Raw genomic sequence first — 57,671 nt, 5'->3', positions numbered from 1 at the left:
CACGCCGCGTGGCCGGCAAGGTAGCCGTGGTCACGGGCGGCAGGGGTGACCTGGGCAGCGCAACAGCCCGTTTGCTGGCGGACCACGGGGCAGTGGTCGCCAGCCTGGACCGGGCAGGAACGGGCAGCGGGCCCGGGCACCCGGGAGTTGAGGAGTACGACGTCGATGTCACCGATGAATCGAGCGTCGCCCTGGCTGTCCGGCAAGTAACCACAGACCTCGGCACTCCGGACGTCCTGGTCAACGCTGCCGGCATCATCGGACCAGCGGGAGCCAGCCACACTGCAACCCTTGATGATTTCAACGTCATTTTTGACGTCAATGTCAAAGGCGTATGGCTGATGACCAAGTACGTCGTCCCGGGGATGATCCACAAGAAGTCGGGAAGCATCATCAACTTCTCCTCCATCCACGGAATCACCGGTGGACGCAATGTCCCGCTTTATCACGCCACCAAAGGTGCCGTCCGGCTCCTGAGCAAGTCCGATGCGGCAGCCTACGGCATTCACGGTATCCGGGTGAACTCCATCCACCCGGGTTCCATGAACACCAGGATGAGCCAACGCTCGGCTGAGCAGTCCGATATCGGCCCCGAGGCCTACTACAAGCAGCTCGTGGGCGGAAACCCGCTACCGCGCCAGGGCGAACCGGACGAAATAGCCTACGGAGTCCTCTATCTCGCCTCCGATGAATCCCGTTTCACCACCGGCTCTGAGCTTGTCATCGACGGCGGCTATACAGCTGTCTGACGTTCACGCACCACCGTTTTCCAGAGAGGCATGATCATGAAATTCCTGAACGGCACACGTTCCGATACCTATGACGTCGTAGTGGTTGGTTCCGGTGCAGGCGCTTTGACCGCAGCGGCGACTGCCGCACGCGCCGGCAAGTCCGTCGTCGTGCTTGAAAAGACCCAACTGTTGGGCGGTACGTCCGCAGTGTCCGGCGGGATGCTGTGGGTGGCTGACAACCACCATGCCCGTGCGGCCGGGCTAAGCGATTCCAAGAACGACGCCGCCCGCTACGTCCGGGCCGTCGCCCGGGGCCGAGGCAGGGAAGAACTGCTGGATGCCGCGTTGAACTACGGGGACGCGATGCTCCGCTTCACCCAGGACGAATGCGGACTACGCTTCATCTTCCTGGAGAACTTTCCGGACTATCGTCAGGATCTCCCCGGATCCGTCACAGGCGGCAGGACAGTTGAACCGGAGCTCTTCAACATCCGTGAAGCACTTGGCGGGCTGGCAGAGCATGTCCGCTCCGACGGCCGGGCACCTTTCACCATGCAGGAATACGAAACGTGGGGTGCTTTCACCAAATTTCCTTGGGAGAAGCTCAGCCAGCGGCAAGAGGACGGCCTCGTGGCCAAGGGCCAGGCCCTCATCGCGATGTTGCTGGCCAGCTTGGTCCGCGACGGTGCCTCGTTGGTGGTCGGTGCGCGCGGTGATCGATTGTTGCACGACGACGGCAGGGTAGTGGGCGTAAGGCTCGAGTCGGGTGAGGCTTTCCACGCTAATGACGGCGTTGTCCTGGCCACCGGCGGTTTCGAATGGGACAAGGCCTTGGCGGACTCGCTCCTGGCATCGCGCTTGTACATTATGTGCTCGCCCCCTTCGAATACGGGAGACGGACTCAGGATGGCCCAGCGGATCGGGGCACAAACCCGCGGAACCCGGGAGGCGTGGTGGGCTCCCATGTCCATCACGGGGGATACACGGGATGGCGCGCCCATTGGCACACTGCTCCGGTTCGAACGGCAGGGACCGGGCTCGCTCATGGTGAACCGCCACGGGCGTCGGTTCGCCAACGAGGCCCAAAACTACAACGACCTCGCCCGATGCCTGCAGTCGTGGGATTCGCCCAACAACCAGACCTTGAACACCCCTGCACACGCGGTGTTCGATCACAGCTACCTGGAGCGGTACGGTGTGCTGGCGCACCGGGCGGGCCAGCCGACGCCGGCCTACCTGATCGAGGCTCCCACGCTGGTGGAACTGGCCGGAAAGATCGGCGTCCCTGCGGAGAATCTGGCAGCCACGGTCCAACGCTTTAACGAATTCGCAGTCAAAGGCGAAGACCCTGACTTCGGCCGTGGCGAAAGCGCCTACGACAAGTACTGGGGCGACGACGACTGCCCGTGGCCCAACCCCTCCTTGGGGCCTTTACAAACTGGTCCGTTCTACGCCATGGAGGTAGTCAACGGTGCCTTCGGCAGCAACGGAGGCGTAGCCACTGATGGTCTCGCCCGGGTTCTGGACGTGGACGGGCAACCCATCTCCGGGCTGTTCGCTGCCGGAAATACCACGGAAAATGCTTACGCTGCCGGCTACCCCGGAGCGGGCGCAACCCTGGGCCCCATAATGACCATGGGATACCTGGCGGGCAGGACTCTTGCGAACCAAACGGCAGAATATGAAGGTCTCCCGGCCGAGGTAGCGTCATGATCCGCCATACGGTCTTGTTCAAGTTCAAACCTGACTTCCCAGCGCTGGACAAAGCCGCCTGGATCGAAGGCCTTGACCGGATGGCCGGCAATGTTCCTGGGCTATTGACACTCACCCACGGCCCGGACATCCTCCAGCACGGGCGTTCCTTCGACTACGCCATTGTGGCCGATTTCAACGCCGTGGAAGACATCGAGGTCTACAACACCCACCCCTTGCATGAGCCCCTGAAGAAGTACTCGTTCCCCAACAGCGAGCAGATCATCGCCGTTGATTTTCAGTTGTAAGCCCGGTCTGCCATTCAAAGGAGAATCGCTATGTTAAGCACCACCCGGCAGCCCCAAGCGCTGCGTAAGACCCCACGAAAAGCCGCACTCGCCTCTTTTCTGGGAAGCACCCTGGAGTACTACGACTTCTTCATCTACGGTTCGGCTGCCGCCCTGGTTTTCGGCCCGTTGTTCTTTCCGTCCGAGGACCCTGCAATGGGACTCATCGGGGCATTCGCTACCTTTGGAGTCGCGTATGTTGCCCGCCCGGTAGGCGGCATGGTCATGGGACACTTCGGCGACAAGCTGGGCCGGAAGAAGGTCCTGCTCATCACCCTGGGGGTGATGGGCACCGCGTCCCTGGGCATCGGTTTCCTGCCCAGCTACAGCCAGATCGGCATTTGGGCGCCAATCCTGCTGGTGATTGGTCGGCTTGCACAAGGCTTCTCGGCCGGTGGGGAATCGGCGGGCGCCTCTACCCTGACCTTGGAACACTCCCCGGAGGGCCGCCGTGGCTTCTTCACCAGTTTTGTGATGACCGGCTACGCCTCCGGAATGGTCCTCGCAACCCTCGTGTTCATCCCAATAGCTGCGTTGCCCACTGAAGCACTCATGAGCTGGGGTTGGCGCATTCCATTCTGGTTGTCCATCGTGGTCCTGGCCATCGCCTACTGGGTGCGCACACATTTGGACGAGACGCCGGTATTCGAGGAAGCAAAGGACCGCCAGGCTGTAGCACCCATGCCGATCCGCGAGGTCCTGCGCTTCCAGTCCGGGGATGTGATCAGGGTAGTGGGCATGTCCATCATGTCCGTCATGCAAACCATTTTCACGGTGTTCGGCCTGTCCTACGCCACAGGATCGGCGGGCTTTGACAAAGCATCGATCCTGACGGTGAACGCCGTAGCCATTGGTTTGTCGATGTTCGTGATGCCTTTGGCTGCGAAGCTCTCTGACAGGGTGGGGCGCAGGCCGCTTCTCCTGACGGCTGCCCTCGGCTGCTCGGTCACGATCTTCGCCTATTTCGCCGCGTTGTCCACCGGCAACATCATGCTGGTCTTTGCTGCAGCATTTGCCAACATGACGCTGCTCTATTCCTGCTTCAACGGCATCTGGCCAGCCTACTTCGCCGAGCTGTTCGCTTCACCGGTCCGTTATTCCGGCATGGCTTTGGGAAACCAGCTTGGTTTGGTGGTGGCTGGATTTGGCCCGCTGATCGCCGGACTCCTCCTGGGTAAGGGCCACGACGGCTGGCTACCGGTAGCGGGCTTCGCGGTCCTCTGCATGCTCATCGCCGCAGTGGCAGCTTTCTTCTCCCGGGAGACGGCAAGAACGCCCATTGACGAGCTCGGCTCGCCGTACTGGCTTGGGGTGGCCGCTAGGAAACAGTAACCATCGCGCTTCCCTCCAGGGTGCGGCGCACGAACTCCGCGCTTGGTTCCGCGTAGGCCTCCACAATCCGTTTGAACAGCGCAGTGCCTTCGGCCCCGGGCCAGTCTTCAGGCAGGAATGTGCCGGGCAGCCCGGGGTCGAGGTACGGGATGATCCGCCAGCGGTCGATGCATTGGACGTACCTGGCCAAGGCCCCCTGGGTCGCTCCGATCACGCCGCTGTCCGGTTCAGGCACCGCGGCGCCGTGCTCCCGGATGAAATCCTTGTGCAGCTCCGCCACCGAATCCAAATCCCACCAAGCTGACGCAGCCTCCTGGAGGGTGCCGCCCACCAGTGGGGTTTGCGTGACGAAGAGGGTTGCCATCCCTCGGAGTCCGAGGTCGGCAAGGATTTCCTCCACCTCGCCGCGAAGGGTATCCGGGCAAATCCACAAGCCGGCGGCCACAGTCCCGCACCCAATCCAGTGGAGCCTTCGCCGCAGCTGATGGCGCTTCTCCCGCTCGGTCTCCGGAATCGAAAAGGACACCAGGCACCATGGATCGGACGGTGACATGCTGATGGGGTTGTAAATGCGGCGGTCGCCGCGGGCCAGCATGGTGGCCGCGCCCTCGGTCAGGGTGAATCCGGGTATCCCGTCGCGCGTCTCCTGCAGCACCACGTCCTTCTTCCGGAGGCGGCCCAGGGCCGTCCGGGTCACTGTCCCGGATGTGCCCAGGGCCTCCATGAGGACGACGATGTCCTTGGCCGACATCCATCCGCCGGCTTCCCGCAAGTACAGGCCGATGACTGTTCGCAGCAACGATGTGGTACTCCCGGGACGGGAGTCCATATCGTCAAGGACGGCACTCACAGCAGTTCGGCGAGGGCGTCGCGGATAGCGGTCACTCCCAGCTCAACCTCGGCGTAGCTTGTGCTCAAGGGAGAGAGGCCGATGCGCAGACCATGCGGGGGACGGAAGTCAGGGATGACGCCCTGCTCCCACAGTTTGGCTGTGACGTCGGCAAAGAGCGGGTGGTCCACCGTGATGTGCGAGCCACGCTCGGCAGCGTCGCGGGGGCTCACGATTTCCACGCCAAGTGGCACCAGGAGTTCTTCGGCCAGGGCAATCGCGTACTCCGTGAGTTTGACGGACTTCTCCCGGACCGCATCCATGCCCACGGAGGCGATCAGTTCCACCATGTCCTTGATTGGCTGCATGGCAAGAACCGGAGGAGTACCCGTGATGAACCGGCGGATTCCCTCTGCGGGGCGGTAGGAATCCGTCATGCCAAACGGATTGTCCGCCCCCATCCAGCCCCAAATTGGCTGCTGGAGCGCGTCTTGCCGTGAGGCGTTGACATATGCGAACGCGGGGGAGCCCGGACCACCGTTGAGGTACTTGTAGGTGCAGCCGACGGCCAGGTCAACGTCCCAAGCATCAAGTTCCAACGGCACGGAACCTACGGAATGGCACAGGTCCCAGAGCATGAGGGCACCGGCAGCATGTACTTTGCCGGTGATTGCCTTCGCGTCTGCAAGGAACCCCGAGCGGTAAGCCACATGGCTAAGAACCACGACGGCGGTCCGCTCGCCCAGGAGCCCGTCGAGATCCGCGGCACGGACGCCGCTGGAGGGGTTGGCCGCGATCCATTTGATGCTTGCCCCGCGTTCTTTGGCGATCCCTTCGATGATGAAGCGATCCGTGGGGAAGTTGTCGCGGTCAATGATGATCTCGTCACGCCCTGGCTGGGCATCTACCGCTGCCCGAATCAGCTTGTAGAGCATGACCGACGTCGAGTCGCCCACAGTGACCTGCCCGGGCGCCGCACCAAGCGCCACTTCGCCAATGCGGTCGCCAACGCGGGTAGGCTCATCCATCCATTGTTCGTCCCAGCCGCGGATCAGGCGGCTGCCCCAGGCGTCCTGGACAAACGACTGCAGGCTGGCAGCAGTTACCTTCAACGGGCGTCCGAGTGAGTTGCCGTCCAGATAAGAGGTGAGCTGTCCGGCGTCGGGCGTGTAGAAGGCCTCACGCTGGGCGGCGAGCGGATCTGCGGCGTCCAGTTCGGCCGACGTTGGCCATTGGGTCTGCTGAGCGGTAGTCATGGTTCCCTCCTGGGGAGTAGTGGCCGGAAGTTTGCTAGTTGCCGATCTCAGTACGGACGGCGTACAGCTCGGGGAAGAAGGTGAGATCAAGGGCACGTTTGAGGAAGTCCACACCTGAAGAGCCGCCGGTGCCCACCTTGAACCCGATGGTCCGCTGGACCGTGCGCAGGTGGCGGAACCGCCAGGCCTGGAAGTTGTCTTCGACGTCCACCAGGTCTTCGCACGCCTCGTACAGTCCCCATTGGGTATCGTCCGATTCGTAGATCTTCTGGAAGACGGGCACCAGATCCTTGCGGAAGGTCCACGGCTCGCTGGTGTCCCGCTCAAGGATGTCTGCCGGAATGTCATATCCGGCGCGGGCAAGCACCGCCAGGAAGGCGTCATACAGCGTGGGCTCTTCCAGCAGCCTGCTGAGCAGCGCATGTGCCTCGGGGTCGCTTTCGAAGACCCGCAGCATGCCACGGTTCTTGTTGCCCAGCAGGAATTCAACGCCACGGTATTGGTACGACTGGAAACCTGAGGAACTGCCCAGGAAGCCGCGGAACTGAGCATACTCGCGAGGTGTGAGCGTACCCAGGACCGACCACTGTTCGGTCATGGTGCGCTGGATGGCCTTGACGCGGGCGATGCACTTGAGTGCCTTGCCAAGGTTGTCAAGGTCAAAGAGCCTGCGGGCTTCCAGCAGCTCATGAAGGACCAGCTTGAGCCAAAGCTCGCTGGTCTGGTGCTGGATGATGAACAGCAGTTCGTCGTGGTGCTCCGGCTGGCTGAGCGGATGCTGGGAGCTGAGCAGGTGGTCCAGGTCCAGGTAGCCGCCATAGGACATCGCATGCCGGAAATCGGTGCGGACAGAGTCTTCAATGTGGCGGACACTTTGGGGGGAATGGACTGGGGGCTTTTCCATACCTTCGAGATTATCACTTCCATGACGAACGTCAAGAGAATGATTTGGTTTGTATGTTCTTCCCCTGAAGTTCTCCGCCGTACCGTACGCTGGGCTTGATACACCGGAACCTGGGGGAAGGGAGGACGGCCATGGCCTCCAACATGCCGGTGTCCATATATTTGGACGTCGACGGCGTGGTGAACCCGTTCGGGCCCCAAGGCGTCACTGATTGGGGCGGCGAGTGGAAAATCGCCGACGCCGGCATCCTTGACGTCGCGTTCGCGCCGGAGGCAGTGGCCGAACTGAACGAGATCTCGGAGCATCCCCTCGCCCGTTTTGTTTGGCTTACCACCTGGGAACGCCTTGCCCCGGAGTTCCTCTGCCCTGCCATTGGACTGAAGGGCGAGGACTGGCCTGTCCTCTCCAGCCAGGGCTGGGACCAAAGCCCGGAATGGTGGAAACTGGGCGCGCTCCAGAAGGACCTGGCCGCGATTGGGGCTGAACGCTTCGTATGGCTGGATGACCAACTTGGCCAAGAGTCAGACGCCCGTTCCTGGGCCGAATACCACGAGGATCGTGTGCTTTGCATCTCACCGGATCCGCGTAAGGGACTCTCCCGCTGCGATCTTGCCGCGGTCCGGACCTTCCTCGGTTGAGCGAAGCGCCGGTAAATGTTTGTCGGCTCGGTGGTTGGCACGTAGGATTCAAAAGGTTTCAAGCCCGCCGGATAGAGTGCGGCAAGTCCAGTCAGTTGAACATTGGCTGAACTATGCTGTGCATGGCAGGTACGGGGAAGTGGAACTGCTGAACGTCGACTCTGCAGATTGGGCAACAGGTGGAAATCACCTTCATGGTCGCGCTTGTCATAGCGTTGGCCCTATTCTTTGACTTCACCAACGGCTTTCACGACACAGCCAATGCGATGGCTACGCCTATCGCTACGGGGGCGATCAAGCCCAAGACGGCGGTTGCCCTCGCTGCCGTGCTCAACCTTGTTGGGGCGTTCCTATCAACTGAAGTGGCAAAAACCATTTCCGGTGGACTCATCCGGGAAGGCTCGGACGGTATCCACATCACGCCGGACATCATCTTTGCCGGCCTGATGGGTGCAATCCTCTGGAACATGGTCACCTGGCTCAAGGGCCTGCCCTCCAGTTCCTCCCACGCACTGTTCGGCGGCCTCATCGGCGCCGCCGTGGTGGGTATCGGAGTACACTCCATCAACTTTGAAACAGTGCTGCAGAAGGTGATCCTGCCAGCTGTCTTCGCACCACTCATCGCCGGCGCCGTGGCATACCTTTGCACGCGCCTGGCCTATGCGCTGACGTCCCGCCATGACCCGGAAACGGGCGACAAGCTCACGCAGAAACGCGGCGGTTTCCGGACCGGCCAGATCTTCACTTCCAGCCTCGTTGCCCTCGCGCACGGCACCAATGATGCCCAGAAGACCATGGGCATCATCACCCTGGTTCTCATCGCAGCAGGTACGCAGGCGCCTGGATCCGGTCCCCAGTTCTGGGTCGTGACCGCCTGTGCCCTGGCCATCGCTATCGGTACGTACGCCGGCGGATGGCGCATCATCCGCACCATGGGTTCGGGCTTGACCGAAGTGAAGCCTGCTCAAGGATTCTCGGCGGAGACCAGCACGGCCTCCGCCATCCTGGCTTCTTCCCATTTGGGGTTCGCGCTCTCCACCACGCAGGTCGCCTCCGGCTCGGTCATTGGCTCCGGCTTAGGCCGAAAGGGCACCTCCGTGCGCTGGGGCACTGCGGGCAAGATCGCTTTGGGTTGGCTGTTTACCCTTCCGGCGTCGGCAATCGTGGGTGGACTCACCGCACTCCTGGTGAATATCGGCGTCGTGGGTGTGGTCATCGCCGCGGTCGTCGGTAGCGCCGCCGTCGTCTTCATGTTTGTTGCCTCGCGTAAATCCCATGTCGGCCACCACAACGCAGTGGAAGTCGAAGAGGCCGGCCACGCCGTGAAGTTCAGCAAGAAGAAGAAAACCCGAAAGTCCGTCAACAACAAGGATGTGCAGCGATGAAGTGGCTGGAATTGCTTCAGGTTGCCGGCGTCACGCTCGTTGCTGCCGTGACACTGGTGGTCCTTTACTCCCTGGGAGTACGCCTCACCGCAATTGCAGGTGACGCCCAGCAGAAGTCGCCTGGACTCATCCGTTCCCTGGCCGTCGTATGTTTCGGCGTTTGCGGACTGGCCGTGCTGTTCGGCATCTACTTGATCGTGCCCTACTTCGGAAAGTAACGGCCTCTCTGGCAGCAAAGTCCTTTCGGGAGAATAATCAGCAGTGAAGTTACATCACTGCGTGATTGTGATCCGGCAGATGTGGGGCTGTCATGAAGTGCCATTCCCGAAGCCATCTCATCGGACTGGCGCTGGTTCCGGTCCTGATGCTGGCACTTTCTGCCTGCGTTCCCAACGTTGGCTCACCAAGTAGTCCTTCTCCCAATCCGGCATCTCCCGCCACCACCGCAACAGCACCAGCGGTTCCCACCGCCGTCGATCCCACTGCCGGGCAGCCCGCTGGTCCGGCCGGACCTGGAGCACCACAAGCAGAAGCGCCCGTGGTGCGCTGGGTACCCATTGGACCGGTGGGCCCCAACGATCCCACCTCGGGTCAGCGGTATCTCCTGCTGCAGCAATTCCAATGCGATGCCCTCGCCCAGAGCCTGGAAGGTGCGGAAGATGCTGCCGTGTGGCAGGCCGGCGCCGCTGTCTGCAAGGCACTTCAAAGCGGTGCCCAGCAGGACTGGCAGCGGGCTTCGAACGCCGTTGCAGCAACACCGCGCATACCGCAGACCCAGTGTCTTGAGTTCACGGTGGCCGCAACGTCAGCCTCTGCGATCGCCCAACACCGCAGCAACCCGGGAGTTCCACTAAAGCCTCAGACCGCCCCGGGTGAAGCTTGCCCTCGGCACTTGAGCGGCCTCACGGTGGTAGACAACGACCTGAGGCCAGTGGCCGGCACAGCACGTGCCTCCGGCCCCCGATCAGGCGGAACGATCGTCAGGCTGGATGGCTATTACGTGAGGGTTGGGGACATCTTGTTCGACGGCGTCCCGGCCTCTCCCGAAATAGTTGCCGGAGGAGGCGATTACGAAACCCTGTACCTGAGGATGCCGCCGTCCGACGGCCGCGACTCCGTCCGCATTTCCATCACGGACACCGTGGACATCAGTGGAACGGTGACGTTCTTCTATGAAGACTCCACGCCCACCAGCACGGGCCCGGGTGGAACGCCTGGAACCCGGCCAAGTGATGGACCCACGCAGAGCGGCCCGCCAACCATTCCTTCCTTTGGTGCCTCCCCAACGGCAACTCCATGAGCGTCCCCCAGGAGTCCGCTGCCTCACAGGAGCCCGCTGCGTCACAAGAAGCCGAGGAGCGGAGCCTGGTCAACAACCGCTGGCAGCGGACCCTGGACGTCCTCTCCGTCATTGGTCCGCCCCTGACTGTCGCCACAGCCTTGTTGGTCTACTTCGGCTGGGCACGTACGGATGCCCAGGCAAAGGCCATGGGCCTGGACGTCAGCCTGTTTGGCTACACGGTGCAGGACTTTATCCTGCGGAGTATCCAGTCGCTGTTCCAGCCGTTGGCCTGGCTCGTGGTGATCGGGTTGTTATGGCTCATGGTGGATAGGCTGGTTTCCCGACTCCTGGGCGCCGCTCGCTACCGGACGCTTCTGCGAAGAGCCGCCCTGGTGGTGCTGGTTCTCGGCTTCGCCTACGCGGCCGCGATGTGGGTGGCGATCGTGACCCAGCCGGAACGGATCCTGCTCTATGCACCTTTCCTCATCGCCGCCGGCCTGCTGGTTGGGGCATGGGGACTGAGCGTGCGCCGGCGGGCCGCCGATCCGGCCCAACGGGGACTCCGCGCCACCACTCCGCGCTCGCTCGAGAGATCCCTGGTGTTTGTCCTGGTCACCCTGCTTCTTTTCTGGGGTACCTCTGATTACGCGCAAGCCCTTGGGCGGGGCGCAGCCATCGATTACCAGGAACGGTCCAGTCTGCTTCCAACAGCCGTGGTGTACAGCAAGGAGCGGTTGGCCGTGACAGCGCCCAACGTCCATGAGGAGTCAGCTGGTACAGATGCCGTGCCGCTGTACCGGTACACAGGCCTGAGGCTGCTGGTGGTCAGCGGCGGAAGAATCTTTCTGCTGAACGACGGATGGACGCTTGCCCAGGGCCGGGTGGTGGTACTCCGCGATGATGGCAGCGTCCGCGTGGAGTATGGGAACGCCAACGCCAACTGACTAGTCTGGGGCCATGTCGATCTTCCAGTACTACGTTGCCTCCACCGTCGACGGCTTCATTGCTTCTCCCGACGACGACCTCGGCTGGCTCCTGCAATTCGACCAGGTTGAAGGCGTGAGCGGCAGTTATGAGTCCTTCTTCGCAGGTGTGGGTTGCATAGCGATGGGCGGCGAGACCTACCGTTGGCTCATGGAGCACGAGCCCGGCAAGTGGCCGTACCCGGACACCCCTTGCTGGGTATTCACCCATCATGAATACTCAGCTCCGAGTGGTTCCAACGTCACCTTTGTCCGTGGGGATGTCCGCGAGTTCGCCCCGGACCTCCTCGCCGACGCCGGAGACAAGAACGTCTGGCTGGTGGGCGGCGGGGACCTCGTGGCCCAGTTCGCCAACGCCGGATTGCTCCACGAGATGATCGTCACCATCATCCCCGTTGTACTCGGCGCCGGTAAGCGGCTGTTGCCGCTCAAGGGCCCGACGGCGCCACTTGAGTTGCTCTCCTCGCGCATCCTTGGCGGGGCCGCGGCTGAACTGCATTACCGCATGCCGCCGCAGTAGCTGCTCAGTCAGTGACGGTTGTTGCGGATCATGTTGGTAATCCGGGCAGTTGAAAGCCTCCGGCCTTTTTCGTCCGTGATAACGATCTCGTGCGTGGCCAACGTCCCGCCCAGGTGGATCGCCGTACACGTGCCGGTTACCGTTCCGCTGGCGATGGAGCGGTGATGCGTTGCGCCGACTTCGATTCCCACAGCGTGCCGCCCTCTGCCGGCGTGAAGCGACGCAGCAAATGAGCCCAGGGTTTCCGCCAGGACCACGTGGGCTCCGCCGTGAAGGATGCCGGCTACTTGCGTGTTCCCTTCCACAGGCATGGTTGCCACAGTGCGTTCGGCACTGAGCTCGGTAAACCGAATACCCATTTTCACCACAAGGGAGCCAACGCCATGCCCGGAAAGCCACTCATGGAACTCTTCGGGCACACCTGCCTCGTTCAGCTCGTCGACAAACCGGTTCGGCGTGAAATTGTCCATCATGCCAACTAGGCTGGCACCTGTGAGTGAAACAACCAAACCGGACCAGGTTCCAACGGCCCAAGCTGCTGCCATTGCAACAGCACCCACCCCCTCTTCCACCGCTTCGTCCAGCACCACGGGGGAGGGCCGGCCCAGGTTGCTGGTCCTAGATGGCCATTCCATGGCGTTCCGGGCCTTCTACGCCCTCCCCGCTGAGAACTTCTCTACTGCCAGAGGCCAGTACACCAACGCCGTGCATGGGTTCACCTCCATGCTCATCAACCTGATCAAGGAACAGAAGCCCACGCACGTCGCCGTCGCGTTTGATGTCTCTGACGACACCACCTTCCGCAAGGCCGAGTACAGCGAGTACAAGGGCGGCCGTAACGCGACGCCGGCGGAGTTCCAGGGCCAAATCGCCCTCATCGCGAGGGTCATGGAGGCGTGGGGTATCAAGACCATTGCTCTGCCCGGCTACGAAGCTGATGACATCCTGGCCACCCTTGCTGCCCAGGCGGATGCCGCCGGCTTTGAGGTCCTCCTGGTCTCCGGGGACAGGGACTCCTTCCAGCTCATCAACGACAACGTCTTTGTGCTCTATCCCAAGCAGGGCGTGAGCAACATCCCCAAACTGGATGCAGCGGCCATCGAAGAGAAGTACTTCGTCAAGCCCGCGTTGTATTCGGACTTGGCTGCCCTGGTGGGCGAATCGGCGGACAACCTTCCGGGCGTACCCGGCGTGGGGCCAAAGACCGCCGCCAAGTGGATCAACCTCTACGGTGGCCTGGAGGGCATCCTGGAGAACCTTGACGCCATCGGTGGCAAGGTGGGCGGAGCGCTCAAGGAGAACCTTGAGAACGTCAAACGGAACCGCAGGCTGAACCAGCTGCTGACAGACCTCGAACTGCCCGTCAGGCTCGAGGACCTCCACGAGCCGCGCCCCGACCGACAGGCCATCGAGGAACTGTTCGAGGAGCTGGAATTCCGTACGCTCCGCCCCCGGCTCTTCGATCTCTACGGCGACGACACCACCGGTGCTGCCCCGGACACCATCGAAGCCCCCGAGTTTGCCATACTCCAGGAAGCCGCTGAGCTTGAGGCCTTCTTCAACGCCGGTTCCGGCACTCGTTCCGCGATAGCCATCCAGCCTGTCCAGGGCCGTATCGGCGAGGATGCCAGCGCGTTGGCTGTGGTCCGGAACAATGGCGCTGCCTACATCGAGCTCAGCGGGCTGGATTCCGCAGCCGAGTCGGCGCTGGCCAGCTGGCTCCGGGACCCTGAAGAAGCCAAGGTGGTGCACGAGTTCAAGGCCGCGCTCAAGGCCCTGCACAACCGTGGTCTGGGGCTGGAAGGCGTTGTGGATGACACGTCGATTTCCGGATACCTGATCCAGCCGGACCGCCGTAGCTACGACCTCCCGGAGCTCGCCCAGGTCCACCTCAAGATCTCCTTGGGCGTTTTGACCGCATCCGCCGGGCAGTTGGAGCTGGACCTCACGGGAGGCAGCGACCAAGCCGCGGCCGCAGCGCTCGTCCAGCAGGCCGCCGTCGTGCATGCCCTCAGCAAGCACTTCGAAACGGAACTTGCCGGTATCAAAGCCGACGCCCTGCTGACCACGCTGGAGCTTCCGGTGTCCCGCGTCCTGGCGCAGATGGAACTGACCGGTATCTATGTCTCCACGGATCGCATGGACGAACAGCTTGCGGACCTCACCAAGGTGATCGAGAACGCCCAGGAACAGGCGTTTGCGGCAATCGGTCATGAGGTAAACCTGGGATCACCCAAGCAGCTCCAGACCGTCCTGTTCGAGGAACTTGGACTTCCCAAGACCAAGAAGATCAAGTCCGGCTACACCACCGACGCCGCATCCCTGAAGGGCTTGCTGGAAAACACCGGCCACGAGTTCCTGGTGCAGCTCATGGCCCACCGCGAATCCTCAAAGCTCGCCCAGATGGTGGAAACCCTCAAGAAGTCCGTCGCGGATGACGGGCGCATCCACACCACCTACGCGCAGAACATCGCCGCCACGGGCAGGATCTCCTCAAACAACCCCAACCTGCAAAATATCCCGGTGCGCAGTGAAGAAGGCCGCCGGGTCCGCGGGATCTTCGTGGTCAGCGAGGGGTATGAATGCCTTCTGTCTGCTGACTACTCACAGATTGAAATGCGCATTATGGCCCACCTCTCCGGTGACGAGGCGCTGATCCAGGCCTACAGGGATGGCGAGGACCTGCACCGCTTCGTGGGCTCGCGGATCTTCAATGTCCCTCCTGCCGAGGTCACCAGCGCGATGCGCTCCAAGGTGAAGGCGATGTCCTACGGCCTGGCTTACGGGCTGACCTCGTTTGGCCTCTCAAAGCAGCTGGAGATTTCGGTGGATGAGGCCAGGACGCTGATGAAGGACTACTTCGATCGCTTCGGCGGTGTGCGTGACTATCTCAGGGGCGTTGTGGACCAGGCGAGGGTGGACGGTTACACGGCCACCATTGAAGGTCGCCGCCGTTACCTCCCGGACCTCACCAGCACCAATCGTCAGGCCCGGGAAGCAGCCGAGCGCATTGCGCTTAATTCGCCCATCCAGGGTTCCGCCGCCGACCTCATCAAGCGGGCAATGCTGGGCGTCTCAGCCGAACTTGCGAGCCAGGGCTTGAAATCGCGGATGCTCCTCCAAGTCCACGACGAACTCGTCCTCGAGGTGGCACCGGGAGAGCGCGACGCCGTCGAAAAACTGGTCGTAGAGCAAATGGGGACTGCTGCTGAGCTGTCTGTCCCGTTGGACGTCCAGCTCGGCGTAGGGTCCAGCTGGTACGAGGCCGGCCACTAGTAGCCCGCACGTTCGAAAGGATCGCCGGAGGGCGCGCCGCCTTGATGGTGGCGCGCCCTCCGGCCTCTGGCTAGGCTCGGGGGCGTGGCTGATCCCAATGAAAGTTATTCCGAAACGAACTCCGCCGAGAAATATGCCGATCAATACAGGCTTCAACAATTCCCTGCTACTGCTGATCGTGAGGACCCTGCCTACTCCCGCTGTGCCGCATGGGTCCAGGCAGTCTCGCACGGCTTCCACCAGCACAGGCGTGACGACGAGTACATCGCCAAGACCCTGGCGGCCTACCGCACAGACCAGCGTGAATTGACCGGGGTGTACATCAACGGAGACGTTCCCGAGCACGCTCTGGGCGTCGAGGTCCCGGTGGCCACGTACGGCACCATGCGCAAATCCCTGAATATCGGGTTTGGCCGACAACTGGAATCAAACCTGGTGACCAACGTGACTGTCCGTGGAACGCACCGGCGCAAAGGGCTGCTCCGGGGCATGATCACCGTTGACCTTGCCGGCGCAAAGGACGATGGTCTCGCCATGGCAGCGCTGACCGCCTCAGAGGGGTCCATCTACGGCCGCTTCGGTTTTGGCGTGGCTACCTTTGAACGCAGCATCAAGGTCGACACCGGCCCTCGTTTCCGCCTCAAGGGGTTGGCGACAGGAACGGTTGAGGTGGCTGACCCCCGCGTGCTCCTGGAGGTTGCGCCACAGATCTTCGGCCACGTCCAGCGTGCGACTCCTGGCTCAGTAGACCGCCAAGAGTACTATCGCTTGCTGGCTTCCGGAGCGATCGGCCATGACGGAAAGCCTGACACCGGTGTCAGAAGCGCCCTGCACTACAACGCCTCCGGATCACTGGACGGCTACGTTTCCTATCGTTTCAAGGGCTGGGATGCCAAGCCCTACACCATGGAAATCGTGGACCTCGTTGCTGGTACCAATGCGGCCTATCTCGATCTCTGGCGCTTCCTTGGGAGCATCGATCTCATTGACCAGGTGACGTGGGCCGAGGCCCCCGTGGACGATCCGCTGACCTGGGCCTTACAAGATCCCAGATGCATCGACTCCTCGGATGTTCGGGACATGTTGTGGCTACGGATCCTGGACGTTCCGGCAGCGCTGGCCGCCCGACGGTATCCGGTTGCCGGAAAGCTCGTCATGGAAGTCTCGGATACACTTGGTCTGGCTGGTGGCACATGGTCGTTGGAGGCCGACGGCGGTGCTACCGCGGCCGTCACCGAGGCATCCGGCCAAGAACCTGATCTCCGCATGGATGTCGCAGATCTCGCGTCCATCTATCTTGGTGCTGTGTCCCCAGTGACGCTCACTGCTGCCGGGCGGATGAGCGAAGGCAAGCCCGGTGCCGCGTTCGCAGCCCAGCAGCTTTTTGCTGTGGAACGGCCGGCGCACTGCCTCACGCACTTCTAAAAAGCACTTCCGGAAACAAGTACTTTTACAAGCGACTCACATACTCAATAGACAAGGACATCCATGGGGGATTCCAAGCGGCGGCCGTTGGCCGGCCGGCGTTCGGTGCTGCTTGGAATGGCGGGGCTGGCAACTGCAGCTCTGGCGGCTTGCGCGGACAACGGGAGAGGGGCGCTCCCGGACGCCGCCGGACCAGGGCAGATGGCCCCTGGTAGTCCCTCAAATGGGCCCGGGGTTGTCCCACCAAACGGACCCGGGGCCGGCCCTGCGACGCCACCGCCCTCCATCGCCGCGCTGTCCAGTGAGCAAGCTGCTGCTGCCCTCGCCGCCAAGCCCGGCAGCGGTGAGGGAGGCAGCGGCGACGCAGGCGACCAGAGTCCAGTGCCGCCGTCGAGCGCTCCCGCATTGCCAGCCGCCATCCCAGGCAAGCCGCAGATCCTGGCAGAATTTGGATCCCTGCGGCCGCAGGAGTGGGGCCTTCACGTGACGGGTGTGGTGAACAATTCGGCATCCCGGCATGTGGCCCTCACGTTCGATGCCTGCGGCGGCCCAGGCGGAACCGGCTGTGACCACAAGCTGCTCAAGTCACTTCGCAGCCTCAACGTCCCCGCCACACTTTTCATTAACAGCCGTTGGATTAACGCCAACAAGTCACTTGCCGCGGAACTGGCCGCCGACCCCCTGTTCGAGCTCTCGAACCACGGCACACTTCACCTGCCCTTGTCAGTCAATGGCAAGTCCGCTTACGGCATAGCCGGAACGGCAAACCCTGCGGCAGTGTACGAGGAATTGATGGGCAACCAGGCCCTCATGCATGAGTTAACCGGGGTTTCCCCGCGCTTCTTCCGGCCAGGAACGGCGTTCTACGATGACGTCGCTGCCAGCATGACCCGCAGACTGGGGATGCTGCCAGTCAACTTCACGATAAACGGCGACGGCGGGGCCACCTTTGCGCCGGCTACCGTCGCCGGGGAAGTGGCCAAGGCAGGGGCGGGAGACATCGTCATCTCGCACTTCAACAGGCCGGGCGCGGGAACTGCAGAGGGTTACGCGAGGGCTTTGCCTCGCTTGCTGGACCGGGGGGTTACGTTCGCGCGACTCGGAGACGTCCTGCCTGTATGAACGCCTTTGCTGATCCTGCCGGAGTCCTTTTGACCCTGCTTTGCAGATACGACTAGAATAAACGGGCGTGTACTACGTGCATGCGTCCATTTTGTATTAATCCACAAATCAGGATGACCCGGTATTTTGCCGTGTTCTGCCGTCCGGACCCGGGCGGCAGCGGTTTGCCTGACCGACTAACTATCCACAACGGAGCCCCTACTACATGACCATCACCTCCACCGAGAAGCCCGGTACCCCCGTAGTCGCCATTAACGACATCGGTACCGCTGAGGACTTCCTCGCAGCTGTCGACGCCACCATTAAGTACTTCAACGACGGTGACCTCGTCGAAGGTACCGTCGTCAAGGTCGACCGCGACGAAGTCCTGCTCGACATCGGTTACAAGACCGAAGGTGTCATCCCTTCCCGCGAGCTTTCCATCAAGCACGACGTTGACCCCGGCGAAGTTGTTGCCGTTGGCGATCAGGTCGAAGCTTTGGTTCTCACCAAGGAAGACAAAGAAGGCCGTCTGATCCTCTCCAAGAAGCGTGCTCAGTACGAGCGTGCCTGGGGCGACATCGAGAAGGTCAAGGAAGAAGACGGCGTCGTTACCGGTACCGTCATCGAGGTTGTCAAGGGTGGCCTCATCCTGGACATCGGCCTGCGCGGCTTCCTGCCCGCATCCCTCGTCGAGATGCGTCGTGTCCGCGACCTCGCTCCGTACATCGGTCAGCAGATCGAAGCCAAGATCATCGAGCTGGACAAGAACCGCAACAACGTTGTGCTGTCCCGCCGTGCATGGCTTGAGCAGACCCAGTCCGAGGTCCGCTCCACGTTCCTCAACAAGCTGGAAAAGGGCCAGGTTCGTCCCGGCGTTGTTTCCTCCATCGTCAACTTCGGTGCATTCGTGGACCTTGGCGGCGTAGACGGCCTCGTTCACGTTTCCGAGCTCTCCTGGAAGCACATCGACCACCCGTCCGAGGTTGTCGAGGTTGGCCAGGAAGTCACCGTCGAGGTCCTCGAAGTGGATCTGGACCGCGAGCGTGTCTCCCTGTCGCTCAAGGCTACGCAGGAAGACCCGTGGCAGACCTTCGCCCGCACCCACGCCCTGGGCCAGGTTGTTCCGGGTAAGGTCACCAAGCTCGTTCCGTTCGGTGCGTTCGTTCGCGTCGAAGACGGCATCGAAGGCCTCGTTCACATCTCCGAGCTGGCTGTCCGCCACGTTGAGCTCGCCGAGCAGGTTGTCTCCGTTGGAGACGAACTGTTCGTCAAGGTCATCGACATCGACCTCGAGCGTCGCCGCATCTCCCTCTCCCTCAAGCAGGCTAACGAGGGCGTTGACGCTGACAGCACCGAGTTCGATCCCGCTCTGTACGGTATGGCCGCTGAGTACGACGAAGAGGGCAACTACAAGTACCCCGAGGGCTTCGACCCCGAGTCGAACGAATGGCTCGAAGGCTACGAGACCCAGCGCGCCGCTTGGGAGCAGCAGTACGCTGACGCCCAGACCCGTTGGGAAGCCCACAAGAAGCAGGTTGCACAGCACGCTGCTGACGACGCTGCCGCTGCAACGTCCGGTGAGAGCGATTCCGGCACCACCAGCTACTCCTCGGAGCCGGCTGCTGCTGAGTCCAACGCCGGCACCCTGGCGTCCGACGAAGCTCTCGCAGCACTGCGCGAGAAGCTGACCGGCAACTAATTCCGCCACCCCTCACGGGATGCGCTGAATAGCCAAGAAGGACCCCTGCCATACGGCAGGGGTCCTTCTGGTTAAGCTACGTGGCTTCTCAAGAATCTCCTCGTCGACGTCGGCCAGTCCCACCCGGGGTTGCATAGTTGATTCAGGGTACATCGATCCACTCCGTTCCCTTCGGACTCAGTGTGCCCGTGCCTGCAGTGAGGGCCGCTACACGGGAGTGCGCCTCCGCCAAGGCGTCGCTGTTGTCCGCCAGCGCGACCCGGAGGACTGTGTGCTTGGCTTCATAGCTGGTGTTGGCCATGACAAAGCCGGATCCGCGGAGTTCGTTCTCCAAGCGTCCGGCGTCCGCGTGCGGCACGTCGATGTCGCAAAGCCGCAGCCGTCGACGCTGCACCAGGGGTGCCAGTTCCAAAGCTGCAGATACCGATTCGGAATAGGCACGGACCAGCCCGCCCGCGCCCAGTAGGATTCCGCCGAAATAGCGGACGACGACGACACTTACGTCGCTAAGGTCGGTCACCCCGGGTGCTGTCTCACGTTTGAGCAGTGCTTCCAGCATGGGAATACCGGCCGTGCCCGACGGTTCGCCGTCGTCACTGGAACGTTGAATCATCCTGTCCGGACCTACAACGAAAGCCGAACAGTGGTGCCGTGCGTCATGGAACTCGCGTCTCAGCGCAGCCACCAGGGAGCGTGCAGTTCCTTCGTCCGGCGAGCGGCGGAGAACAGTGATAAAGCGGGAACGCCGGATCTCCAGTTCGTGGCGGAAATCCGGACCTTCAGCCAGCGTTGTGTAACTGGTTGCACGGCTGTCATCCTCAATTTCCACCGCTTCAGTCTAGTGTGGAGGGGTGTTGAAGATCGGGCTGACGGGCGGTATCGCCTCGGGAAAATCGCTGGTGGCTGCCAGGCTGCAGGAGTTGGGGGCCGTGCTCATTGATGCTGACCTCATTGCCAGGCAAGTGGTGGAGCCCGGAACTCCGGGCCTCGCCCGCGTAGTAGAGGCTTTTGGACCGGGGATCCTGGGCCCTGAGGGGAGACTGGACCGGCCCGCCCTTGGGGCCATAGTTTTCCAGGATCCCTCACGGCGTGAAGTGCTCAACGGCATCATCCACCCGTTGGTCCGGGAGTCAGCAGCCGCGATCGTTGCCCAAGCCGCGGATGAAGACATTCTGGTCCAGGACATTCCCCTGTTGGTTGAGACAGGGCAGGGGAGTGCTTTCCATTTGGTGATTGTGGTGGATGCTCCCAATGACGTGCGGATACAACGCATGGTAGACCTTCGCGGGATGAGCCTGGAGGACGCGCGTTGCCGAATGGCGGCCCAAGCCAGCCAAGAGGCAAGAAACGCTGCAGCGGACATCGTCCTGGAAAATTCCGGCAGCCGGGAGGAACTGCTCGCCACAGTGGATGCCTTGTGGTTCAGTCGACTGCTGCCTTTCGCGGACAATTGCCGGCGGGGAGTTCGTGCCCGGCGAACAGAAGGGCCAGTCCTGTCTGCTTCCAGAACCGACTGGGGCCCGCAAGCGGCCCGACTGTCCTCGCGGATCCAGGCAGCAGCACCGGAGGACATCCTTGCCGTGGACCACATTGGATCTACCTCGGTGCCCGGGTTGGCCGCTAAGGACGTCATAGACCTTCAACTGACTGTTGCCGATCTTGAGGTGGCGGATCGGATTGCGCCACATCTGGCCGCGGCCGGATACCCGCGTGTTCCGGGCGTCGTCGCAGACACCCCGAAGCCGTCACAGCCGGATCCGGCCCAATGGCAGAAACGCTTCCATGCCAACGCGGATCCAGGACGCCCGACGAACCTGCATGTGCGCGTTGCCGGCTCGCCCGGCTGGAGATACGCGCTGCTGTTTCGTGACTGGTTGAGGGCCGAAGCTTCTGCCGTTGCCCTGTATGAGGGGCACAAGCGCGAACTTGCTGCACAACATGCCAGCGACCCCGGCACGGCTGCATACGCCGATGCCAAAGAACCCTGGTTCACGGATGTGGCCTGGCCGCTGATGGATGAGTGGGCCAGCCGCACCGGCTGGCAACCGCCGTCGTATTCTTCTGTTGCAGCGGGACTTAATTCCGAACAATAAACTGTCGGGGTGCGGGGGTAGATTGGTGTCATGAGTCTTGCCCAGGAGATCAACCGTGTCGTCGCGCCCTTCGAAGTCGTCAGCGATTACCAACCCGCCGGCGACCAGCCGGCGGCAATTGCGGAACTGACAGAACGCATCAACAACGGCGAGAAGGATGTTGTCCTTCTCGGCGCTACCGGTACGGGCAAGAGCGCCACCACAGCCTGGCTTATTGAGCAGGTGCAGCGTCCCACGCTGGTCATGGTTCAAAACAAAACGCTGGCAGCCCAGCTGGCCAACGAGTTCAGGGAACTCCTGCCCAACAATGCGGTGGAGTACTTCGTCTCGTACTACGACTACTACCAACCCGAAGCGTACGTACCCCAGACGGATACGTTCATCGAAAAGGACTCCTCGGTCAATGAGGAAGTCGAGCGGCTTCGGCACTCGGCAACCAACGCACTGCTGACCCGGCGAGACGTCATCGTGGTGGCCACAGTCTCCTGCATCTACGGCCTGGGAACACCCGAAGAGTACATCGCGGGCATGGTGACGCTCACCAAGGGCGCCGAAATGAACCGTGACCACCTCCTTCGCAAGTTCGTTTCCATGCAGTACGCGCGCAATGACATGGACTTCCACAGGGGCACCTTCCGCGTCCGTGGGGACACCGTAGAGATCATTCCCATGTACGAGGAACTCGCACTCAGAATCGAATTTTTCGGCGACGAAATCGAGAACATCTACACGCTGCATCCGGTAACGGGCGAGGTCATCCGCGAGGAAACGGAAATGTACGTCTTCCCGGCCTCCCACTACGTTGCCGGCCCGGAGCGGATGGGCCGCGCAATCTCGGCCATCGAGGACGAACTCGCCGAGCGCCTGAAGGTGCTGGAGAGCCAGAACAAGCTGGTGGAAGCCCAGCGGCTGCGGATGCGGACCACCTACGATCTCGAAATGATGCAGCAGATGGGTTTCTGCAACGGCATCGAGAATTACTCGCGGCACATCGACGGCCGTGCAGGCGGTACGGCACCGCACTGCCTGCTGGACTACTTTCCTGACGACTTCCTCCTGGTCATCGACGAATCCCACGTCACCGTCCCGCAAATCGGCGCCATGTACGAAGGGGACATGTCCCGCAAGCGCACGCTGGTGGACCATGGGTTCCGGCTGCCCTCGGCCATGGATAACAGGCCTTTGAAGTGGGATGAGTTCCTTGAACGCATCGGGCAGACCGTGTACTTGTCGGCCACACCCGGCAAGTACGAGCTCGGGAAGGCAGACGGCACTGTCCAGCAGATCATCCGACCCACTGGACTCATCGATCCCGAGGTGATCGTGAAGCCCACCAAGGGACAGATCGATGATCTCCTGGGCGAAATCCGCCAGCGCACTGAACGCGATGAACGCGTCCTGGTCACCACTTTGACCAAGCGGATGGCCGAAGACCTCACGGACTACCTCCTGGGCCACGGCGTCAAAGTCCAGTACCTCCACTCCGACGTCGACACTCTTCGCCGGGTTGAGCTGCTGCGCGAGCTCCGGATGGGTGTCTTTGACGTCCTGGTCGGCATCAACCTCCTGCGCGAAGGCCTGGACCTGCCTGAAGTCTCGCTGGTCAGCATCCTGGATGCGGACAAGGAAGGCTTTCTGCGTTCAGCCACGTCCCTTATCCAGACGATTGGCCGTGCCGCTCGAAACGTGTCCGGCCAGGTCCACATGTATGCGGACAGGATCACGGACTCCATGGCGCACGCCATCGAGGAAACCAACCGTCGCCGCGCCATCCAGGTCAAGTACAACACCGATAACGGCGTTGATCCCCAGCCGCTTCGGAAGAAAATCGCTGATATCACGGACCAGCTGGCCCGCGAAGATGCTGATACCCAGGAGCTCCTGAACAACAACAGGCTGGCCAAGGGAGCCAAACGTACCTCGGGCAGCAAGGGTGCAGCCACCGTCCGGAAGGACGGGCTGGCCGCGGCTCCTGCAGAGGATCTGGTTGGCCTGATCGAACAACTCACGGAACAGATGCACGGGGCCGCTGCCGAGCTGCAGTTCGAGGTCGCCGCCCGAATCCGCGACGAAGTGGGGGAGTTGAAGCGCGAATTGCGTCAAATGCAGTCCGCAGGGCACGCCTAAGGTAGGGTTGTGGTCACGTAGGGGAGTATCCCAAGCGCTATGTCCGTCAGCACGCAAGGCACAGATGCCTCGCCGGACTTAGTGGGCCGCTGAATGTGCATTCACCGCACTGGCAGGCCGGAGAGACTTACACCGCTTTCCCGTACCCTGCGAAAGGCCTGCATTAATGGAGCTTCCAATCTGGTTTGAGGTCGGCTCATTCGTCGCCCTCGGCATCATCCTGCTCATCGACCTCCTCCTGGTGGTCAAGCGTCCCCACGAACCATCAATGAAGGAAGCCGGCCTCTGGGTCGCCTTCTACGTTGCCTTGGCCCTGGTCTTTGCCGGTGCCATGTTCTACTTCACTGGCCCCGAATATGGCAGCCAGTTCGTCGCTGGCTGGGTTACTGAATACAGCCTGAGCATCGACAACCTGTTCGTCTTCATCATCATCATGGCCCGCTTCTCCGTGCCCCGGAAATACCAGCAGGAAGTGCTGATGGTGGGCATCATCATCGCACTGGTCCTCCGCGGTATTTTCATTGCCCTGGGCGCGGTGGTCATCGAGCAGTTCAGCTGGATCTTCTACATCTTCGGCGCCTTCCTGCTGTGGACTGCTTGGAAGCAGGCCACGGATTCCGGTGAAGACGAAGAAGAAGGTGCCGAAAACCCCTTGGTTGCGCGCCTGCGCAAGGTCCTTCCGATGTCTGAAAAGTTCGACGGCGGCAAGCTGCGGACCACCGTAAACGGCAAGAAGGTCTTCACCCCGATGGTGATCGTCTTCGTGACCATCGGCATGACCGACCTCCTGTTCGCGGTGGACTCCATTCCCGCGATCTTCGGCCTGACCCAGAGTGCCTTCATCGTCTTCACAGCCAACATCTTCGCGCTCATGGGCCTGCGCCAGCTGTACTTCCTGCTGGGTGGACTGATGAGCCGCCTGATCTACTTGAAGCACGCCCTGTCAGTCATTCTTGCCTTCATTGGCGTCAAGCTCGTCCTGCACGCAATGCACGTCAACGAGCTTCCGTTCATCAACAACGGCCACCACATCGAGTGGGCTCCCGAGATTCCTACCTTCGTTTCTTTGGCGGTCATTATCGGCACGATCGTCGTAGCAGTCGTCGCCAGCTTGCTCAGCCCGGCGGCACGCCAGTCCAAGCTGGACGCACGGTTGGAAGAGGACTCGAAGAAGAGCTTGAGCGAAGCCGAGTAACCGGGCTGTGAAAGTTGTAGTCTCGTGAAGTGACTACCACTTCTACTACGGCGCTGGACCCCCAACGGGTCCAGCGCCGTACTGTTTTCCTGCTCAGTTCGGCCCAGCTCCTCAGCGGAGTCGGCAACGGCGCCACATTGTCCATCGGATCGCTCCTGGCCGTGGATCTGTCCGGGTCCGAGGCGTGGGCGGGATCGATCACTACTGTCCTCACCCTCGCGGCAGCCTTGACTGCCCTACCGCTGGCACGGCTGGCGGAAGCGCGCGGACGCCGGGTGGGCCTCGTTTCTGGCCTGCTGGCTGCCATGATCGGGGCAGTCCTGGTGATGGTCTCCGTGGTGGCCGAATCATTCCCGTTGCTCCTGCTCGCTGCCGGTTTTCTCGGACTTGGTACAGCCGCCAACCTTCAGGCGAGGTTCGCCGCCGTCGACCTCGCCCACGCTGAGCACCGCGGCAGGTCACTGTCCACTGTCGTCTGGGCGATCACTATCGGAGCCGTGGCCGGTCCAAACCTCATCCAACCTGGTGCCGCAGTGGGGTCCGCGTTGGGCCTGCCACCCATTGCCGGTCCTTTCGTCTTCTCAGCCGCAGGTCTGTTCCTGGCGGCGGTGTTGCTCTTCATCGGTTTGCGGCCGGACCCGTTGCTGCTGGCGCGGCGGTTGGCCTCGGAGTCCGCAGGCTCGGGGACCCTCCCTGTCAGGGGCACTATCCGCTCCGGCCTTCAAGCTGTTCGTTCCTCGCCCCGGGCCATCCTTGCGCTTGCAGCCGTGGTTGCTGCCCACGGCGTCATGGTGGCGATCATGTCCATGACGCCCTTGCACCTGCAGCAGCTGGTGGGCGGTTCACATGCCGGCCATCACGGCGGAACAACCGACAGCACAGACGCCTTGGTTGTCATTGGGCTGACAATTTCGCTGCATATCGCCGGCATGTTCGCCCTCTCGCCGCTCTGGGGCTGGCTAACGGACAAAGCCGGCCGCATCCCAACGATCGCCATAGGGCACGGACTTCTGCTGGTGGCAGTGCTGGTCGCGGGAATCGGTCAGCAAGAGCCCGTATTGGTGACCATAGGCCTGATCATCCTTGGCCTTGGATGGTCCGCCGCGACCATTGCCGGGTCCACGCTCCTTGCTGAAAGTGTTGCCCAAGAGCAGAAGGTAACCGTGCAAGGCGTTTCCGATACGCTCATGGGCGCGGCGGGTGCAACGGGCGGCGCCACATCCGGACTTGTCCTCGCCTGGCTCGGCTACGAAGGGCTGAACATAGCCGCCGGAGTGCTGGCCGCTGTGATGCTGGCACTGACAGCCGCCACCGCTGCCCGGGCGCGCCGTGCAATCCCTGCCTAGGACAGATGCGGCCTCAGCGGGAACCCCGCACCAGCCCGAAAAGCCGCCCAAAGATGCCTTCGCCGTCTTCCCCGATGCCGTCATGGTGGAAGTCGTCCGTCACCCAGGTTTGAAGCCCACGGACTGCCGCGGCGGTTTCCATTGAGAGGTCATGGTCTACGTAAATGTCGTCCTTGTAGACGGCCGCTGCCACTGGAACCTTGTTAACCGCCAACTGCTGGTGGTCATATAGGGGACACCAATCCGACTTGGCAGCCAGCGAGGCGGCTACGTCGTGGAGCGGGATCAGCGCCGGATCCTGTTCGAAGTACCAGGGGTAGACCATTTCTCCCGTGAGCAGGGGGGCCTCCGCTCCCGGCTTGAACTCGGGGAATTCTTCCAGCACGCGCCACGCTGCCCAATCCGTGGCCTCGCCCTGCCCGTAGATCGATTCATGGAGTACCGCGTACAAGGGGTTCCCTGCGCGGCTCACGAGGCTACGCACTTGCTCGAGGAACACCTCCGACAGTCGTTCACCCAAAGGTGTTTCGATGAAAGCGTCCTCCAGGAGGTAGTGCAGGGAGTCCACCCGGGTGTTGCCGCCGAGGAATGACCCCACCATCTGGAACCGCTCGGGCGACAGTCGTTCTCTGCTGGCCAGGAATTCCTCATGCTGTTCTAGGTGGCGGACGATCCTGGTGACAGTTTCGCGGTCTTCCGGATACCAGGCGAAGTACTCCGCGTTCCGCTCCGCCACCCGCCGGAATGTGGCACGGTACACGCGCTCGGCCGGGCCATGCAGGGGAGCAAGTCCTCCCGTGATGAGGACCTCCCGCAGCCCTTTCGGGGCAAACGACAAATAAGTCAACGCGCAGAATCCACCAAAGCTCTGGCCCAACACTGACCATGGCCCGGAATCCAAGGCATGCCGAATGAACTCGGCGTCGGCCACGATTGAATCAGCCCGGAAGTGCGTCAGGTAGTCAGCCTGGGCTGCGACGTCACCGCGGAGCGCCAATGACTGTCGCTCCACAGGTGTGGAGAGGCCCGTGCCACGCTGGTCCAGCATCAGGATCCGAAAATCCTTGGCCGCCGCCTTCATCCACCCTGAAAGGGAAGTGACGCGGTTCCCGCGCCCGCCAGGTCCACCTTGGAGGAACAGCAACCATGGAAGTTTGGCGGCCTCCTCCTCTGAGTGATCGGTGGAGGAATACTCCCGTGCGAACACGGTGATCGTTTCGCCGCTCGCCTGGTCGCCCGTAACGGATTTAGCCGAACCATGGTCCAGGGGGACGGTGAAGTAGTGCTCGGCGGTTCGGAGGCCTCGGAATTCATGCCGGGCGCGGATACGGTGAGCGTCGGTCAAGGCTCGCGTCTCAGCCATGGGCAAGAGCCTTGTTGCTTGTGCTGGCAGCTGCTCCGAACGCTTCCAGCGCCTCGCCGGTCAGCCTGAACGTGGACCACTCCTCCATGGGGAAGGCGCCAAGGTTCTTGTAGAACTTGATGGACGGTTCGTTCCAGTCCAGGACGCTCCATTCCACCCGGGCATAGCCACGTTCGACGGCGGTCGCGGCCAGATGCTGAAGGAGCGACTTGCCATGGCCCTCGCCACGCGCGTCCGGAACGACGTAGAGGTCTTCCAGGTAAATGCCGTGAACACCTTCCCACGTTGAGTAATTCAGGAACCACAGGGCAAAGCCCTGCACTGTACCAGCGGCATTACTGGCCATGCTCGCGTACACCCGCGGGTTCTCTCCGAACAGTGCCTCGGTCAGCAGCTCCGGGGTATTCCTGACGGCGTCGGGTTCCTTTTCGTAGATCGCAAGATCGTGGATCATGCGCAGTATTGTGGGAACGTCTTCAACGGTGGCAGGGCGGATTACACTCATGCTTCCGAGCTTACTAGGGGCCGGGCTTTACCAGGGGCCGGCCGCCTACCGCCAACGCCGTGCGGAGGAACCGTACGTGACAGGCGGTTCTTGATAAGCAATGGGAACACCGTCCACCGTGATGGGTGGACCGACGTACCGGAGACGGCCGTAGGGGCTGTCTACCTCGTGGTAGTCGGGCTCTGGCAGTTCGACGTCAGTCCCGATGCCCGTCGGAAGGAGAAGTAGCTCTTCCGCTGTCCGGGCCAGCGAAAGCCGGGCCGTTCCGCCACGTCCCGTAGCCAGTCGCTGGGTCAGCAAAGCGAACACTGCCGCCGCAAGGCCATAGCCCGTGGCATGATCCAGCGCCTGCACCGGTAGCGCGCCAGGCCGCCATCCGCCGTCGTCGTCATGACCATATCGGTCAGCTATGCCGCACGCTGCCTGGACCAGACTGTCAAAGCCACGTCGCCCCTGCCAAGGACCTCCGTGGCCCCATGCACTCAAGGTAGCCACCACGAGGTCCGGGCGGCGCAGCAGCAGCGCGTCAGTGCTTAATCCAAAGCGATCCAGCCCGCCGTCGCGATACCCCATGATCACTACGTCTGCCCTCTCCAGAAGTTCCATGACAGCAGCCAGATCGTCCGGATTCCGGAAGTCTGCTTCGGCGCTGCGCTTGTCAAAGCCTGAGTCAATGAAAGCGTCCGTAAGCTCCGGAAGGTGCGGAGGGTCGATCCGGAGGACGTCGGCGCCCAGGGCTCCGAGGAGCCGGGTTGCCACGGGGCCGGCAATAACGCGGGTCAGGTCCAGGACTTTCAGACCTGCCAAAGGGCGTTCCGGATCCGTGGAAGAAACCCACGACGACGGGCGGCTTGGTTCCGTGGTTGCTGCAAGGTGGCCGAAACTGATCCACGGCCCCTGACTGGCCGCTTCAAACACAGGAGCGGCTGCCCACTCTTCCCTGGTGCGGACGGCGGCAGCTACGCCGTTGTTGCCAGTAATAAGGTCTTCGGCTTCCAAAGACGTCATGGCCAGTAATGCGCGGTCCACATCGGCAGGTTCGCTGGCCGAGACCGCCTCCATGAGCCGGGCGGCGTGGTGTGGATAGTTGGCGTGGAGGCGGACCCAGCCATCAGCGGTTTTCCGGAAGCCGGACAACGGAGCGAACCCTTCAGGTTTCTGGCCACCTATCCGCAGGTGCCCCAGGGAATCGAACGCAGCCGCCGTAGGTCCGGCGTCAACCGAGTACCTGTGCGTCGTTCCTGTCAACGCGTTCAGCCCCATGGCTGCAGCCCGCACCGCACCCAAAGCCAGGCCTTCCACGTCAAGCGCAGGAACGGCATCTGTAACTGCCCACCATCGTCGCGGTCCGGTCCAGGGCGCCGTGGGTTGTGTGCTCATGACGTCCAGCGCCCGCAAGCCACTGCCGAGATCAGGGACGGATTCCATGGGACCTCCTTCAGCCGGTTGACTAGAGTCGGTTGACGTTCGTCACCCGAACCACAGCAGTGCCTGTCTCGTCGGAAGCCGCGAGATCCACATCGGCAGAGATGCCCCAGTCGTGATTTCCGGCGGGGTCATCGAAGATCTGGCGGACCCGCCACGTGCCGGGTTCTTCGGTGATGATAAGCAATCCGGGTCCACGGGCATCTGGGCCCGTGCCGATGTCATCGTGTTCATCGAAGTAGTCGTCCAGAACCTCTTCCCAGCGTTCGGCGTCCCAGCCGGCGTCGGCGTCCAGCTCACCCAGCGCGGCAGAGTCTTCGTCCGCGAAGAGCTCCACCCTGCGGAACATTTCGTTCCGGACCATGACCCGGAAAGCCCGGATGTTCGTGGTCAAAAGCGGTGGCGGTGGCGGGGGAGCGTCGTGCGGTGTAGGCGTAAGCCCTGACGTGAGCTCCTCCCACTCATCAAGGAGGCTGGAGTCCACTTGCCGGACAAGTTCACCCAGCCAGGCGATGAGGTCCTCGAGGTCCTCGCGCAACAAGTCCTGGGGCACGGTCTGCCTGAGAGCACGGAATCCATCCGCCAAGTAGCGCAGGACGATGCCTTCGGAGCGGGCCAGTCCGTAGAACTGCACGAACTCTCCGAAGTTCATGGCGCGTTCATACATGTCGCGGATGATGGATTTGGGCGCCAGCTCGAAGTCGCCCACCCATGGGGCAGCCTTTCGGTACACCTCGAAGGCCTCGCCGAGAATCTCCGCCAAGGGCATCGGGTACGTCACTTCGTCGAGCATGGCCATGCGCTGCTCATATTCGATGCCGTCAGCCTTCATGGCGGCAACTGCCTCGCCACGGGCCTTCTTCTGCTGGGCAGAGAGAATCTGGCGCGGTTTCTCCAACGTGGCCTCGATAACCGAAACAACGTCCAGTGCATACGACGGCGACTCTGGATCCAACAGTTCCAGCGCGGCAAGCGCAAACGGTGAAAGCGGTTGGTTAAGGGCGAAGTTGGCCTGCAAGTGGACCGTCAAGCGGACAGAACGGCCTTCGGACTGTTGTTCATCCTCCGGAATGCGTTCAACCACACCCGCGGCCAGCAGTTCGCGGTAGATTCCCAAGGCCTTCTTCATGAGTTTCAACTGCGCCGCGCGGTTCTCGTGGTTTTCGCTGAGCAAGCGCCGCGTTGCCTGGAAAGGATCTCCGGGGCGTTCCATGAGGTTCAACAGCATTGCGTGGGTGACAGTGAAACTTGAAGTCAAGGGCTCGGGTACGGACTCCACAAGGCGCTTGAACGTCGGCTCACCCCAGGAAACGAATCCTTCCGGAGGCTTTTTCTTGACCACTTGGCGCAGTTTCTTCTGGTCATCGCCAAATTTGGCGGTGGCTTTGGCCATGGCTTTGGTGTTCTCCACCACGTGGTCAGGAGCCTGAACCACTACGGTACCGGCGGTGTCATACCCGGCGCGGCCGGCGCGGCCGGCAATCTGGTGGAACTCACGCGAGTTAAGCGATCTGGTGCGTACGCCGTCGTACTTGCTCAACGCCGTCAACAGAACCGTACGGATGGGAACGTTGATGCCCACGCCCAGGGTGTCGGTACCGCAGATGACCTTCAGGAGCCCGGCTTGTGCGAGTTGCTCCACCAAACGCCGGTACTTGGGCAACATCCCGGCGTGATGGACACCGATGCCATGGCGGACCAACCGGTTGAGCGTCTTTCCGAAGCCTGCGGCAAACCGAAAGCCGGCGATGAGCTCTGCGATCCGGTCCTTTTCATCCCGGCTGCACATATTGATGCTCATCAGGTTCTGGGCGCGTTCGATCGCTTCTGCCTGGCTGAAGTGCACAACGTAGACGGGGACCTGCTTGGTGGAGAGCAGTTCTTCCAGGGTCTCGTGGACCGGAGTGAGGTGATAGTAGTAATGCAGCGGAATCGGTCGCTCCGCAGAGCTAACGGTTGTGGTGGACCGGCCGGTGAGTTCAGTGAGGCCGGCTTCGAAACGGCTGACGTCGCCCAGCGTCGCGGACATGAGCAGGAACTGGGCCTGGGGGAGTTCAAGCAGGGGAACCTGCCAGGCCCATCCGCGCTGGGGATCGGAGTAGAAGTGGAATTCATCCATGATCACAGCGCCAAGTTCCGCGGAAGCTCCCTCGCGGAGGGCAATATTGGCCAGGATCTCGGCGGTGCAGCAAATAATCGGCGCATCCTGGTTTACGCCGGAGTCACCGGTAATCATGCCAACGTTTTCGGCACCGAAGATATCGCAGAGCGCGAAGAACTTCTCCGAGACCAAAGCCTTGATGGGAGCCGTGTAGTAACTGCGTTGGCCACGGGCCATGGCCTCGAAGTGTGCTGCAATGGCGACCAGTGATTTACCCGAGCCCGTGGGCGTGGCCAGGATGACGTTGGCGCCGGAGGCGAGCTCCATGATGGCCTCGTCCTGAGCGGCGTACAGCTGCAAGCCGCGGCCTTCTGTCCATTCAACGAACCGTGTATAGATCTCGTCCGGACCCAACGGGTTGGAGGCAGTGGAACCAGGGAGCTGCTCAAGAAGTTTCATTGGTTTCCAGCTTAGTGCCCGGACGGTTTAGGCTCGCCCCAGCGCTGCTGCCAAATGCAAGGAGGCTTATGTGAGGTGGGATCCATCCAAGTATGTGGAGTTCGGCAATCATAGGGACAGGCCGTTCCATGACCTCGTGGCCAGGATTCAGGCTGAGTCGCCGCGGAAAGTGGTGGATCTTGGATGCGGCCCCGGTAACCTCACAGCCACACTGGCTGTGCGCTGGCCTGATGCCCGCATCGTCGGCCTCGATTCCTCTGGCGAGATGCTTACGAAGGCAGCTGGACAAGCCCGGAAATTCGCCAACCTGGAATTCGAGCAGGCGGATATTGCTGGTTGGCAGCCTGACCAGGAGACCGACGTCGTAGTAACCAATGCCGCGCTCCAGTGGGTTCCCGGGCACCAAGCCATGCTGGGTCAGTGGCTAAGTGAACTTAAGCCGGGTGCCTGGTTCGCCCTACAGGTGCCGGGAAATTTCACATCCCCTTCGCACACGCTCATGAGGGAGCTCGCCGAGTCATCCAAGTGGTCCTCCCGCCTTGGCGACGTTCTTCGGCATGATGGCGTTGTGGGTAGTCCCGCCGACTATCTTGGGATCATGCTCGACGCCGGATGCGCAGCTGACGCTTGGGAAACCACCTACCAGCAGGTACTACCGGGCAAGGATCCGGTCCTTGAATGGGTGCGGGGGACGGGACTCCGGCCAGTGCTCGCAGCCTTGTCTCCCGAGGATGCCGCCGACTTCGAGCACGAATACTCCGCTTTGCTGCGCAAGGCTTATCCGGCCACAAGCCACGGAACAGTGTTCCCGTTCCGCCGCATCTTTGCGGTGGCCCGGAGGGACACGTGAGGCCGCACGACCCGTTGCCGGCCGTAGCAATTAAGTTTCCAGCCGTCAGTGGCTTGTTCCCGTTCCGCGTCGCTGGTCTAATTCTCGGCATGGACCATGGACGCTTCATTCAGCAGCAAACGCCCGCATGGGTCCCGGCACCTGGCCGGTGTTCGCGATGACTGCCATGGACGGATTTCCCGGGAACTGGCGCCCCAACACCAGCAGCGGAGTTGCCCTTTTTGAGCAGTTGAGACTGCGCATCATCGAACTCGCAGACTCCGGGGTCCTCGCAGTGGGAGCCAAGCTCCCGCCGGTGCGCAATCTTGCGGGCGTGCTGGATGTGGCCCCACATACAGTGGCCCGGGCCTATAAGGAGTTGGAGGCTGCGGGCGTCGTCGCTACGCGGGGACGCAACGGCACCATCGTGTGTGCCCGGGATGACCGCTGGGGCGCGCTTGCGGAGGTTGCCGCCCAATATGCTGCTGCGGCTAGGGCCCAAGGCGCCTCATTCGCCGAAGCGGTACAGCTTCTTGCGGCCGCGTATGACGCTGATTGATACCGATGAGTAGCATGTGAGGCACGACATGGAAATTCGAAGAAGTTTTCGATTAGCATTGGTAGGTGCCCAAAGCCTTAGCTGAAGATGCAGCCATCGATGCCCTGAAGAGCGTAGCCGTCGTTCCCGATACCAAGCCCACTAGGCCGGACCTGTCCCGGCTGGTAGTCAAGGGCGCACGTGAACACAACCTGCGCAATGTAGATCTGGACCTCCCAAGGGACGCGATGATCGTGTTCACGGGCCTTTCGGGTTCGGGCAAGTCCTCCTTGGCCTTCGATACGATCTTCGCCGAAGGACAGCGGCGGTACGTGGAATCGTTGTCCGCCTATGCCCGCCAGTTCCTGGGCCAAGTGGACAAGCCGGACGTGGACTTCATTGAGGGCCTGTCCCCGGCAGTGTCGATCGATCAGAAGTCCACCAGCAAGAACCCCCGTTCCACGGTGGGCACCATCACCGAAATTTACGATTACATGCGTCTTCTCTGGGCGCGTGTAGGCCGTCCCCACTGCCCTGTTTGCGGCGAGCCCATCGCCCGGCAGACCCCGCAGCAGATCGTTGATCAGCTCCTGGAACTGGAAAAGGGCACACGCTTCCAAGTTCTGGCCCCCGTAGTTCGCGGGCGCAAGGGCGAGTTCGTGGACCTGTTCAAGGAACTGACCGCCAAGGGATATTCGCGCGCGCGCGTGGACGGCGAGTTGGTACAGCTCAGCGAGCCGCCCAAGCTTGGCAAGCAGTTCAAGCACACCATCGAAGTGGTAGTGGACCGCTTGGTGGTCAAGGAAGACATCAGCCAGCGGCTTACCGATTCCATTGAAACTGCGCTGGGCTTGGCAGAAGGCCGGGTTCTGATTGAGTTCGTGGACCTTGAGGCCGGAGACCCCGCACGTATCCGTGCATTCTCCGAGAACCTCGCATGCCCCAACGAGCACCCCCTGGCCATCGATGAAATCGAGCCTCGCTCTTTCTCGTTCAACAACCCCTTCGGCGCCTGCTCAGCCTGCAGTGGCATCGGAACCAGGCTTGAAGTGGATGAGGAACTGATCGTTCCCAACCCCGAGCTTTCCCTGGCACAGGGCGCCATCGCGCCTTGGTCCCTGGGCACTGCCACCACCGAGTACTGGAACCGTCTCCTGGAGGGCTTGGCCCATGAACTCGGCTTCTCCATGGACACCTCGTGGGAAAAGCTCCCCAAGGATGTCCGGAACACCGTGCTGCACGGCAAGGATCACAAGGTTGTGGTCCAGTACCGGAACCGGTTTGGCCGGGAACGCAAGTACAGCACCGGCTTTGAGGGTGCCATCCAATACGTACACCGCAAGCACGGCGAAACCGACTCGGATTGGGCGCGGGACAGGTACGAAGAGTACATGCGCCAGATTCCCTGCCCCGAGTGCAACGGTGCGCGACTCAACCCTGCTTCGTTGTCGGTGTTGATTAATGGCAAGTCAATCGCTGAAGTAGCGGCGCTTCCCATGCGTGACTGCGCGTCGTTCCTGGGCAGCTTGACCTTGACAGACCGCGAGGCGCAGATTGCCCACCAGGTTCTGAAGGAAATTCAGGCCCGTCTGACGTTCCTTCTGGACGTAGGGCTTGAATACCTGAACCTGGAACGTCCTTCCGGGACCTTGTCCGGCGGTGAAGCCCAGCGCATCCGCCTTGCTACCCAAATTGGGTCCGGCCTCGTGGGAGTCCTCTACGTCCTGGACGAGCCCTCCATCGGCCTTCACCAGCGCGATAACCGCCGCTTGATCGAGACACTGACCCGCCTTCGGGATCTCGGCAACACCCTGATCGTGGTGGAGCATGACGAGGACACCATCCATGAAGCGGACTGGGTGGTTGATATTGGACCTGGCGCCGGCGAGCACGGCGGACAGGTTGTACATTCCGGTACTTACAAGGAGCTCCTGGAAAACAAGGAGTCCTTGACTGGCGACTATCTGTCCGGCCGCCGAAAGATCGACATCCCGGCCAAGCGCCGCAAGTACGACAAAAAGCGTGAGCTCAAGGTCATCGGTGCCAGGGAAAACAACTTGGACAATGTGGATGCCACATTCCCCCTGGGCCTCTTTACGGCAGTGACGGGTGTCAGCGGCTCCGGCAAATCCACGCTCGTGAACGAAATCCTTTATAAGGTCCTCGCCAACAAGCTCAACGGCGCCAAGCAGGTTGCCGGGCGGCACAGGAGCGTGAATGGATTGGAGCACCTGGACAAGGTGGTCCACGTTGACCAGAGCCCCATCGGACGCACACCGCGCTCCAACCCGGCAACGTACACAGGCGTCTTCGACAACATCCGGAAACTGTTTGCTGAAACTACCGAAGCAAAGGTCCGCGGTTACCAGCCCGGCCGCTTCTCGTTCAACGTCAAGGGCGGCCGCTGCGAAGCATGCTCCGGCGATGGCACATTGAAGATCGAAATGAACTTCCTGCCTGACGTCTACGTTCCCTGTGAGGTGTGCCACGGCGCCCGTTACAACCGTGAAACCCTTGAAGTGCATTACAAGGGAAAGACCATTGCCGATGTCCTTAACATGCCTATCGAGGAAGGCGCTGAATTCTTTGCTGCCTTCACTCCCATCGCACGGCATCTGAACACCTTGGTGGACGTAGGACTGGGCTATGTCAGGCTGGGCCAGCCAGCTACAACCCTGTCCGGTGGAGAAGCGCAACGTGTGAAGTTGGCCGCAGAACTCCAGAAGAGGTCCAACGGCCGCAGCATTTATGTTCTGGACGAACCCACTACCGGCCTGCACTTTGAGGACATCCGGAAGCTGCTCATGGTCCTCCAGGGACTGGTGGATAAAGGCAACACCGTGATCACCATTGAGCACAACCTGGACGTCATCAAGTCCGCGGACTGGATTGTGGACCTCGGGCCGAACGGCGGTTCAGGTGGAGGAAAGATCGTCGCAACGGGTACCCCTGAGCAGGTAGCCAAGTCCACTGACAGCCACACCGCAACGTTCCTTGCGGAAATTCTGCGCTAACTGTCCGGACTGCCTCACCGGACACCTAAAGAATATCCTCAGCACGGCAGAAGTATTCCGGTAGCGGCATGCGAGTTTCAGGCATGCCGCTACTCGTGAGAAACTAACCCGGTGACTCAAACAACGGTGCCCGTAATTTTCGATCTGGACGGCACCCTTGTCGATCCAGCCGGCGGTATCACAGGAGGAATATCCGCGGCCCTGCGCGAAATGGGCCTCCCCGTTCCGGAACAGGCCGTGCTGAACGCCATGGTTGGCCCCAAGCTCAGCGATGCACTCCTGCATTTAGCGAATGTCCCGGCGGAATTGGTCGATGAAACCATTTCCCGTTACCGGCAGCATTACAGGGAAACCGGTATTGGCCAGAGCAAGTTGTATCCGGGACTCTTCGACCTCCTTGAATTCTTTGCCGAAACAGGGCGGGCCGTCGCAGTTGCAACCCAGAAGCCCCAAGGTATTGCCCGGATTGTCCTTGAGCATCACGGTATTGCGGATTTCTTTGTGTCCATTAGGGGAGCTGCAGACGACGAATCGCTGGCGGCCAATTCCGCGTCCGGCAAGATCGAGATTGTTGGCGCAGCCTTGGCGGATCTCCACTCCCAGCCTGCTGTGATGGTGGGAGACCGGCACCAGGACGTGGCCGGAGCAATGGCCAACGGCCTGGATTGCATTGGTGTACGTTGGGGCTTCGCCTCGGACGGCGAGCTGGAGGAAGCCGGTGCGGTCGCCGTGGTCGGCACCGCCCTTGAGTTGCGAACCAAAATTGAAGAACTTGATGCTGTCCGCGCGGCGGCCCTGAGCGAGGTACAAAACGATGGCAGTCTTTGATGCGATCCGCTGGACTACGCGTGGACTGATCTCCACCACGTGCCGGCCCACGGTCATCGGACTGGAGAACGTGCCCAAAGAAGGCCCGTTCATCGTGGCGCCGAACCATCTCTCCTTCCTGGACAGCGTGATTGTCCAGGCGCTCATGCCTCGTCCAGTGGCGTTCTTCGCCAAGGCGGAGTATTTCACCACCAAAGGCGTTAAGGGCGCTGTGATGAAGTCCTTCTTCGAAGCTGTCGGTTCCATCCCGGTGGAACGCGGTGAACAGGCAGCGAGTGTGCAGGCGCTGAAGACCCTGCTGGACATCCTGGAGTCCGGGAAGGGCATTGGAATCTACCCGGAGGGTACCCGGTCCCGCGACGGCATCCTGTATCGCGGCCGGACCGGCGTCGGTTGGTTGGCACTCACCACGGGCGCACCTGTGATTCCTGTGGGGCTGATAGGCACGGAGAAACTGCAGCCGGCGGACAAGAACGCCGTTCGCCCCCAGCACTTCACCATGAAGGTTGGCGAGCCGCTGTACTTCGACAAGACGGGCCCGGACCATTCCCTGCCTGCACGCCGCCAGGTGACGGACAAGATTATGGATGCCATCGCTGCCCTCAGCGGTCAGGAACGGTCCACAAGCTATAACCAAAGCAAATCGGTGGACTGAGCGCCTGGCGCTGGCTGTCGGTCCAGTTCACTAGACTGGAATGGTGGCAAATCCAGCAAGTTACCGGCCCCAGACGGGTGAAATTCCCACCACCCCGGGCGTCTACCGTTTCCGCGACCCCCACGGCCGGGTCATCTACGTGGGCAAGGCCAAGAACCTCCGTTCCAGGCTGAATTCCTACTTTGCCAACCCCTCCGGGCTTCTACCCAAGACCCACGCCATGGTCCATGCCGCGAGCAGCGTGGAGTGGACCGTTGTGGGCAGCGAGTTGGAGTCGCTACAGCTGGAATACACCTGGATCAAGGAATTCAAGCCTCGTTTCAACGTTGTCTTCCGGGACGACAAGACTTATCCCTACCTGGCCGTCACCATGGGGGAGAAGTACCCCAGGGTGCAGGTCATGCGTGGCGAACGCAAAAAGGGCACCAGGTATTTTGGCCCCTACACGGCTGGCGCCATCCGGGAGACCATGGACACCCTTCTTCGCGTGTTCCCGGTCCGCAGTTGCAGCGCAGGTGTCCTCAAGCGGGCGCAAGCCAGTGGGCGCCCCTGCCTTCTGGGCTACATCGACAAATGCGCGGCACCCTGCGTCGGCCGCGTGACGCCTGAGCAACACCGTCAACTTGCGGAGGACTTCTGCGCCTTCATGGGTGGGGAAGCCAAGCGCTTCATCAACCGGCTTGAAAAAGATATGGCGGCCGCTGTCGCCGAACTGGACTACGAGCGCGCCGCACGGCTCAGGGACGACATCATCGCTCTGCGCAAGGTCTTCGAACGCAACGCCGTAGTCCTCGCGGAGGATACGGACGCCGACGTCTTCGCGCTGCATGAAGACGAGCTTGAGGCCTCCGTGCAGGTGTTCCACGTCCGCGGCGGCCGGGTCCGCGGACAGCGCGGCTGGGTGGTGGAGAAAGTCGAAGACGCCACGACGCCGGAACTCATCGAGCACTTGCTGCAGCAGGTCTATGGGGAGGACAGCGAGGTCCAGGGCCGCATCCCGCGGGAAGTGCTGATTCCGGAAAATCCGAGCAACCATGCCGAGCTGAGTGAATGGCTGGGCGGGCTCCGCGGGGCAAAGGTGGATATCCGCGTGCCCCAGCGAGGTGACAAGGCTGCGCTCATGTCCACGGTCCGGGAGAATGCCGAGCAGGCGCTGAAGCTGCACAAGACCCGCCGCGCCGGGGATATCACCGTCCGCTCGCTGGCCCTTCAGGAGCTTCAGGAGGCCCTGGAGCTTCCAGTTCCGCTGCTTCGGATCGAATGCTTCGATATCTCGCACGTTCAGGGAACCAACGTGGTGGCGTCCATGGTGGTGGTCGAAGACGGCTTGCCCAAGAAGTCCGATTACCGCAAGTTCTCCATCACGGGAGCTGCGGCAGCGGACGATACGGCCGCCATGCATGACGTCCTCACGCGCCGCTTCCGCCACTACCTCACGGACAAGGCCGCCCAGGTGCCCGTCTCCGGCGAAATCATCAACCCGACCCGTGCGGGCACCGCCGCAGCTGCCAAGGGAACTGAAGCGCCGCCGTCGGACCCCACCATGCCGGCCCCAAAGGCCAAGTTCGCGTACCCGCCCAACCTGGTGGTGGTGGACGGCGGGCAGCCGCAGGTCAATGCTGCAGCGCGTGCTTTGGCTGAGTTGGGCATCGACGACGTCTACGTGGTTGGCCTGGCAAAGCGCCTTGAAGAGGTCTGGCTCCCCAACAGCGATTTTCCGGTGATCCTTCCCCGGACGTCGCAGGGCTTGTACCTGCTCCAGCGCATCCGCGATGAAGCCCACCGCTTCGCCATCACTTTCCACCGGCAAAAGCGCGGCAAGGCAATGACGGTCTCTGCCCTGGACGGCGTTCCGGGCTTGGGAGAGGCCAAACGCAAGGCCTTGGTGGCGCATTTTGGTTCCCTCAAGAAGATCCGGGCGGCCAGTATGGAGGAACTTACCTCTGCCAAGGGCATCGGTCCAGCGTTGGCAGCTGCGGTCGTGCAGCATCTGGGTTCGAGCGAAGACGCAGGTGAAGCCGCTCCCGCCGTGAACATGACGACCGGCGAAATCCTCGAATCTTAGCTAGGGTAAGAACTTGACCGGTGGCCGCGATTGCGATGCCACCGGTCAGGCTGTAACAACCACTTCCAAGGAAACGGGGACCACTGATGGATGAGGCAACGGCAGGAGCCGGCGCGGAGCAGGACGGACTAACGCCCGTCAAGCCGGCGGAGGCGGAACTGCTGGTGGTTACCGGCATGTCGGGGGCGGGACGCAGTACCGCTTCGGACGCCTTGGAGGACCACGGTTGGTACGTTGTAGACAACCTTCCTCCCCAGATGCTTGGCACCTTGGCGGAAATCGTCTCTCACGCGCCCAAATCCATCCCCAAGCTGGCCGTAGTGGTGGATGTCCGAAGCAAGGACCTCTTTACTGACATCCAGACCGCTCTGGGCGCCTTGAGCGCCACTGGCATCACGTTCCGGGTACTGTTCCTCGATGCCAGCGATGAAGTCCTGGTCCGCCGGTTCGAACAAGGCCGGCGCCCGCATCCGCTGCAGGGCGGTGGACGGATCCTTGACGGAATCGGCATAGAGCGTGAGGTCCTGCGCGAACTCCGCGAGCATGCCGACGTCGTTTTGGACACCAGTGACTTCAACGTTCACGGCCTTGCAACGGCGATCACTGAACTCTTCAGCGATACCGGACCTGTGACGCTCCGGCTGAACGTCATGAGTTTTGGATTCAAGTACGGCTTGCCTGTAGACGCCAACTTCGTGGCCGACGCCCGTTTCATTCCCAACCCGCACTGGGTTCCGCAACTTCGTCCCCACACAGGCTTGGATGAGGACGTCAGCGACTACGTGCTAACCGCTGATGGGGTCCAGGAGTTCGTGGACCGTTACGTCAAGGCCCTGGAACCGGTCCTGGACGGCTACCGCCAGGAGAACAAGCATTACGCCACCCTTGCTGTGGGATGCACAGGTGGCAAGCACCGTTCGGTGGCAGTCGCCGTCGAGCTCTCCAAACGCCTCGCGCAATATCCGCGCGTTACCGTCACAACCACGCACCGCGACCTGGGGCGTGAGTAATGGGAGTCCTCACAGGTCCGTTGCCCCTCATCCCGCCCAAGGGCGTTCCGGGCAGCCAACAAAACAAGAGTCCTTCCGTGGTGGCCCTCGGCGGCGGACACGGATTGGCGGCCTCGCTCTCCGCGCTTCGTCTGTTGACGTCAGAACTGACGGCAATCGTCACGGTAGCTGACGACGGCGGCTCCTCCGGGCGTCTACGGGACGAGTATGGAGTCCTGCCGCCAGGCGACTTGCGGATGGCACTGAGCGCGCTGTGCGATGACACCGACTGGGGGCGCACATGGCGGGACGTCATGCAGCACCGCTTCGCTGCGGGAACCGCCAAGGGCGGTTCGCTGGACCACCACGCGATGGGCAACCTGCTTATCGTCACCCTCTGGGAGCTGCTGGGGGATACCGTGGCCGGCCTCAAATGGGCCGGGGCGTTGCTGGGCGCGCGAGGCCAGGTGCTGCCGATGTCCAGTGTTCCTTTGACCATCGAGGGCCAAGCCCGGGTGGAACTGCCCGGCGGGGGACACGAACTGCAGACGGTCAGCGGCCAGGCGAAATGCGCGGTTGCTGGAAAACTGGAGGAAGTGCGGCTGCTGCCCGAGGACGCCCGAGCCTGCACTGAGGCGCTCACCGCGATCGAGCTCGCCGATTGGGTCATTCTCGGACCAGGGTCCTGGTACACATCGGTATTGCCCCATTTGTTGCTCCCGGAGCTTCGGCAAGCCTTGGGCGATACTGCAGCCAAACGCTGCCTCACCATGAATCTTGATGTCGAAACCAAGGAAACGTCCGGCATGACGGCGGCCGACCACTTGGATGTCCTTCGACGCTACGCACCGGAGTTCAGCGTCGACGTCGTGCTCGCCGATCCCTCCGCGATCCAGGACCTGAAGGCCTTTGAGAAAGCAGCGGGGATGATCGGTGCGGAAGTGGTGTTGGGTAGAGTAGGGGCTTCGAGGCGCCGCCCCGTCCACGATCCACTGCTCTTGGCGGCGGCGTACCACGATATTTTCGGGAACAGTTAGGAATACACACGCGATGGCACTTACCGCGTCGGTCAAGGACGAACTGTCCCGGCTGGACATCAAGAAATCTTCAGTCCGAAAAGCTGAGGTTTCGGCCATGCTCCGCTTTGCTGGCGGCTTGCATATTATTTCGGGACGAATCGTCATCGAAGCTGAGGTGGACCTGGCCTCGACTGCCCGGCGTCTGCGCGCCGCGATTGCCGAGGTTTACGGACACCAGAGCGAGATCATCGTGGTCTCAGGCGGCGGCCTGCGCCGGGGCAGCCGCTACGTGGTCCGTGTTGTCCGCGACGGCGAAGCCCTGGCACGCCAAACAGGACTCCTGGATGGTCGCGGCCGTCCGGTACGCGGACTGCCTTCTGTAGTTGTCAATGGCTCTGCGGCCGATGCGGAAGCCGTCTGGCGCGGAGCTTTCCTGGCCCATGGATCCCTCACCGAACCCGGACGTTCCTCGTCCTTGGAGGTAACCTGTCCCGGGCCGGAGTCCGCACTGGCACTCGTGGGTGCTGCACGGCGGCTGGGCATACAGGCCAAGGCCCGCGAGGTCCGCGGCGTCGACCGCGTGGTTATCCGCGACGGCGACACGATCGCCGCGCTCCTTACCCGAATGGGCGCACATGACGCCTTGATGGTCTGGGAGGAGCGGCGCATGCGCAAGGAAGTCCGGGCCACTGCCAACAGGCTGGCCAACTTTGATGACGCCAACCTTCGCCGTTCGGCGCAGGCTGCCGTGGCGGCCGGTGCCAGGGTGGACCGCGCGCTTGAAATTCTGGGCGATGACGTTCCGGATCACCTGAAGTATGCGGGGGAGCTCAGGGTCGCCCACAAGCAGGCAAGCCTGGACGAGCTGGGCCGCCTTGCCGATCCCCCCATGACCAAGGACGCCATTGCGGGCCGTATACGCCGCTTGCTCGCGATGGCTGACAAACGCGCACTGGATCTCGGAATTCCCGGTACGGAAGCAAATGTGACTCCGGAAATGATGGACGAGTAGGTCCCGCCCATAGAATCGAGATCGTGTGGAGGAAATACTGTGAGGCCGCAGCGGGTTGTTGCCGGTGGCGGCAGGAGCAGGGCTTCTTCCCCAAGGATTTCCGGCTGGCCTGCCGGCCGGATGAACACAACGAGAGTTACCAAACCGGACTTCGGTCCATTACATTGGAGGATTTCGTGACAGAGTACGTTCTGCCCGAGCTCGGCTACGACTACGCAGCTCTTGAGCCGCACATTTCGGCGAAGATCATGGAGCTGCATCACAGCAAGCACCACGCTGCGTACGTTGCAGGCGCCAACAACGCCCTCAAGCAGCTTGCTGAAGCCCGTGAAACGGGTGACTTCGCCAACATCAACCGCCTCTCCAAGGACCTCGCGTTCCACACCGGCGGCCACATCAACCACTCCGTGTTCTGGAACAACATCTCCCCGGACGGCGGCGACAAGCCTGAAGGCGAACTCGCAGCAGCCATCGAGGATGCCTTTGGTTCATTTGACGCTTTCCGTGCCCAGTTCACCGCTGCCGCACTCGGCCTGCAGGGTTCCGGCTGGGCCTTCCTGGCTTACGAGCCCATCGGTGGCAACCTGGTCATCGAGCAGCTCTACGATCAGCAGGGCAACGTCGCCGTTGGCACCACTCCGCTGCTCATGCTGGACATGTGGGAGCACGCCTTCTACCTGGACTACGTCAACGTCAAGGCTGACTACGTCAAGGCATTCTGGAACATCGCCAACTGGGCAGACGTCGCCAAGCGCTTCGAAGCAGCCCGCGCCAACGCTACGGGCCTCATCGTTCTGTAGTTGGTGAGCCCCGGTTCACGTTCATGTAACAAAAGTCACATTAACAGTGAAATGGGACCAAATACTGGAAAGCCTGCCCCCGCAGTTGCGGGGGCAGGCTTAGTTAAACGTAAGATGGGTCACGGAAGGCGGTTAGCCTTCAGCAACGTGGCTGGTCGCCCTCCGATCTGATAATCACCTCTGCCCAATGACGTGCGGGGTCTGTTAGTTGGAAATAAAAATCCGACTCACTAGGCGTGCTTGCAAGAGCACCAAGGAGATTGACACACAGTGACCACCCGTATTGGTATCAACGGCTTCGGCCGCATCGGCCGTAACTACTTCCGCGCAGCACTGGCCCAGGGCGCAGACCTTGAGATCGTCGCAGTCAACGACCTCACCAGCCCCGAGACCCTCGCCCACCTCCTGAAGTACGACTCCGTCGGTGGCCGTCTGACCCAGTCCGTGGAAGTCAAAGAGGGCAACCTGATTGTTAATGGCCAGTCCATCACCGTCCTTGCCGAACGCGATCCCGCCAACCTTCCCTGGGGCGAGCTCGGTGTCGACATCGTCATCGAGTCCACCGGTTTCTTCACCAAGGCAGCAGCTGCACAGAAGCACATCGACGCCGGCGCCAAGAAGGTCCTCATCTCGGCACCTGCCAGCGACGAAGACATCACCATCGTCATGGGCGTGAACCACGAGCTCTACGATCCCGCGGCGCACCACATCATTTCCAACGCATCCTGCACCACCAACTGCCTTGGCCCGCTGGCCAAGGTAGTCAACGACGCCTTCGGTATCGAGCGTGGCCTGATGACCACGGTTCACGCCTACACGGCTGACCAGAACCTGCAGGACGGCCCCCACGGCGACCTCCGCCGTGCCCGCGCTGCCGCCATCAACATGGTTCCCACCTCCACTGGCGCCGCCAAGGCCATCGGCCTGGTCCTGCCGGAGCTCAAGGGCAAGCTCGATGGCTACGCCATCCGCGTTCCCGTCCCCACCGGTTCCGCCACGGACCTCACGGTCACTGTTTCCCGCGAAGTTACGGTCCAGGAAGTCAACGCCGCAGTCAAGGCTGCCGCGGAGTCCGATCAGTTCGCCGGGATCCTTAGCTACACGGATGCTCCCATCGTGTCCTCGGATATTGTTGGCGACCCCGCTTCCTCGATCTTCGACTCCGGTCTGACCAAGGTCATCGGCAACCAGGTCAAGGTTGTTTCCTGGTATGACAACGAGTGGGGCTACTCCAACCGCCTCGTCGACCTCACGGAGCTCGTCGCATCCAAGCTGGGCTAGGGTAGACACATGACATCTCACACCCTCAACGAACTCATCGCTGAAGGTGTCCGCGGGCGGTACATTCTGGTCAGAAGTGACCTTAATGTGCCGCTCGACGGCTCTACAGTGACCGACGACGGCCGCATCAAGGCCTCCCTCCCGGTCCTTAAGAAGCTCTCGGACGCCGGTGCCCGTGTGCTCGTAACCGCCCACCTCGGCCGCCCCAAGGGCGCCCCTGAGGAAAAGTACTCTTTGAAGCCCGCAGCGACCCGCCTTGCGGAACTTGCGGACTTCAACGTCCAATTGGCTGCTGATACCGTTGGCGACTCCGCCAAGGAGCTGGCAGCTGCATTGCAGGATGGCGAAGTACTCATCTTGGAAAACGTGCGTTTCGACTCCCGCGAGACCAGCAAGAACGACGCCGAGCGTGGCGCATTCGCTGACGAGCTGGTTGCCCTCACGGGTGACAACGGCGCGTTCGTGGACGATGCCTTCGGCGCAGTCCACCGCAAGCACGCCAGCGTCTACGACGTCGCAACGCGGCTGCCGTCTTACCTCGGCGACCTGGTGCACACCGAGGTGGAAGTCCTCCGGAAGCTCACCGCAGACACCCAGCGGCCTTACGTCGTTGTCCTGGGCGGTTCCAAAGTCTCGGACAAGCTGGCAGTCATCGACAACCTCCTTGGCAAGGCAGATACCATCCTGGTTGGTGGCGGCATGCTGTTCACCTTCCTGGCCGCCGAAGGCCATAAGGTAGCTGGCAGCCTCCTGGAAGAAGACCAGATTCCTGTAGTGCAGGACTACCTCAAGCGTGCGGCTGACGCCGGTACGTCGTTCGTGATTCCCACGGACGTCGTGGTTGCGAGCCGTTTCGCGGCGGACGCCGAGCACGAAGTTGTCCGCGCGGATGCCATTGAGGAAAGCTCCTTTGGTGCCTCCGGCATTGGACTGGACATCGGGCCCGAATCCGCGTCTGCTTTTGCGGCGCAGATCGAAGGGGCCAAGACCGTGTTCTGGAATGGCCCCATGGGCGTCTTCGAATTCGAGGCATTCTCCAGCGGCACGCGGGCCATCGCGCAGGCCCTGACTGACACTGTGGCCTTCACGGTGGTCGGTGGCGGCGACTCAGCCGCAGCAGTAAGGACCCTCGGCTTCGAGGATTCGCAGTTTGGCCACATCTCCACCGGTGGCGGGGCCAGCTTGGAATATCTTGAAGGCAAGGAACTTCCGGGCCTCAGCGTCCTGGACCGCTAAACAGCAATCCGGCCGGCAGGACGCCCACGCGTCCTGCCGGCTGTTCCATTTATCAACGCATTCTTGGAGTTCATGTGACTACCTCTGCCAACGGCAACTTTGTCCGAAAGCCCTTCATCGCAGGCAACTGGAAGATGAACATGGACCACGTCCAGGGCATCACCTTGCTTCAGAAGCTCGCTTGGACCCTCTCGGACGCCAAGCATGACTACAACCGTGTAGAGGTTGCCGTCTTCCCTCCGTTCACTGATCTCCGGGGCGTGCAGACGCTCGTACAGGGCGACGAACTTGACGTCGTTTACGGCGGCCAGGATCTGTCCCAGTTCGACTCCGGCGCCTATACCGGTGACATCTCCGGCCAGTTCCTCAGCAAGCTGGGCTGCGCCTATGTCCTGGTGGGGCACAGTGAACGCCGCACCATCCACAACGAGTCCGACGACGTCCTGAACGCAAAGGTCAAAGCCGCGTTCCGCCACGGAGTCACCCCAGTCCTTTGCGTCGGTGAAGGCCTCGAAATCCGTCAGGCAGGAACACACGTGGAGCACACGCTGGCCCAGCTGCGCGCCGGTGTCGAAGGCCTCACACCGGAACAGGCCGCTGAGCTTGTGGTCGCCTATGAGCCCGTGTGGGCTATCGGAACCGGCGAAGTTGCAGGCCCGGAAGACGCACAGGAAATGTGTGCTGCCATCCGCGTCGAACTTGCCAAGCTCTTCGACGAGGGCGTAGCTGAAAAGACGCGCCTTCTGTACGGAGGCTCTGTCAAGGCTAACAACGCCGCCGCCATCATGGCAGAAAACGATGTTGACGGCCTGCTTGTGGGTGGCGCCAGTTTGGACCCAGCTGAGTTTGCTAACATTGTCAGGTTCGAGAGCCACCTCGTCACGGACTAGTCCGGCTCCCGTTTTCCGCTTCTTCGAAAGGCCGTCGTGGACGTTCTTCATGTCATTCTGCAGATCCTGCTGGGCGTAACCAGCCTTCTGCTGACGCTGCTCATTCTTCTCCACAAGGGACGTGGAGGCGGTTTGTCCGACATGTTCGGTGGGGGAATGAGCTCCGGATTGAGCTCTTCCGGCGTTGCTGAGCGGAACCTGAACCGCTTCACCATCATTCTTGGTGTCACCTGGGGAGTCGTCATCATCGGCCTGGGTCTGATCATGCGCTTCACATCGGGCGGCGATTCCTAAAAGTTTGCGTAGGAAGGCTCCTGCAAGGGAGCCTTCCCAGCACTTCTGAATCATTCGGCACCAAACACCAGTGCCGCCGTCGTACCCCTCGCATTAGACTGGGCCTGTTGGCCGTAAGGCCTACGGGCCGTGACGGCCAACCACCGAGTCGCTAGGGGTTCGAAAATGGTTCATGGCACGCCTGGTTACCGGGGCACCCGCGTTGGTGTAGCACTGGGATCTGCTCCGCGACATCAAAGCGACCACGGCGATGGAGAACAACTGCCGCGTATTCGTGTCCCGTATTGGTGCGCCAAGGGACACGAGACGCGGCTTGTTTTCCTTAAACTGCCGGACGAACAAATACCGAAGAACTGGGACTGCCCAAAGTGTGGCCTCCTTGCATCGAGGGACCCCGGCCAGGTTGCGGAAACCCGGCCGGAAGACGACCTCTTCAAGTCCCACTTGGATTACGTTAAAGAAAGACGCTCCAGCCAGGACGCCGAAATCGTCCTGGCTGGAGCGTTGGAGCGGTTACGCGCCCGCGGGGTCCTTCCGGACCAACTGCTGGGGGACACGTGACGCTGCATTCTCGTCGATGAGCCAAAGGGTCCTGGAGCGCCCAACGGGGCCTGCTGCGGGGACCTGAACAGGGTTGGCGCCTGCCAGGGCAAGGCCCACGGCACCGGCCTTGTCCTCGCCCGCTACCACCATCCAGATTTCCTGGGCCGTGTTGATGGCCGGCAAAGTGAGGGAAATGCGCGACGGCGGCGGCTTGGGTGAGTTTTCGACACCCACCACCGTACGGCTCTTCTCCCTGATGGCTGCCTGCTCCGGGAAAAGGGAAGCGACGTGGGCGTCTGGACCAACACCGAGTAGCAGTACGTCGAAGCGCGGCAAGACACCGGGCTCCTCCGGACGGGTATCGGACATGTCAGCGGCATGCTCTGCCTCTGCTGCTGCCTTCAGCCTGTCGGCATAGTCAGCCGCAGCGTCATCAGCCGATGCGAACTCGTCCGATGAACCCGGCTCATGGACGCGGGCAGCATCAACAGGAAGGTGCGCGAGCAGGGCCTGGTGTGCCTGGCGGGTATTGCGATCATCGCTGTCCGCGGCCACAAACCGTTCATCACCCCACCAGAAGTTCACCTTAGACCAATCGACAGCTGGTGCCGCAGCAGAATCCGCCACCGCCTTCAGGGTGCCAATCCCGACAGTGCCTCCTGTCAGGACCACCGTGGCCTCACCGTGCTTGTCCTGGACATCCACGAGCTTGGTGATCAGGCGGGCCGCAATGGCCGCCATGAGCACCTTGGAATCGGGGTGGATGCTTACTCTGGGCTCAGCGTGCACTGGTCTGGACTCTCCTCTGACTGGTTAATGGCAGTCCCATCGTAATCACTTCTCCGAAAACTTCGTCCGGGTCCAGCCGGCGAAGTTCTTCGGCAAGGCAATCTTTCAGGCTGCGTCGGGGGAGGGTGATGCGCTGGGCAGGCTGGCCGGGCTGCGTCAGCTCGGCCACGGACAATCCGGGGCGGAAAAGCTGAACGTCACCGCTGGCACGCGTCATGCGGACGCGGCGGATGCCCGTACCCGCCGGATCGGCAACGATCGTCACGGGCGCCTGCAGGGCAAGGCCCAACCAGGCTGCGAGGAGCAGGGTGCTAGGGGAGTCAGAAGCACCTTCAACGGCTACGGCGGAGACGGGGTCGTTGTCCACTTGATCGAACACGGCTGCGAGCTGCATGCGCCAGTTCGTCAGGCGGGTCCATGCGAGGTCTGTGTCGCCTGCCTTGTAGGTCCGGCGAATGTTCTCCAGCGCCTGGGCGGGGTCAGGCTCGTTCGCGGAGTCCGTGATGCGCCGGTGGGCAATACGACCGATGGACGTCTCGCAGGCGCTTTCCGGTGCGCCGTGAGGCCACCAGGCCACGATCGGTGCGTCCGGAAGCAGCAGGCCCGCCACCAAGGACTCACTTTCGTGGGCCATGTGTCCAAACCCTCGCAGGACGATAACTTCGGAAGCACCGGCATCCCCGCCAACGCGGATCTGCGCGTCAAGGCGGTCCGGTGCCTCAACCCCGGCATCGGCAAGCACGATGATGCGGCAGGGGTGTTCGCGGCTGGCCTCGTTGGCCGCCTCGATGGCGTCTTCTTCCTGCCCGGACTTCGTGACAACCACCAAGGTCAGCACACGGCCCAGGGCGATCACGCCGCCTTGTTCCCTTAGCGACATGATCTTCTTGGAGATCTTGGAGGTGGTTGTGTCGGGAAGATCTACGATCATGGCCTTCTCCAGGTTCGTCCATCACGGGCAAGGAGTTCATCGGCTGAAGCCGGTCCCCAGCTACCGGGTGCGTACGGTTGCGGTTGTTCTTCCAGGCCCGCCCAGTACTCTTCGAACGGGTCCAGGATCTTCCAGGACAGCTCAACTTCCTGGTGGCGCGGGAAGAGCGGCGGTTCGCCCAGGAGTACGTCCAGGATGAGTCGTTCGTAGGCTTCCGGGCTGGACTCCGTAAACGAGTGGCCGTAGCCGAAGTCCATCGTGACGTCGCGGACCTCCATTTGCGTGCCCGGGACCTTGGAACCAAATCGGATTGTGGCGCCCTCGTCAGGCTGAACACGGATCACCACGGCGTTCTGGCCGAAGTCGTCGTCGTTGTGGTCCCGGAACAGCAGGTTGGGTGCACGCTTAAAGACGACCGCGATCTCGGTCACTCGACGGCCAAGACGCTTGCCGGCGCGAAGGTAGAACGGGACACCGTTCCAGCGTCGGGTGTTGATGTCCACGCGGATCGCAGCATACGTTTCGGTCTTGGAATCAGCCGGAATACCGTCCTCATCCAAGTACCCCAGTACCTCTTCGCCGCCCTGCCAACCACCGGTAAATTGTCCCCTGGCAGAATGCGTGGACAAATCATCGGGCAGCTTAACGGCCGCGAGGACCTTTTCCTTCTCAGCACGCAGGTCATCCGCGTTGAAGGAGATAGGCTCTTCCATCGCCGTCAAGGCCAGGAGCTGCAGCAGGTGGTTCTGGATGACGTCGCGGGCCGCGCCCACGCCATCGTAATATCCTGCACGGCCACCGGTGCCGATGTCCTCAGCCATGGTGATCTGGACGTGGTCAACATAGTTGGCGTTCCAGAGCGGTTCGAACAACTGGTTCGCGAAGCGCAGCGCCAGAATGTTCTGGACCGTTTCCTTGCCCAGGTAATGATCGATCCTGAACACGGCATCCGGCGGGAACACTGACTCGACAATGTCATTGAGCTGACGGGCTGACTCGAGGTCGTGACCGAACGGCTTTTCGATGACCACACGCCGCCACTGGCCGGGCTTCGCCTGAGCCAGGCCATGCTTGGAGAGCTGGCGACAAACCTGCTCGAACGCCTTGGGCGGGATGGAGAGGTAGAAGCCATGGTTGCCACGCGTTCCGCGGGTCTCGTCCAGCTCCTCCAGCACGTCGCCGAGGCGCTCAAAGGCGTCGTCGTCGTCGAATTCGCCCTGAACGAAGCGGATGCCTGAAGCCAACTGTTCCCAGACGGCTTCGTCAAACTTGGTCCGTGCATGGGCCTTGACGTTCTCTTTCACCTCCGCCGCGAAGTCGGCGTTGTCCCACTCACGTCGTCCGAACCCAACCAAGGCAAAGCTTGGCGGAAGCAGGCCGCGGTTGGCGAGGTCATAGACCGCAGGCATGAGTTTCTTACGGGCGAGGTCGCCGGTGACTCCGAAGAACACCAACGACGACGGCCCGGCGATGCGGTTCAGGCGCCGGTCCCGCGGATCCCGCAAGGGATTCCGCAGGCCGGCGTTCTTCCTGCCGTTTTCAGTTTCTGGCATGTTTGGTTTTGTGCCTTAGCTTTCGAGTGCGCTGGCCTGGCCGGCCAGTGCAGCGACGACTTCCTGGAGCTGGGCTACGCCGGCCGCACGCTCGGTGAGGTGCAGGCGCAACACGGGACGGCCATGGCCTTCCAGGACCTGGGCGTCGCCCGAGGCCTGTGCAGCAATGAGCTCCCCGAAAGTGAAGGGGCGGTCAGGGATTTCCAGATCCAAAGACGAGGCCGCCGTGATCTGAAGGAACACACCAATAGCCGGACCGCCCTTGTGGAACTGACCCGTGGAATGCAGGAACCGCGGGCCCCATCCGAACGTCACCGGACGGCCGGAGACAGCGGCGAGTTCGTCACGGATACCTTCCAGGGGCGCATGGGAGATGCGGTCCAGGTAAGCCTGGACACTGAGGTAACCGTCAGGACCAAGCTGGGCCAGAAGTGCCTGCACGGCTTCGGCTGCGGTGGCAGCACTACCGAGCCAATCGCCGCCGCGAACCTCCACGACGCCGTCGGTGAACGCGGCCGGAGTTGGCTCAGGGCGGGCATCCAGCAAGCCGCGCGCGGCCACCTTGGCAGCCTCGACATCGGGCTGGTCAAACGGGTTGATGCCCAGCAGACGTCCTGCAACTGCGGTCGCGAATTCCCAAAGGAACATCTGGGAAGCCAAGCCGCCTGCGATCGCAACTTCGTTTTCACGAAGTTCGACGTCGGCGTCCGCACTGACCAGTCGGACCACCAGGACATCCTCGGCGCCGCCAAGAGCTTCCGGGGAATCGGGGCCCGCGACAACAGGCAGCACACCCGTGCCAAGCTTGCCCGTCGACTCCGCGATCAGCTGCTCGGCCCAGTCAGCGAAGCCCACAATGCCGGAACCGTCCTCGGCAATGACGATCTTGTTGCGCAGAGGATTGGTACCGCCCAGGGCAATACCCAAAGCGAGGCCAATGTTGTCCTCCGAATCCTCATTGAGGATCTCGGCAGCCTCCTCAGCTTCGTCCAGGAAAGCCTGGATGTCCACGCCAGCCAGGCCACACGGGACAAGCCCGAACGCCGTGAGTGCAGAGAAGCGGCCGCCGACGTTCGGATCGGCGTTGAACACTGCACGGTAGCCGGCCTCGCGGGAGGCCTTGTCCAGCGGCGACCCCGGATCCGTCACGATGATGATCCGACTCTTGGCGTCGATACCGGCGTCGTTGAACGTTTTCTCGAACACCCTGCGCTGGGAATCGGTCTCAACGGTTGAACCGGACTTGGAGGAGACCACAATTGCGGTCGCCGCCAGCCCGTCCGTCAAAGCAGCACTGACCTGCTCGGGATCTGTGCTGTCCAGCACAGTCAGCTCGACGCCGGCGGTGCCGGCGATGACCTCAGGAGCCAAGGAGGAGCCACCCATGCCACAGAGGACAATACGGGAGACGCCCTCGGCGCGGAGAGCATCGCGAAGTTCGAGAATGCTCTCCACCAAAGGTTGCGATACGGCGGCAGCCTCAACCCAGCCCAGACGGATGGCCGACTCGGACTCCGCTTCAGGACCCCACAATGTGTGGTCTTTGGCGAAAATCCTCGTGGCGACCTTGTCCTCTACCAGGCTGGAGATGTTCTGGGCGATGGCCTGCTGCGCGGCACCGCTGGCGTCGTAGCTGATTGTGCTCATGGTTGGTTAAGAAGCCTTCCGTGCAGTGGCGAGGGCGCCTTCAACGTCGGCCAGGAGTTCCTTCCAGCTGGCCACGAACTTCTCGAGGCCTTCGGTCTCAAGCACAGCTACGACGTCGTTGTATGAGACGCCAAGTGCTTCGAGTGCGTCGAGGGTCTGGTTCGCTTCTGCGTAGGTGCCCGTGATGGTATCACCGGTGACTACGCCGTGATCGAACGTTGCGTCGAGTGTCTTTTCCGGCATGGTGTTGACCACGCCAGGGGCGACGAGTTCGGTGACGTACAAGGTGTCCGGGTAGGCCGGGTCCTTGACTCCGGTGGAGGCCCACAGCGGACGCTGGGGGAGGGCGCCGGCTTCGGCGAGCAAGGTCCAACGTTCGGTGGAGAACAGCTCTTCGTAGACCTGGTAGGCGAGGCGTGCGTTGGCGACGCCCGCCTTGCCCTTGAGGGCCTTGGCTTCGTCGGTGCCGATGGCGTCAAGGCGCTTGTCGATCTCGCTGTCCACGCGGGAAACGAAGAAGGATGCCACGGAGTGGATCTTGGAGAGGTCGTGGCCGTTGTCCTTGGCCTGCTCCAGGCCGGACTGGAAGGCGTTGATGACGGCGCGGTAGCGCTCCAGGGAGAAGATCAGGGTCACGTTGACGCTGATGCCCTCGGCCAATGTTGCCGTGATGGCTTCCAGGCCTTCGAGGGTCGCCGGGATCTTGATGTGGACGTTGTCCTTGTTGACCTTGCCGTACAGGTGCTTGGCCTCCGCAATCGTGGCCTGGGTGTCCCAGGCAAGGCGGGGATCCACCTCGATGGACACGCGGCCGTCCACGCCATTGGTGGCGGCGGCGACCGGTGCGAACAGATCGCAGGCGTCGGCGACGTCGGTGGTGGTGATCTCGAAGATGGTCTCTTCGACGCTGGCACCGGCCGCGGCCTGCGCGGCGATCGTGCCGTCATAGTCCGTGCCGGTGGTGATGGCGGCGTGGAAGATGGACGGGTTGGTGGTGACACCGACTACGTTCTTTTCGTCGATGAGCTTCTGCAGCGTGCCCGTTTCAAGGCGGTTGCGGGAAAGGTCATCGAGCCAGATGGAAACGCCGGCGTCGGAGAGTTGCTGCGTGGGGGTGCTGGTCATTTGTTTTCTCCTTGATAGAGGTATCAGGCGCTCAGGCCTGCGAGGGAGTCTTTAGCAGCGGCGGCAACAGCTTCGGCAGTAATGCCGAATTCCTGGAACAACCGCTTGTAGTCTGCCGAGGCACCGAAGTGTTCAAGGGAGACCATACGTCCGGCGTCACCGACGAATTCGCGCCATCCCAGCGCAAGGCCGGCTTCGACGGAAACGCGTGCCTTCACATCGGCCGGGAGCACGGACTCACGGTAGGCCTCGTCCTGCTTGTTGAACCATTCCACGCACGGCATGGAAACAACGCGGGTGGCGATGCCTTCGGCCTGGAGTGCTTCGCGGGCTGCGACGGCGAGCTGGACCTCGGAGCCGGTGCCGATCAGGATGACCTGGGCGTCAACGGTTTCGCCGTCCTTGGAAGCCTCAGCCAGGACGTAACCGCCCTTGGCCACACCAGCGGTGGAACCGAAGGTGTCACCTTCTGCTGTGCCTTCGCCGCGGGCGTAGGTGGGGATGTTCTGGCGGGTCAGCACGATGCCGGCTGGGTTCTCGTGGTTCTCGAGCATGGCCTTCCACGCTGCCGAGACCTCGTTCGCGTCACCGGGGCGGACCACGTCCAGGCCCGGGATGGCACGCAGCGAAGCGAGTTGCTCCACGGGCTGGTGGGTAGGACCGTCTTCGCCCAAGCCGATGGAGTCGTGCGTCCACACGTACAAGGACGGGACACCCATCAATGCGCCGAGGCGGATGGCCGGACGCTGGTAATCCGAGAAGATCAGGAACGTGCCCGAGAACGCACGGGTGCGTCCATGCAGGGAAATGCCGTTCACGATCGACGCAGCTGCGTGCTCACGGATACCGAAGTGCAGCACGCGTCCGTACGGGTTGCCCTTCCACGCATCGGTGGAGCGCGAGGTGGGGATAAACGACGGCGAGCCTTCAATGGTGGTGTTGTTGGACTCGGCGAGGTCGGCGGAACCGCCCCACAGCTCGGGGAGGACCGGGCCGATCGCGTTCAGGACCTTGCCCGATGCTGCACGGGTGGAGACGTCCTTGCCGGCTTCGAACACCGGCAGCGCGGCGTCGATGCCCACGGGAAGCTTCTTGGCCTCAACGCGCTCCAGCAGGGCAGCCGCGTCCGGGTTGGCGGACTGCCAGGCCTCGAACGAGGACTGCCAGGCAGCGCGGGATTCGGCGCCACGGTCCAGGACCTTGCGGGCGTGTGCCAGGACCTCTTCGTCAACATCGAAGGACTTCGCGGGATCGAAACCAAGCACGGTCTTCAGCGCTGCGACTTCCTCGGCACCCAGGGCCGAGCCGTGGATCTTGCCCGTGTTCTGCTTCTTCGGGGCCGGGTAGCCAATGATGGTGCGCAGCGAAATGATGGACGGCTTGTTCGTCTCAGCCTTCGCAGCCAGCAGCGCCGAGTAGAGTTCCTGGACGTCCTCGACGTAGTCACCGGTCTTTGTCCAGTCCACGCGCTGAGTGTGCCAGCCGTAGGCTTCGTAGCGCTTCAGGACATCTTCCGTGAACGCAACGTCAGTATCGTCTTCAATGGAAATGTGGTTCTCGTCGTAGATCACCACGAGGTTGCCCAGTTCCTGGTGGCCGGCCAGCGAGGACGCCTCGGACGTCACGCCTTCCTGGAGGTCGCCGTCGGATGCGATAACCCAGATCGTGTGGTCAAACGGCGACTCGCCGGCGGGAGCATCGGCGTCGAACAGGCCGCGCTGGCGGCGCTGGGAGTAAGCGAAGCCGACAGCCGAAGCCAGGCCCTGGCCCAACGGGCCGGTAGTGATCTCCACACCCGCGGTGTGCTTGTACTCGGGGTGCCCCGGGGTCAGCGAACCCCAGGTACGCAGTGCTTCGAGGTCCTTCAGTTCCAGGCCGTATCCGGAGAGGAACAGCTGGATGTAAAGCGTCAGTGACGTGTGGCCGGGGGACAGGACGAACCGGTCACGCCCAATCCAATCAGGGTTCTTCGGGTCATGGCGCATCAGCTTCTGGAACAGCAGGTACGCTGCCGGTGCCAAGCTCATAGCCGTGCCGGGGTGGCCATTTCCAACCTTCTCCACGGCGTCAGCAGCCAACACGCGAACGGTGTCAACCGCCTTCCGGTCCAGATCGGTCCATGACAGTTCTTGCTCTTCCAAATGTGGCACGAAAACCGAGCCCCTCTCTGTGCTGACGGCAGGCGGAAGGACACGGCACGCAGGAAGCACAGGATGGCGCCCGCTGCAATGTGTCTACCAGCCGTTCACCATTGAAACGTTGATCCTTCATCCAGACGCACGGATTATCCGAGAATACGGTTTCCCGGAGTGTCAACGTGTCCTGATCTGCTCAACAGCTTAGCCCTAAACGTGTCCTGGGACTCAGGGAATCCCACTAACTGGACAGAATTTCCCTTATATGAATCACGATGGCGCCCCTGGGAAGTGAACTTTCCGAAACATTGGCGTTTTTTGCGGACACGGACGCACTTCCGGCCACGGTATGATATCTGAAGGCCACCAGCGGTTTCATGCGCCTGCGGTTCCTTCTCGGAAACCCGGACGGCAGCCGCTGCGAGAAACCCAGAGCATAGAACAGAGTGACTGCCGCCGTGAGCACAACTGATACGCCCCTCAACGCGTCCCCGGCCCGGGGAAGCATCGGAATCTCCCGTAAGTTAAAGGCGTATCTGGCTCTCACCAAGCCCCGTGTCATCGAGCTGCTCCTGGTCAGCACGCTCCCCACCATGATCTTTGCCCAGCGCGGGTTCCCGTCTATTGGGCTCATTCTGGCAACACTCGTTGGGGGTGCCTTCGCGGCAGGCAGCGCCGGAGTGTTCAACTGCTACATCGACCGCGACATCGACAAATTGATGCACCGCACAGAGAAGCGTCCACTGGTCACCGGTGAAGTTTCGCCCCGGGAGGCTTTGGTTTTTGCCTGGATTCTCGGCGCCGCTTCAATCGCCATCCTGTGGTTCGGTGCGAACCCGTTGTCCGCATGGCTTGGGTTGGGTGCCATCGTTTTCTACGTGGTCATCTACACCATGATCCTGAAGCGCCGCACAGCACAGAATATCGTTTGGGGCGGGGCCGCCGGCTGCTTCCCGGTGCTGATCGCCTGGGCTGCAGTCACCAACACCGTTGAGTGGCCCTCCATTGTGCTGTTCATGGTCATTTTTCTGTGGACGCCTCCTCACTACTGGCCGCTGTCCATGCGCTACGGCGAGGACTACCGCAATGCCAACGTGCCTATGCTCGGAGCAATTGCCGGGGCCAAAGTTGTGTCCGTCCAGGTGGTCCTTTACGCCTGGGCCATGGTGGCTTGCTCGCTCCTGATGGTTCCCGTTGGCCGCGCGGGCTGGGTCTACACAATTGCGGCTGTAGCTGCCGGCGCCTGGTTCCTTTACGAGAGCCACGCCCTCTACAAGCGGGCACAGGGCGGCGACGTCTCCAACAAGGGGGCCATGAAGGTCTTCCACGGCTCCATCAGCTACCTGACGCTACTCTTCATCGCGCTGGCGGTAGACCCCTTCATCGGATCACCGATCATCGGCGGCTAACCTTAGGGACCGCTTTCCGCAAAAGAAGGCAAGACAAAGAAGGCGCGACGCCGGCACTCACCTGAGTTCCGG

General features: G+C 62.0%; 49 protein-coding genes (1 of these 49 running past the window's edge). 34 read left to right on the top strand and 15 right to left on the bottom strand.

Annotated elements, in window-relative coordinates; translation table 11 throughout:
• The 4 genes in view from AB4Z15_RS00245 to AB4Z15_RS00230 are tightly spaced (at most 36 nt apart) and all read left to right on the top strand, a layout consistent with a single transcriptional unit that may run on beyond the window.
• Nucleotides 1–749: the 3' portion of an SDR family NAD(P)-dependent oxidoreductase gene (locus tag AB4Z15_RS00245; protein ID WP_442015504.1), read on the top strand. Its footprint begins 37 nt before the window's first position; the window shows 749 of its 786 coding nt (coding positions 38–786); its start codon lies beyond the left edge, outside the window; the stop codon is at nt 747–749.
• Nucleotides 750–785: 36 nt separating this feature from the next.
• On the top strand, nt 786–2,444 hold the full coding sequence (locus tag AB4Z15_RS00240; protein WP_442015503.1) for an FAD-dependent oxidoreductase: 1,659 nt from the start codon (nt 786–788) through the stop codon (nt 2,442–2,444).
• The gene (locus AB4Z15_RS00235; RefSeq protein ID WP_442005424.1) at nt 2,441–2,731 is read left to right on the top strand and encodes a Dabb family protein; all 291 of its coding nucleotides are present in this window, start codon (nt 2,441–2,443) and stop codon (nt 2,729–2,731) included. Before AB4Z15_RS00240 ends, AB4Z15_RS00235 begins: the two co-directional genes overlap by 4 nt.
• Nucleotides 2,732–2,761: 30 nt before the next feature.
• A complete protein-coding gene (locus AB4Z15_RS00230; protein ID WP_442015502.1) occupies nt 2,762–4,102 on the top strand; it encodes an MFS transporter in 1,341 nt (446 codons plus the stop codon).
• Here the strand turns inward: AB4Z15_RS00230 and AB4Z15_RS00225 are convergent.
• From AB4Z15_RS00225 to kynA, 3 genes are read right to left on the bottom strand one after another with little or no spacing between them, the layout of a single operon-like run.
• Complete coding sequence (locus AB4Z15_RS00225) at nt 4,089–4,952, bottom strand: PaaX family transcriptional regulator (protein ID WP_442015501.1); 864 nt, start codon at nt 4,950–4,952, stop codon at nt 4,089–4,091. The genes AB4Z15_RS00230 and AB4Z15_RS00225 overlap by 14 nt on opposite strands.
• A complete protein-coding gene (gene kynU, locus AB4Z15_RS00220; RefSeq protein WP_442015500.1) occupies nt 4,949–6,187 on the bottom strand; it encodes a kynureninase in 1,239 nt (412 codons plus the stop codon). Before kynU ends, AB4Z15_RS00225 begins: the two co-directional genes overlap by 4 nt.
• Nucleotides 6,188–6,221: 34 nt before the next feature.
• A complete protein-coding gene (gene kynA / locus AB4Z15_RS00215; RefSeq protein ID WP_442005420.1) occupies nt 6,222–7,091 on the bottom strand; it encodes a tryptophan 2,3-dioxygenase in 870 nt (289 codons plus the stop codon).
• Nucleotides 7,092–7,222: 131 nt separating this feature from the next.
• Between kynA and AB4Z15_RS00210 the strand changes: the two genes are divergently transcribed.
• The 6 genes from AB4Z15_RS00210 (at nt 7,223) to AB4Z15_RS00185 (ending at nt 11,899) form a co-directional block, all read left to right on the top strand.
• The gene (locus AB4Z15_RS00210; RefSeq protein ID WP_442015499.1) at nt 7,223–7,729 is read left to right on the top strand and encodes an HAD domain-containing protein; all 507 of its coding nucleotides are present in this window, start codon (nt 7,223–7,225) and stop codon (nt 7,727–7,729) included.
• A 179-nt stretch (nt 7,730–7,908) separates the two neighbouring features.
• Nucleotides 7,909–9,114: an anion permease gene (locus AB4Z15_RS00205; RefSeq protein WP_442015498.1), complete on the top strand. Its 1,206-nt coding sequence runs from the start codon at nt 7,909–7,911 to the stop codon at nt 9,112–9,114.
• A complete protein-coding gene (locus AB4Z15_RS00200; protein WP_442005417.1) occupies nt 9,111–9,332 on the top strand; it encodes a hypothetical protein in 222 nt (73 codons plus the stop codon). Before AB4Z15_RS00205 ends, AB4Z15_RS00200 begins: the two co-directional genes overlap by 4 nt.
• A gap of 92 nt (nt 9,333–9,424) precedes the next feature.
• A complete protein-coding gene (locus AB4Z15_RS00195; protein ID WP_442015497.1) occupies nt 9,425–10,414 on the top strand; it encodes a hypothetical protein in 990 nt (329 codons plus the stop codon).
• Nucleotides 10,411–11,340, top strand: coding sequence for a hypothetical protein (locus AB4Z15_RS00190; protein ID WP_442015496.1), 930 nt, complete (start codon nt 10,411–10,413; stop codon nt 11,338–11,340). The genes AB4Z15_RS00195 and AB4Z15_RS00190 overlap by 4 nt, the downstream gene beginning before the upstream one ends.
• 13 nt (nt 11,341–11,353) lie before the next feature.
• Entirely contained in the window at nt 11,354–11,899 is a 546-nt protein-coding gene (locus tag AB4Z15_RS00185) for a dihydrofolate reductase family protein (protein ID WP_442015495.1), read from the top strand.
• 8 nt (nt 11,900–11,907) lie between these two features.
• On the opposite strand, the gene AB4Z15_RS00180 is transcribed toward AB4Z15_RS00185, so the two are convergent.
• The gene (locus AB4Z15_RS00180; RefSeq protein WP_442005413.1) at nt 11,908–12,372 is read right to left on the bottom strand and encodes a hotdog fold thioesterase; all 465 of its coding nucleotides are present in this window, start codon (nt 12,370–12,372) and stop codon (nt 11,908–11,910) included.
• A gap of 160 nt (nt 12,373–12,532) precedes the next feature.
• On the opposite strand from AB4Z15_RS00180, the gene polA reads away from it, so the two are divergent.
• The 4 genes from polA (at nt 12,533) to rpsA (ending at nt 19,403) form a co-directional block, all read left to right on the top strand.
• The gene (polA, locus tag AB4Z15_RS00175; RefSeq protein WP_442015903.1) at nt 12,533–15,175 is read left to right on the top strand and encodes a DNA polymerase I; all 2,643 of its coding nucleotides are present in this window, start codon (nt 12,533–12,535) and stop codon (nt 15,173–15,175) included.
• An 84-nt stretch (nt 15,176–15,259) separates the two neighbouring features.
• Nucleotides 15,260–16,600: a GNAT family N-acetyltransferase gene (locus AB4Z15_RS00170; RefSeq protein ID WP_442015494.1), complete on the top strand. Its 1,341-nt coding sequence runs from the start codon at nt 15,260–15,262 to the stop codon at nt 16,598–16,600.
• Nucleotides 16,601–16,663: 63 nt separating this feature from the next.
• Complete coding sequence (locus AB4Z15_RS00165) at nt 16,664–17,722, top strand: polysaccharide deacetylase family protein (RefSeq protein ID WP_442015493.1); 1,059 nt, start codon at nt 16,664–16,666, stop codon at nt 17,720–17,722.
• Nucleotides 17,723–17,927: 205 nt separating this feature from the next.
• Nucleotides 17,928–19,403 (top strand): 30S ribosomal protein S1, encoded by a 1,476-nt coding sequence (gene rpsA / locus AB4Z15_RS00160; protein ID WP_216925808.1) that lies wholly within the window; start codon nt 17,928–17,930, stop codon nt 19,401–19,403.
• A 142-nt stretch (nt 19,404–19,545) separates the two neighbouring features.
• Here rpsA and AB4Z15_RS00155 read toward each other — a convergent pair whose 3' ends face one another.
• Complete coding sequence (locus AB4Z15_RS00155; protein WP_442015492.1) at nt 19,546–20,232, bottom strand: IMPACT family protein; 687 nt, start codon at nt 20,230–20,232, stop codon at nt 19,546–19,548.
• 22 nt (nt 20,233–20,254) lie between these two features.
• On the opposite strand from AB4Z15_RS00155, the gene coaE reads away from it, so the two are divergent.
• The 4 genes from coaE (at nt 20,255) to AB4Z15_RS00135 (ending at nt 26,164) form a co-directional block, all read left to right on the top strand.
• The gene (gene coaE / locus AB4Z15_RS00150; RefSeq protein WP_442015491.1) at nt 20,255–21,496 is read left to right on the top strand and encodes a dephospho-CoA kinase; all 1,242 of its coding nucleotides are present in this window, start codon (nt 20,255–20,257) and stop codon (nt 21,494–21,496) included.
• A gap of 30 nt (nt 21,497–21,526) precedes the next feature.
• The gene (gene uvrB, locus AB4Z15_RS00145) at nt 21,527–23,623 is read left to right on the top strand and encodes an excinuclease ABC subunit UvrB (protein WP_442015490.1); all 2,097 of its coding nucleotides are present in this window, start codon (nt 21,527–21,529) and stop codon (nt 23,621–23,623) included.
• Nucleotides 23,624–23,789: 166 nt separating this feature from the next.
• Nucleotides 23,790–24,818: a TerC family protein gene (locus AB4Z15_RS00140; RefSeq protein WP_442005407.1), complete on the top strand. Its 1,029-nt coding sequence runs from the start codon at nt 23,790–23,792 to the stop codon at nt 24,816–24,818.
• A gap of 29 nt (nt 24,819–24,847) precedes the next feature.
• Nucleotides 24,848–26,164, top strand: coding sequence for an MFS transporter (locus AB4Z15_RS00135; protein WP_442015489.1), 1,317 nt, complete (start codon nt 24,848–24,850; stop codon nt 26,162–26,164).
• A gap of 13 nt (nt 26,165–26,177) precedes the next feature.
• Here the strand turns inward: AB4Z15_RS00135 and AB4Z15_RS00130 are convergent, their stop codons facing one another.
• Genes AB4Z15_RS00130 through AB4Z15_RS00115 form a run of 4 tightly spaced genes read right to left on the bottom strand, consistent with a single transcriptional unit; the run spans nt 26,178 to nt 32,017 of the window.
• Nucleotides 26,178–27,527, bottom strand: a complete 1,350-nt coding sequence (locus AB4Z15_RS00130) for an alpha/beta fold hydrolase (protein WP_442015488.1) — start codon at nt 27,525–27,527, stop codon at nt 26,178–26,180.
• Nucleotides 27,520–28,032 (bottom strand): GNAT family N-acetyltransferase, encoded by a 513-nt coding sequence (locus AB4Z15_RS00125; RefSeq protein WP_442015487.1) that lies wholly within the window; start codon nt 28,030–28,032, stop codon nt 27,520–27,522. The genes AB4Z15_RS00130 and AB4Z15_RS00125 overlap by 8 nt, the downstream gene beginning before the upstream one ends.
• Before the next feature lie 45 nt (nt 28,033–28,077).
• Entirely contained in the window at nt 28,078–29,460 is a 1,383-nt protein-coding gene (locus AB4Z15_RS00120) for a CoA transferase (RefSeq protein WP_442015486.1), read from the bottom strand.
• 22 nt (nt 29,461–29,482) lie between these two features.
• Nucleotides 29,483–32,017 carry a DEAD/DEAH box helicase gene (locus AB4Z15_RS00115; RefSeq protein WP_442015485.1) on the bottom strand — a complete coding sequence of 845 codons (2,535 nt, stop codon included), beginning with the start codon at nt 32,015–32,017 and terminating at the stop codon, nt 29,483–29,485.
• 70 nt (nt 32,018–32,087) lie between these two features.
• On the opposite strand from AB4Z15_RS00115, the gene AB4Z15_RS00110 reads away from it, so the two are divergent.
• The 15 genes from AB4Z15_RS00110 (at nt 32,088) to AB4Z15_RS00040 (ending at nt 48,028) form a co-directional block, all read left to right on the top strand.
• Nucleotides 32,088–32,867: a trans-aconitate 2-methyltransferase gene (locus AB4Z15_RS00110; protein ID WP_442015484.1), complete on the top strand. Its 780-nt coding sequence runs from the start codon at nt 32,088–32,090 to the stop codon at nt 32,865–32,867.
• Between the two features lie 157 nt (nt 32,868–33,024).
• Nucleotides 33,025–33,405: a GntR family transcriptional regulator gene (locus tag AB4Z15_RS00105; RefSeq protein WP_442015902.1), complete on the top strand. Its 381-nt coding sequence runs from the start codon at nt 33,025–33,027 to the stop codon at nt 33,403–33,405.
• A 65-nt stretch (nt 33,406–33,470) separates the two neighbouring features.
• The gene (gene uvrA / locus AB4Z15_RS00100) at nt 33,471–36,398 is read left to right on the top strand and encodes an excinuclease ABC subunit UvrA (protein WP_442015483.1); all 2,928 of its coding nucleotides are present in this window, start codon (nt 33,471–33,473) and stop codon (nt 36,396–36,398) included.
• 111 nt (nt 36,399–36,509) lie between these two features.
• A complete protein-coding gene (locus AB4Z15_RS00095) occupies nt 36,510–37,226 on the top strand; it encodes an HAD hydrolase-like protein (RefSeq protein WP_442015482.1) in 717 nt (238 codons plus the stop codon).
• Nucleotides 37,213–37,881 carry a lysophospholipid acyltransferase family protein gene (locus AB4Z15_RS00090; RefSeq protein WP_442015481.1) on the top strand — a complete coding sequence of 223 codons (669 nt, stop codon included), beginning with the start codon at nt 37,213–37,215 and terminating at the stop codon, nt 37,879–37,881. The genes AB4Z15_RS00095 and AB4Z15_RS00090 overlap by 14 nt, the downstream gene beginning before the upstream one ends.
• Before the next feature lie 43 nt (nt 37,882–37,924).
• On the top strand, nt 37,925–39,946 hold the full coding sequence (gene uvrC, locus AB4Z15_RS00085; RefSeq protein ID WP_442015901.1) for an excinuclease ABC subunit UvrC: 2,022 nt from the start codon (nt 37,925–37,927) through the stop codon (nt 39,944–39,946).
• A gap of 86 nt (nt 39,947–40,032) precedes the next feature.
• Complete coding sequence (rapZ, locus tag AB4Z15_RS00080) at nt 40,033–40,956, top strand: RNase adapter RapZ (protein ID WP_442015480.1); 924 nt, start codon at nt 40,033–40,035, stop codon at nt 40,954–40,956.
• Nucleotides 40,956–41,972 (top strand): gluconeogenesis factor YvcK family protein, encoded by a 1,017-nt coding sequence (locus AB4Z15_RS00075; RefSeq protein ID WP_442005396.1) that lies wholly within the window; start codon nt 40,956–40,958, stop codon nt 41,970–41,972. The genes rapZ and AB4Z15_RS00075 overlap by 1 nt, the downstream gene beginning before the upstream one ends.
• Nucleotides 41,973–41,985: 13 nt before the next feature.
• Nucleotides 41,986–42,966: a DNA-binding protein WhiA gene (gene whiA, locus AB4Z15_RS00070; protein WP_018777554.1), complete on the top strand. Its 981-nt coding sequence runs from the start codon at nt 41,986–41,988 to the stop codon at nt 42,964–42,966.
• Between the two features lie 176 nt (nt 42,967–43,142).
• A complete protein-coding gene (locus AB4Z15_RS00065) occupies nt 43,143–43,766 on the top strand; it encodes a superoxide dismutase (RefSeq protein WP_223932880.1) in 624 nt (207 codons plus the stop codon).
• A gap of 270 nt (nt 43,767–44,036) precedes the next feature.
• Nucleotides 44,037–45,047, top strand: a complete 1,011-nt coding sequence (gene gap, locus AB4Z15_RS00060; RefSeq protein WP_431115204.1) for a type I glyceraldehyde-3-phosphate dehydrogenase — start codon at nt 44,037–44,039, stop codon at nt 45,045–45,047.
• 9 nt (nt 45,048–45,056) lie between these two features.
• A complete protein-coding gene (locus AB4Z15_RS00055) occupies nt 45,057–46,283 on the top strand; it encodes a phosphoglycerate kinase (RefSeq protein ID WP_442015479.1) in 1,227 nt (408 codons plus the stop codon).
• Between the two features lie 74 nt (nt 46,284–46,357).
• Entirely contained in the window at nt 46,358–47,173 is an 816-nt protein-coding gene (gene tpiA, locus AB4Z15_RS00050; protein ID WP_442005394.1) for a triose-phosphate isomerase, read from the top strand.
• Between the two features lie 36 nt (nt 47,174–47,209).
• A complete protein-coding gene (secG, locus tag AB4Z15_RS00045; RefSeq protein WP_216925786.1) occupies nt 47,210–47,467 on the top strand; it encodes a preprotein translocase subunit SecG in 258 nt (85 codons plus the stop codon).
• Nucleotides 47,468–47,632: 165 nt separating this feature from the next.
• Nucleotides 47,633–48,028: an RNA polymerase-binding protein RbpA gene (locus AB4Z15_RS00040; protein WP_442005392.1), complete on the top strand. Its 396-nt coding sequence runs from the start codon at nt 47,633–47,635 to the stop codon at nt 48,026–48,028.
• Here AB4Z15_RS00040 and pgl read toward each other — a convergent pair.
• The 6 genes from pgl to tkt are packed head-to-tail and all read right to left on the bottom strand — an operon-like array spanning nt 47,981 to nt 56,205.
• On the bottom strand, nt 47,981–48,799 hold the full coding sequence (gene pgl / locus AB4Z15_RS00035) for a 6-phosphogluconolactonase (protein WP_442015478.1): 819 nt from the start codon (nt 48,797–48,799) through the stop codon (nt 47,981–47,983). The two genes, AB4Z15_RS00040 and pgl, sit on opposite strands and share 48 nt — an antisense overlap.
• Entirely contained in the window at nt 48,789–49,730 is a 942-nt protein-coding gene (locus AB4Z15_RS00030) for a glucose-6-phosphate dehydrogenase assembly protein OpcA (protein WP_442015477.1), read from the bottom strand. The genes pgl and AB4Z15_RS00030 overlap by 11 nt, the downstream gene beginning before the upstream one ends.
• On the bottom strand, nt 49,727–51,283 hold the full coding sequence (gene zwf / locus AB4Z15_RS00025; protein WP_442015476.1) for a glucose-6-phosphate dehydrogenase: 1,557 nt from the start codon (nt 51,281–51,283) through the stop codon (nt 49,727–49,729). The genes AB4Z15_RS00030 and zwf overlap by 4 nt, the downstream gene beginning before the upstream one ends.
• A 15-nt stretch (nt 51,284–51,298) precedes the next feature.
• Nucleotides 51,299–52,930 carry a glucose-6-phosphate isomerase gene (locus AB4Z15_RS00020; RefSeq protein ID WP_442015475.1) on the bottom strand — a complete coding sequence of 544 codons (1,632 nt, stop codon included), beginning with the start codon at nt 52,928–52,930 and terminating at the stop codon, nt 51,299–51,301.
• A gap of 6 nt (nt 52,931–52,936) precedes the next feature.
• Nucleotides 52,937–54,055 (bottom strand): transaldolase, encoded by a 1,119-nt coding sequence (tal, locus tag AB4Z15_RS00015; protein WP_442015474.1) that lies wholly within the window; start codon nt 54,053–54,055, stop codon nt 52,937–52,939.
• A 23-nt stretch (nt 54,056–54,078) separates the two neighbouring features.
• Nucleotides 54,079–56,205, bottom strand: a complete 2,127-nt coding sequence (gene tkt / locus AB4Z15_RS00010) for a transketolase (protein ID WP_442015473.1) — start codon at nt 56,203–56,205, stop codon at nt 54,079–54,081.
• 431 nt (nt 56,206–56,636) lie between these two features.
• Between tkt and AB4Z15_RS00005 the strand changes: the two genes are divergently transcribed.
• On the top strand, nt 56,637–57,599 hold the full coding sequence (locus AB4Z15_RS00005; protein WP_442015472.1) for a heme o synthase: 963 nt from the start codon (nt 56,637–56,639) through the stop codon (nt 57,597–57,599).
• The last annotated feature ends 72 nt before the right edge of the window (nt 57,600–57,671 follow it).

Origin of the sequence: Paenarthrobacter sp. 2TAF44, from assembly GCF_052114885.1 — a bacterium.
Lineage (GTDB): Bacteria > Actinomycetota > Actinomycetes > Actinomycetales > Micrococcaceae > Arthrobacter.
The sequence above is the reverse complement of the archived record's forward strand: the minus strand, read 5'-3'. Positions and strand labels throughout refer to the sequence as shown.

Excerpts from the sequence above, each read along its gene's own strand:
- AB4Z15_RS00120 (WP_442015486.1), bottom strand. The coding sequence starts at position 29,460 with ATGGAATCCGTCCCTGATCTCGGCAGTGGCTTGCGGGCGCTGGACGTC.
- polA (WP_442015903.1), top strand. The coding sequence starts at position 12,533 with ATGGCGTTCCGGGCCTTCTACGCCCTCCCCGCTGAGAACTTCTCTACT.
- whiA (WP_018777554.1), top strand. The coding sequence starts at position 41,986 with ATGGCACTTACCGCGTCGGTCAAGGACGAACTGTCCCGGCTGGACATC.
- tal (WP_442015474.1), bottom strand. The coding sequence starts at position 54,055 with ATGACCAGCACCCCCACGCAGCAACTCTCCGACGCCGGCGTTTCCATC.
- AB4Z15_RS00115 (WP_442015485.1), bottom strand. The coding sequence starts at position 32,017 with ATGAAACTTCTTGAGCAGCTCCCTGGTTCCACTGCCTCCAACCCGTTG.
- AB4Z15_RS00165 (WP_442015493.1), top strand. The coding sequence starts at position 16,664 with ATGGGGGATTCCAAGCGGCGGCCGTTGGCCGGCCGGCGTTCGGTGCTG.
- AB4Z15_RS00040 (WP_442005392.1), top strand. The coding sequence starts at position 47,633 with ATGGTTCATGGCACGCCTGGTTACCGGGGCACCCGCGTTGGTGTAGCA.
- AB4Z15_RS00195 (WP_442015497.1), top strand. The coding sequence starts at position 9,425 with ATGAAGTGCCATTCCCGAAGCCATCTCATCGGACTGGCGCTGGTTCCG.
- kynA (WP_442005420.1), bottom strand. The coding sequence starts at position 7,091 with ATGGAAAAGCCCCCAGTCCATTCCCCCCAAAGTGTCCGCCACATTGAA.
- AB4Z15_RS00055 (WP_442015479.1), top strand. The coding sequence starts at position 45,057 with ATGACATCTCACACCCTCAACGAACTCATCGCTGAAGGTGTCCGCGGG.
- uvrB (WP_442015490.1), top strand. The coding sequence starts at position 21,527 with ATGAGTCTTGCCCAGGAGATCAACCGTGTCGTCGCGCCCTTCGAAGTC.
- AB4Z15_RS00020 (WP_442015475.1), bottom strand. The coding sequence starts at position 52,930 with ATGAGCACAATCAGCTACGACGCCAGCGGTGCCGCGCAGCAGGCCATC.
- AB4Z15_RS00190 (WP_442015496.1), top strand. The coding sequence starts at position 10,411 with ATGAGCGTCCCCCAGGAGTCCGCTGCCTCACAGGAGCCCGCTGCGTCA.
- rapZ (WP_442015480.1), top strand. The coding sequence starts at position 40,033 with ATGGATGAGGCAACGGCAGGAGCCGGCGCGGAGCAGGACGGACTAACG.
- AB4Z15_RS00210 (WP_442015499.1), top strand. The coding sequence starts at position 7,223 with ATGGCCTCCAACATGCCGGTGTCCATATATTTGGACGTCGACGGCGTG.
- AB4Z15_RS00240 (WP_442015503.1), top strand. The coding sequence starts at position 786 with ATGAAATTCCTGAACGGCACACGTTCCGATACCTATGACGTCGTAGTG.
- zwf (WP_442015476.1), bottom strand. The coding sequence starts at position 51,283 with ATGCCAGAAACTGAAAACGGCAGGAAGAACGCCGGCCTGCGGAATCCC.
- AB4Z15_RS00030 (WP_442015477.1), bottom strand. The coding sequence starts at position 49,730 with ATGATCGTAGATCTTCCCGACACAACCACCTCCAAGATCTCCAAGAAG.
- AB4Z15_RS00075 (WP_442005396.1), top strand. The coding sequence starts at position 40,956 with ATGGGAGTCCTCACAGGTCCGTTGCCCCTCATCCCGCCCAAGGGCGTT.
- AB4Z15_RS00130 (WP_442015488.1), bottom strand. The coding sequence starts at position 27,527 with ATGGCTGAGACGCGAGCCTTGACCGACGCTCACCGTATCCGCGCCCGG.
- AB4Z15_RS00200 (WP_442005417.1), top strand. The coding sequence starts at position 9,111 with ATGAAGTGGCTGGAATTGCTTCAGGTTGCCGGCGTCACGCTCGTTGCT.
- rpsA (WP_216925808.1), top strand. The coding sequence starts at position 17,928 with ATGACCATCACCTCCACCGAGAAGCCCGGTACCCCCGTAGTCGCCATT.
- AB4Z15_RS00180 (WP_442005413.1), bottom strand. The coding sequence starts at position 12,372 with ATGATGGACAATTTCACGCCGAACCGGTTTGTCGACGAGCTGAACGAG.
- AB4Z15_RS00125 (WP_442015487.1), bottom strand. The coding sequence starts at position 28,032 with ATGAGTGTAATCCGCCCTGCCACCGTTGAAGACGTTCCCACAATACTG.
- AB4Z15_RS00105 (WP_442015902.1), top strand. The coding sequence starts at position 33,025 with ATGACTGCCATGGACGGATTTCCCGGGAACTGGCGCCCCAACACCAGC.
- AB4Z15_RS00235 (WP_442005424.1), top strand. The coding sequence starts at position 2,441 with ATGATCCGCCATACGGTCTTGTTCAAGTTCAAACCTGACTTCCCAGCG.
- AB4Z15_RS00140 (WP_442005407.1), top strand. The coding sequence starts at position 23,790 with ATGGAGCTTCCAATCTGGTTTGAGGTCGGCTCATTCGTCGCCCTCGGC.
- kynU (WP_442015500.1), bottom strand. The coding sequence starts at position 6,187 with ATGACTACCGCTCAGCAGACCCAATGGCCAACGTCGGCCGAACTGGAC.
- AB4Z15_RS00090 (WP_442015481.1), top strand. The coding sequence starts at position 37,213 with ATGGCAGTCTTTGATGCGATCCGCTGGACTACGCGTGGACTGATCTCC.
- AB4Z15_RS00185 (WP_442015495.1), top strand. The coding sequence starts at position 11,354 with ATGTCGATCTTCCAGTACTACGTTGCCTCCACCGTCGACGGCTTCATT.
- AB4Z15_RS00230 (WP_442015502.1), top strand. The coding sequence starts at position 2,762 with ATGTTAAGCACCACCCGGCAGCCCCAAGCGCTGCGTAAGACCCCACGA.